54 protein-coding genes (1 of these 54 running past the window's edge) are annotated in these 57671 nt (G+C 44.8%); 44 read left to right on the plus strand and 10 right to left on the minus strand.

All coding sequences use genetic code 11. The annotated features are described in order from the left end of the window. From B9A91_RS23420 to B9A91_RS23430, 3 genes are all read left to right on the plus strand, one after another. Positions 1-4374, plus strand: a 4374-nt coding sequence (locus B9A91_RS23420; RefSeq protein ID WP_144009033.1) for a DUF7507 domain-containing protein, incomplete at its 5' end; no start/stop codon positions are given. A gap of 9 nt (positions 4375-4383) precedes the next feature. Next, positions 4384-5388: a PorP/SprF family type IX secretion system membrane protein gene (locus B9A91_RS23425; protein WP_084241502.1), complete on the plus strand. Its 1005-nt coding sequence runs from the start codon at positions 4384-4386 to the stop codon at positions 5386-5388. 11 nt (positions 5389-5399) lie between these two features. Then, positions 5400-7136 (plus strand): OmpA family protein, encoded by a 1737-nt coding sequence (locus tag B9A91_RS23430; RefSeq protein WP_084241503.1) that lies wholly within the window; start codon positions 5400-5402, stop codon positions 7134-7136. Between the two features lie 18 nt (positions 7137-7154). On the opposite strand, the gene B9A91_RS23435 is transcribed toward B9A91_RS23430, so the two are convergent. After that, positions 7155-8249, minus strand: coding sequence for a serine hydrolase domain-containing protein (locus B9A91_RS23435; RefSeq protein ID WP_144009034.1), 1095 nt, complete (start codon positions 8247-8249; stop codon positions 7155-7157). 156 nt (positions 8250-8405) lie between these two features. Between B9A91_RS23435 and B9A91_RS23440 the strand changes: the two genes are divergently transcribed. The 3 genes from B9A91_RS23440 (at position 8406) to B9A91_RS23450 (ending at position 11181) form a co-directional block, all read left to right on the plus strand. Then, positions 8406-9275, plus strand: coding sequence for an ROK family protein (locus tag B9A91_RS23440; RefSeq protein ID WP_084241504.1), 870 nt, complete (start codon positions 8406-8408; stop codon positions 9273-9275). A 12-nt stretch (positions 9276-9287) separates the two neighbouring features. Continuing rightward, positions 9288-10103, plus strand: coding sequence for an alpha/beta hydrolase (locus tag B9A91_RS23445; RefSeq protein WP_084241505.1), 816 nt, complete (start codon positions 9288-9290; stop codon positions 10101-10103). Between the two features lie 154 nt (positions 10104-10257). Continuing rightward, positions 10258-11181 (plus strand): TIM barrel protein, encoded by a 924-nt coding sequence (locus B9A91_RS23450; protein ID WP_084241506.1) that lies wholly within the window; start codon positions 10258-10260, stop codon positions 11179-11181. Positions 11182-11195: 14 nt separating this feature from the next. On the opposite strand, the gene B9A91_RS23455 is transcribed toward B9A91_RS23450, so the two are convergent. Further along, entirely contained in the window at positions 11196-11924 is a 729-nt protein-coding gene (locus tag B9A91_RS23455; protein ID WP_159451772.1) for a LytR/AlgR family response regulator transcription factor, read from the minus strand. A gap of 220 nt (positions 11925-12144) precedes the next feature. Here B9A91_RS23455 and B9A91_RS23460 point away from each other — a divergent pair, with 220 nt between their 5' ends. Then, positions 12145-12486, plus strand: coding sequence for a helix-turn-helix domain-containing protein (locus B9A91_RS23460; RefSeq protein WP_084241508.1), 342 nt, complete (start codon positions 12145-12147; stop codon positions 12484-12486). Between the two features lie 84 nt (positions 12487-12570). Here the strand turns inward: B9A91_RS23460 and B9A91_RS23465 are convergent, their stop codons facing one another. The 4 genes from B9A91_RS23465 to B9A91_RS23475 form a co-directional block, all read right to left on the minus strand. Then, the gene (locus B9A91_RS23465; protein WP_084241509.1) at positions 12571-12765 is read right to left on the minus strand and encodes a hypothetical protein; all 195 of its coding nucleotides are present in this window, start codon (positions 12763-12765) and stop codon (positions 12571-12573) included. Positions 12766-13277: 512 nt separating this feature from the next. Continuing rightward, the gene (locus B9A91_RS24185) at positions 13278-13415 is read right to left on the minus strand and encodes a hypothetical protein (protein ID WP_159451773.1); all 138 of its coding nucleotides are present in this window, start codon (positions 13413-13415) and stop codon (positions 13278-13280) included. A gap of 21 nt (positions 13416-13436) precedes the next feature. Continuing rightward, positions 13437-13799, minus strand: a complete 363-nt coding sequence (locus tag B9A91_RS24040; protein WP_144009035.1) for a hypothetical protein — start codon at positions 13797-13799, stop codon at positions 13437-13439. Positions 13800-14019: 220 nt separating this feature from the next. After that, positions 14020-14664, minus strand: a complete 645-nt coding sequence (locus tag B9A91_RS23475) for a DUF6266 family protein (RefSeq protein WP_084241510.1) — start codon at positions 14662-14664, stop codon at positions 14020-14022. Between the two features lie 235 nt (positions 14665-14899). Here B9A91_RS23475 and B9A91_RS23480 point away from each other — a divergent pair, with 235 nt between their 5' ends. Genes B9A91_RS23480 through B9A91_RS23490 form a run of 3 tightly spaced genes read left to right on the plus strand, consistent with a single transcriptional unit; the run spans position 14900 to position 18916 of the window. Beyond that, positions 14900-17338 (plus strand): TonB-dependent receptor, encoded by a 2439-nt coding sequence (locus tag B9A91_RS23480; RefSeq protein WP_084241511.1) that lies wholly within the window; start codon positions 14900-14902, stop codon positions 17336-17338. A gap of 10 nt (positions 17339-17348) precedes the next feature. Then, a complete protein-coding gene (locus B9A91_RS23485) occupies positions 17349-18686 on the plus strand; it encodes a PepSY-associated TM helix domain-containing protein (protein ID WP_084241512.1) in 1338 nt (445 codons plus the stop codon). Further along, positions 18683-18916 (plus strand): hypothetical protein, encoded by a 234-nt coding sequence (locus tag B9A91_RS23490; protein WP_084241513.1) that lies wholly within the window; start codon positions 18683-18685, stop codon positions 18914-18916. Before B9A91_RS23485 ends, B9A91_RS23490 begins: the two co-directional genes overlap by 4 nt. On the opposite strand, the gene B9A91_RS23495 is transcribed toward B9A91_RS23490, so the two are convergent. Beyond that, on the minus strand, positions 18896-19174 hold the full coding sequence (locus tag B9A91_RS23495) for a hypothetical protein (protein ID WP_084241514.1): 279 nt from the start codon (positions 19172-19174) through the stop codon (positions 18896-18898). The genes B9A91_RS23490 and B9A91_RS23495 overlap by 21 nt on opposite strands. Further along, positions 19167-19421 (minus strand): hypothetical protein, encoded by a 255-nt coding sequence (locus B9A91_RS23500; RefSeq protein WP_084241515.1) that lies wholly within the window; start codon positions 19419-19421, stop codon positions 19167-19169. Before B9A91_RS23500 ends, B9A91_RS23495 begins: the two co-directional genes overlap by 8 nt. On the opposite strand from B9A91_RS23500, the gene B9A91_RS24620 reads away from it, so the two are divergent. After that, on the plus strand, positions 19403-19594 hold the full coding sequence (locus B9A91_RS24620) for a DUF6266 family protein (RefSeq protein WP_084241516.1): 192 nt from the start codon (positions 19403-19405) through the stop codon (positions 19592-19594). The two genes, B9A91_RS23500 and B9A91_RS24620, sit on opposite strands and share 19 nt — an antisense overlap. A 53-nt stretch (positions 19595-19647) precedes the next feature. Here B9A91_RS24620 and B9A91_RS23510 read toward each other — a convergent pair whose 3' ends face one another. Further along, entirely contained in the window at positions 19648-20232 is a 585-nt protein-coding gene (locus tag B9A91_RS23510) for a DUF4136 domain-containing protein (protein WP_084241517.1), read from the minus strand. A gap of 208 nt (positions 20233-20440) precedes the next feature. Here B9A91_RS23510 and B9A91_RS23515 point away from each other — a divergent pair, with 208 nt between their 5' ends. The 29 genes from B9A91_RS23515 (at position 20441) to B9A91_RS23655 (ending at position 49592) form a co-directional block, all read left to right on the plus strand. Next, positions 20441-20872, plus strand: a complete 432-nt coding sequence (locus tag B9A91_RS23515) for a DUF1016 N-terminal domain-containing protein (RefSeq protein WP_262497632.1) — start codon at positions 20441-20443, stop codon at positions 20870-20872. Between the two features lie 246 nt (positions 20873-21118). After that, a complete protein-coding gene (locus B9A91_RS23520) occupies positions 21119-22330 on the plus strand; it encodes a hypothetical protein (RefSeq protein ID WP_144009036.1) in 1212 nt (403 codons plus the stop codon). Beyond that, positions 22327-23226 (plus strand): hypothetical protein, encoded by a 900-nt coding sequence (locus tag B9A91_RS23525; protein WP_144009037.1) that lies wholly within the window; start codon positions 22327-22329, stop codon positions 23224-23226. Before B9A91_RS23520 ends, B9A91_RS23525 begins: the two co-directional genes overlap by 4 nt. A 308-nt stretch (positions 23227-23534) precedes the next feature. Next, the gene (locus B9A91_RS23530) at positions 23535-23825 is read left to right on the plus strand and encodes a hypothetical protein (protein WP_144009038.1); all 291 of its coding nucleotides are present in this window, start codon (positions 23535-23537) and stop codon (positions 23823-23825) included. Between the two features lie 91 nt (positions 23826-23916). After that, the gene (locus B9A91_RS23535) at positions 23917-24831 is read left to right on the plus strand and encodes a hypothetical protein (RefSeq protein WP_084241522.1); all 915 of its coding nucleotides are present in this window, start codon (positions 23917-23919) and stop codon (positions 24829-24831) included. Positions 24832-24963: 132 nt separating this feature from the next. Continuing rightward, on the plus strand, positions 24964-25461 hold the full coding sequence (locus tag B9A91_RS23540) for a SixA phosphatase family protein (RefSeq protein ID WP_084241523.1): 498 nt from the start codon (positions 24964-24966) through the stop codon (positions 25459-25461). 342 nt (positions 25462-25803) lie between these two features. Then, complete coding sequence (locus B9A91_RS23545) at positions 25804-26082, plus strand: HTH domain-containing protein (RefSeq protein ID WP_084241524.1); 279 nt, start codon at positions 25804-25806, stop codon at positions 26080-26082. A gap of 24 nt (positions 26083-26106) precedes the next feature. Beyond that, positions 26107-26778, plus strand: a complete 672-nt coding sequence (locus B9A91_RS23550; RefSeq protein WP_144009039.1) for a hypothetical protein — start codon at positions 26107-26109, stop codon at positions 26776-26778. A gap of 12 nt (positions 26779-26790) precedes the next feature. Further along, entirely contained in the window at positions 26791-26979 is a 189-nt protein-coding gene (locus B9A91_RS23555; RefSeq protein WP_084241526.1) for a hypothetical protein, read from the plus strand. 60 nt (positions 26980-27039) lie between these two features. Beyond that, entirely contained in the window at positions 27040-27855 is an 816-nt protein-coding gene (locus B9A91_RS23560; RefSeq protein ID WP_235012670.1) for a Fic family protein, read from the plus strand. Positions 27856-28115: 260 nt separating this feature from the next. Beyond that, entirely contained in the window at positions 28116-29144 is a 1029-nt protein-coding gene (locus B9A91_RS23565; RefSeq protein ID WP_084241528.1) for a hypothetical protein, read from the plus strand. Positions 29145-29406: 262 nt separating this feature from the next. Then, positions 29407-29742 (plus strand): hypothetical protein, encoded by a 336-nt coding sequence (locus B9A91_RS23570; protein WP_084241529.1) that lies wholly within the window; start codon positions 29407-29409, stop codon positions 29740-29742. 131 nt (positions 29743-29873) lie between these two features. Next, the gene (locus B9A91_RS23575; RefSeq protein ID WP_084241530.1) at positions 29874-30308 is read left to right on the plus strand and encodes a hypothetical protein; all 435 of its coding nucleotides are present in this window, start codon (positions 29874-29876) and stop codon (positions 30306-30308) included. A gap of 7 nt (positions 30309-30315) precedes the next feature. Continuing rightward, positions 30316-34032 (plus strand): DUF5977 domain-containing protein, encoded by a 3717-nt coding sequence (locus B9A91_RS23580; RefSeq protein ID WP_144009040.1) that lies wholly within the window; start codon positions 30316-30318, stop codon positions 34030-34032. A gap of 33 nt (positions 34033-34065) precedes the next feature. After that, complete coding sequence (locus B9A91_RS23585) at positions 34066-37737, plus strand: RHS repeat domain-containing protein (protein ID WP_084241532.1); 3672 nt, start codon at positions 34066-34068, stop codon at positions 37735-37737. A 1-nt stretch (position 37738) separates the two neighbouring features. Continuing rightward, positions 37739-38149, plus strand: coding sequence for a hypothetical protein (locus tag B9A91_RS23590; protein ID WP_084241533.1), 411 nt, complete (start codon positions 37739-37741; stop codon positions 38147-38149). Between the two features lie 304 nt (positions 38150-38453). Then, positions 38454-38861 (plus strand): type IV pilin protein, encoded by a 408-nt coding sequence (locus B9A91_RS23595; protein WP_084241534.1) that lies wholly within the window; start codon positions 38454-38456, stop codon positions 38859-38861. A gap of 12 nt (positions 38862-38873) precedes the next feature. Then, a complete protein-coding gene (locus tag B9A91_RS23600) occupies positions 38874-39389 on the plus strand; it encodes a hypothetical protein (protein ID WP_144009041.1) in 516 nt (171 codons plus the stop codon). Beyond that, positions 39376-40806: a GspE/PulE family protein gene (locus B9A91_RS23605; RefSeq protein WP_084241536.1), complete on the plus strand. Its 1431-nt coding sequence runs from the start codon at positions 39376-39378 to the stop codon at positions 40804-40806. Before B9A91_RS23600 ends, B9A91_RS23605 begins: the two co-directional genes overlap by 14 nt. Position 40807: 1 nt before the next feature. Next, positions 40808-42760, plus strand: coding sequence for a secretin and TonB N-terminal domain-containing protein (locus B9A91_RS23610; RefSeq protein ID WP_084241537.1), 1953 nt, complete (start codon positions 40808-40810; stop codon positions 42758-42760). Between the two features lies 1 nt (position 42761). Then, positions 42762-43871, plus strand: coding sequence for a hypothetical protein (locus tag B9A91_RS23615; protein WP_084241538.1), 1110 nt, complete (start codon positions 42762-42764; stop codon positions 43869-43871). Beyond that, complete coding sequence (locus tag B9A91_RS23620) at positions 43861-44379, plus strand: hypothetical protein (RefSeq protein WP_084241539.1); 519 nt, start codon at positions 43861-43863, stop codon at positions 44377-44379. The genes B9A91_RS23615 and B9A91_RS23620 overlap by 11 nt, the downstream gene beginning before the upstream one ends. A gap of 15 nt (positions 44380-44394) precedes the next feature. After that, a complete protein-coding gene (locus B9A91_RS23625) occupies positions 44395-45348 on the plus strand; it encodes a fibronectin type III domain-containing protein (protein ID WP_084241540.1) in 954 nt (317 codons plus the stop codon). Between the two features lies 1 nt (position 45349). Continuing rightward, entirely contained in the window at positions 45350-45844 is a 495-nt protein-coding gene (locus B9A91_RS23630; RefSeq protein WP_084241541.1) for a hypothetical protein, read from the plus strand. After that, a complete protein-coding gene (locus B9A91_RS23635) occupies positions 45841-46374 on the plus strand; it encodes a toxin-antitoxin system YwqK family antitoxin (RefSeq protein WP_144009042.1) in 534 nt (177 codons plus the stop codon). The genes B9A91_RS23630 and B9A91_RS23635 overlap by 4 nt, the downstream gene beginning before the upstream one ends. Continuing rightward, positions 46371-47621 carry a hypothetical protein gene (locus B9A91_RS23640; RefSeq protein ID WP_084241543.1) on the plus strand — a complete coding sequence of 417 codons (1251 nt, stop codon included), beginning with the start codon at positions 46371-46373 and terminating at the stop codon, positions 47619-47621. Before B9A91_RS23635 ends, B9A91_RS23640 begins: the two co-directional genes overlap by 4 nt. Further along, on the plus strand, positions 47606-47974 hold the full coding sequence (locus tag B9A91_RS23645) for a hypothetical protein (RefSeq protein WP_084241544.1): 369 nt from the start codon (positions 47606-47608) through the stop codon (positions 47972-47974). Before B9A91_RS23640 ends, B9A91_RS23645 begins: the two co-directional genes overlap by 16 nt. Beyond that, positions 47961-48434, plus strand: a complete 474-nt coding sequence (locus B9A91_RS23650; RefSeq protein ID WP_084241545.1) for a prepilin-type N-terminal cleavage/methylation domain-containing protein — start codon at positions 47961-47963, stop codon at positions 48432-48434. The genes B9A91_RS23645 and B9A91_RS23650 overlap by 14 nt, the downstream gene beginning before the upstream one ends. 3 nt (positions 48435-48437) lie before the next feature. Continuing rightward, on the plus strand, positions 48438-49592 hold the full coding sequence (locus B9A91_RS23655) for a type II secretion system F family protein (protein ID WP_084241546.1): 1155 nt from the start codon (positions 48438-48440) through the stop codon (positions 49590-49592). A 303-nt stretch (positions 49593-49895) separates the two neighbouring features. Here the strand turns inward: B9A91_RS23655 and ettA are convergent, their stop codons facing one another. Next, positions 49896-51572, minus strand: coding sequence for an energy-dependent translational throttle protein EttA (gene ettA / locus B9A91_RS23665; protein ID WP_084241548.1), 1677 nt, complete (start codon positions 51570-51572; stop codon positions 49896-49898). 124 nt (positions 51573-51696) lie between these two features. Between ettA and B9A91_RS23670 the strand changes: the two genes are divergently transcribed. The 4 genes from B9A91_RS23670 to B9A91_RS23685 form a co-directional block, all read left to right on the plus strand. Next, positions 51697-52845 (plus strand): FecR family protein, encoded by a 1149-nt coding sequence (locus tag B9A91_RS23670; protein ID WP_084241549.1) that lies wholly within the window; start codon positions 51697-51699, stop codon positions 52843-52845. A 12-nt stretch (positions 52846-52857) separates the two neighbouring features. Then, on the plus strand, positions 52858-56268 hold the full coding sequence (locus B9A91_RS23675; RefSeq protein ID WP_084241550.1) for a SusC/RagA family TonB-linked outer membrane protein: 3411 nt from the start codon (positions 52858-52860) through the stop codon (positions 56266-56268). A gap of 85 nt (positions 56269-56353) precedes the next feature. Beyond that, entirely contained in the window at positions 56354-56938 is a 585-nt protein-coding gene (locus B9A91_RS23680) for an RNA polymerase sigma factor (protein WP_084241551.1), read from the plus strand. A 234-nt stretch (positions 56939-57172) separates the two neighbouring features. Continuing rightward, a protein-coding gene (locus B9A91_RS23685) for a hypothetical protein (RefSeq protein ID WP_084241552.1) crosses the window boundary here: on the plus strand, positions 57173-57671 show its 5' portion. It continues 545 nt past the right edge of the window; 499 of the gene's 1044 nt are visible here — the first part of the coding sequence; the start codon lies at positions 57173-57175; its stop codon lies beyond the right edge, outside the window.

The following is a 57671-nucleotide window of genomic DNA, read 5'->3' on the forward strand; positions in this document are numbered from 1 at the left end:
GCCACCACTCCTGGTGGTACAGGCCTTACACCGGTACTTTCAGATGATCCTGCCAAGCCAGGTACTGCAGATCCTACAGTAATTGCTATTGCTGCCAATGCAGGCCTAAGCCTGAGCAAGGTTGCCACCAATACAGGCAGCAAGGCAGGCGATGTGATCAATTACAGTATGGTGCTGAGCAATACGGGCAATGTAACTTTAAGCAATGTTACGGTAAGTGATGCGGGCGCAGATGCGGGCAGCATTAGCCCTGCGGCTATAGCCAGCCTTGCTCCGGGCGCTAGCGCCACGGTAACGGCCAGCCATACCTTAAGCCAGGCCGAGGTAAATGCAGGCAGCTACAGCAACCAGGCCAGCGTGCTGGGTAGCACTCCTGGCGGAACAACGCTTACACCTGTACTTTCGGATGATCCGAATACGACTGCTGTTCAGGATGCCACGCACATTACCATTTTGCCGAGGGGAAGTCTGAGCCTAAGCAAAGCCGCAGGCAATACCGGGAATAAGGCAGGCGATGTAATCAATTACACATTGGTGGTTAAAAATACCGGAAACGTAACCTTAACCGACATTCATGTTGATGATGCCGGTGCTGATGCCGGAAGTGTGAATCCGGCAACCATAGCCAGCCTGGCACCAAATGCAAGTGCTACGGTTACGGCCAGCTATACTTTAACCCAGGCCGATGTAGATGCCGGAAACTATGCTAACCAGGCAGGTGCAAAAGGTAAAATGCCAGACGGATCGGTATTGAATGCCGTGGTTTCTGATAACCCGGCCACACCTGCACCTGATGATGCTACAGTAATTTTAATTGCGCCTGCTGCACAACTTAATTTAACAAAGGTTGCCAGCAATACAGGCAGTAAGGCAGGCGATGTGATCAATTACAGTATGGTGGTTAGCAATACGGGCAATGTAACTTTAAGCAACGTTACGGTAAGTGATGCGGGCGCAGATGCAGGCAGCATCAGCCCTGCGGTTATAACCAGCCTGGCGCCTGGCGCCAGTGCCACGATAACGGCCAGCCATACCTTAAGCCAGGCCGAAATAAATGCGGGCAGCTACAGCAACCAGGCCAGCGTAGCGGCCACCACTCCTGGTGGAACAAGGCTTACACCTGTACTTTCAGATGATCCGGGCAAGCCGGGTACTGCAGACCCTACAGTAATTGCTATTGCGGCCAATGCAGGCCTAAGCCTGAGCAAGGTTGCTACCAATACAGGCAGCAAAGCAGGCGATGTGCTCAATTATAGTATGATGCTGAGCAATACGGGCAATGTAACTTTAAGCAATGTTACGGTGACAGATGCGGGCGCAGATGCGGGCAGCATTAGCCCTGCGGCTATAGCCAGCCTTGCTCCGGGTGCTATGGTTACTGTAACGGCCAGCCATACCTTAAGCCAGGCCGAGGTAAATGCAGGCAGCTACAGCAACCAGGCCCGCGTGCTGGGTAGCACTCCTGGCGGAACAACGCTTACACCGATACTTTCGGATAATCCAAATACCCCGGCCCCTAACGATGCGACCCTTAGCCTTATAGCTGCTGATGCCCGGATGGCTTTAACGAAGATAGCCGACAACACAGGCAGTAAGGCAGGCGATGTGATCAATTATACTTTGGTGGTGAGCAATACAGGCAATGTAACTTTAAGCAATGTTGCCTTGACTGATGCGGGCGCAGATGCAGGCAGCATCAGCCCTGCTTCAATTGCCAGTTTGGCCCCTGGTGCCAGCATTACAGTAAAGGCCAGGCATACTTTAAGCCAGGCCGAGGTAAATGCGGGCAGCTACAGCAACCAGGCCCGCGTAACTGCGCTTACTCCTGGTGGCATAACCATGCCTCCGGTAAGTTCAGATGACCCGGCTACTCCAGGCTCTGAAGATCCTACCGTAATCTCTATTGCCAGGAACGGCTCATTAACCCTAACCAAGGCGGCCAATAATACGGGCAGCCGGGCAGGAGATGTCATAAACTATACCCTTTTGGTTACCAATACAGGAAATGTAACCCTGGCTAATATTGTGGTAACAGATGCAGGGGCAGACGCGGGCAGTATTTTACCTGCCAGCATTGCAGCGCTGGCCCCTGGCGCTTCGGCAACCCTAACAGCAAGTCATACACTTAGCCAGGCCGAGGTAAATGCAGGCCGTTACAGTAACCAGGCCAGTGCAACCGCCACAACCTTTGGTGGTACTGCCCTGCCTCCGGTATCGTCAGACGACCCTGCCACCCCTGCCCCGGGAGATGCAACGGTAATTGGCATTGCAGCATCAGCATCGATGCGGTTCAGCAAAGTTGCAGACCACATAGGCACCAAGGCAGGAGAGGTAATCAGTTACAGGTTGCTGCTAACCAATACCGGCAATGTAACTTTGTCTGCTATTGCGGTAACAGATCCGGGAGCTGATGCGGGCAGCATTGCGCCTGGTACCATTGCCAGCCTGGCGCCAAAAGACAGTATAGCTGTTGCGGCCAGGCATACGCTAACGCAGCAAGATATAGACAACGGATTTTACAGCAACCAGGCCAGGGTAACCGCAAATACACCTGCAGGAACACCATTGGCGGCCTTATTTTCAGACGATCCGGCCAGCTCTGCTGCAAGCGACCCTACCGTAACTGCGCTCATACAAATCGGGTCGTTAAACTTTACCAAAGCTGCCATCAATACTGCAGGTAAATCGGGCGATGTGATCAATTACAGGATGGTGCTTACCAATACGGGCAACGCCACCTTGAATAACCTCAGGATAACAGATGCCGGAGCAGATGCAGGCAGCATTAACCCGGCTATTGTGAGTACACTGGCGCCGAATGCATCAGCTACCATAACTGCCAGACATACGCTGAGCCAGTCTGATGTAGATGCAGGGCTGTTCAAAAATCAGGCGAGCATAAGTGGTGCGCTACCAAATCGCACAGCCCTGCCCATCCTCCGGTCAGACGATCCGGCTACCACGCTTTCGGGTGATTCTACTACCAGCCTGATTGGCACAAAAGCGATGCTTACACTGGTCAAAACAGCGGTACTTACTGGCAACACCATCAGCTATACCTTTACCATTAAAAATACAGGTAATGTATCGTTGCATAATGTAACCTTAACCGACGCAAAACTAGGAATTAGCAACAGGCCGGTAAATGTGGGAACGGCGCTTGTACCGGGTGCTGCTGTTAATGTAACGGAGCTGTACAACGTTACTCCGGCCGATAATAATGCCGGAATAGTAACCAATACCGCTACAGTGAGGGCATTAACCTTGTCGGCCCAGGTGCTAACAGATATTTCCGGAACGGCCGAAGACAATGACCTGCCAACCAGTACCAATGTAAACAATGCAAGTTTAACCCTGCTCAAATCCGGCCCTTCAAATGCCGCTGCGGCCGAAAACATTGTATATACCCTTCAAATAGACAACAGGGGGGTAGCTGATGCAACAGGCGTTACCATAAGGGACCTGGTACCTGCAGAGCTGAAGTCTGTAAACTGGGGCAGTGTGGTAAATGGCGGGGCGGTCATCAGTTCGGGCGCAAGCGGAAATGTAAATGATGTTCAGCTCAGGGCCAATATTCCGGCAGGTGCTGGCATAACAGTAACCATAACCGGTAAAACAGATGCCTCTTTTAGCGGCAAACTGCTAAATGTAGCCACGCTTACAACAGCTGTACCGGGTAGCCCGGTAGTTACCACAGCCCCTGTAGAAACGCAGGTAAGCCGGAAACCTGTGCTGGCCATTACCAAAACAGGCCCGCAAACCGCTAAATCCGGTGACCTTGTCACATACCTTGTAGAAGTGAGCAACAATGGTATAGGCGATGCACTGGCCTTAGCTATAAATGACAGGCTGAGCAATGAGCTGGTTAATGCAAGCTGGACAAGCAATGCCACAGGTGAGGCCAAAGTACTGAGCGGGGCCAGCGGAAGCGGCAACAGTGTAAGCATACTGGCCGACCTGCCTGCCGGGCCTGGCAATAAGGTTACATTAACCATTACCGGTACGGTATTAAAATCCTTTACTGGTAAAATTGTGAACACCGCCAGTGCTGTACCTTCAGAGGGTTTACCGGAAGTATTGAGCAATACGGTTGAAACAGTGGTAGCTGTATCCGACTTTGTGATCCCTAACATCATTACGCCAAACAACGACGGCGACAACGATACCTTCAAAATCAAGGGACTGGAAAACTATCCGGGTACCCAGGTGCTGGTGTTTAACCGATGGGGCAATGAGGTATACAGAAGTAACAACTACACGAACGACTGGGACGGCAGCCAGCTTAACGAAGGCACCTATTACTACCTGGTTAACCGTAAAGAAAAATCGGGTACTGTTACGGTATTTAAAGGATGGCTGTTTATTAAAAGGTAAGGAGAAGATATGAAAGATTTAAAAAGACATAGTGTACTGTTTGTGCTCCTTTTAAGTATAAATGTATTTGGCACAACCGCTGTAATGGCGCAGCAAACCATACAGTTTAGCCAATATGTGTTTAACGGACTGGCCGTTAACCCGGCCTATGCAGGTTATAAGGAAGACCTTACCGTAAACCTGAGTTTCCGCTCGCAATGGGTGGGCATAGACGGGGCGCCGCGCACCGGTACGGCATCGGTAGACGGGCTTACCCGCAACCCCGACAAAAAAGTAGGGCTGGGGTTGATTGCAACAACCGACAGGCTGGGCCCGCAGAATACTTCATCGGTATATGCCAATTATGCCTACCGCCTGCGCATAGATGAAGACGACACCAAACGCCTGTGTTTTGGCCTTGCTTTTGGCGCCACGCAGTACAACCTGGACGGGTCTAAGTTCATTGCCACCGATCCGGGCGATGGCACTGTACCTGTGGGCAACCAGAGCAAGCTCTCGCCCGACCTGCGCTTTGGGATCTACTTCTATACGCCTAAGTTCTATATCGGGGCCTCGGCGGTAGACCTCCTCACCACCGGCCGTAATATGGTCACGACCGATAACTACAGCATCATTAAACAGGTACGGCACCTTTATTTAACCGGTGGGGTAATGCTGCCTTTGTCGGAGTCGTTTGACCTGAAACCAACCTTTATGATCAAGGAGGATTTTAAAGGCCCAACCAATCTGGACCTCAACGCTTACTTGCTCATCAATAAAATAGTATGGCTGGGGGCGTCTTACCGTACCGGGCTTAAGCTTTGGAACAAGACTAATCTGCAGAACGGGCTGGATCAGAACGATGCCATTTCGGGTATTGTAGAGGTCTTTATCAACCCCCGCTTCAGGGTAGGCTACTCTTACGATTATACCACCAGCAAGCTGTCTAACTACCAGCAAGGCTCGCACGAGATTTCGGTAAGCTTTAGCCTGCAGGGCAAAAAAGAAAGGGCATTGAGCCCACGTTATTTTTAAGCCGGAAAACCATGAAAAGAATCCTCATTCTCCATATCATCATCCTTATGCTGGGCAGCCTTGCCCAGGCACAGGAGCAGCTGAACAAAAGGCAGCAGGCCGATCTGCTCTTTAACCGTTACCAGTATTACAATGCGGCAAGGCTATATAGTAGTCTGGCCCTTAAAAAGAACCCTGACGTAAAGCTGCTGGAAAGGCTGGCCACCTGCTACCGCAAAATGAACAACTATGAAGCTGCCGAGAAGTGGTACGCCCTTGCTGTTGCAGACCCCAAAGCAGAGCTGCTTACGCACTATTATTATGCCGAAGCGTTACTGAGCAACCAGAAGTTTGAAGCAGCCAAAGCGGCCTATCAAACCTATGGGGCCAGGGGCGGTGCAGCTGCAGAAGTGGCCTTAAAAACAGCTTCCTGCGATAGCGCTGCAGTATGGCTAAACCAGCCCAGCCGGTATACCGTAAACAATGCAAAGGCGCTGAACAGCAAGTATGCCGATTGGGGCTTGGGCTATGGCCTGGCCCGCGCACTGGTTTTTACTTCCGAGCGGCCTGCAGACAGCCTGCTGAAATACAACGACATTTACCGCTGGAACGGCAACCCATGGCTCAAGCTCTTTTCTGCCAGTCCGGACGGTAAGGTGATCAACGAGCTGCCGGTACTCCGCAAAGCCTACTCTTCTTTTATTACCGACTACCATGTTGGGCCTATGGTGCTCAACTCCACCGAAGATACCGCCTACGTAACCATTGCCACGCGCGCCTATGCCAATACCCTGCCGGTAGATCAGCGGCTCCGCAAAAACGATGAACGCCTGTATACACGCAGGCTGGAGCTGATCATTGCCGTTAAAACAGATGGGCGCTGGGGCTACCTCAAAGACTTTCCTTACAACAATGTAAAGGCCTATTCGCTGGGCAATGCTGCCTTGGCCAAAAATGGTAATGTGTTGTATTTTACTTCCGATATGCCGGGCGGAATGGGCAAAACAGACATCTGGTTTACTGAAAAACAGCCCGATGGCAGCTGGGGCAAACCTTTAAACTGCGGTCCGGCCATCAATACCGCCGAAGAAGAATCTTTCCCTACCATAGGGGCGCAGGGCGAATTGTATTATTCATCAAAAGGAAAAACGGGCATGGGTGGCTATGATATCTATACCAGCACAGGAGAAAAAGCCAGCTGGTCGGTCCCGCTGAACCTGAAATATCCTGTAAATACCACCTACGATGACTTTTACTTCAGCACAGCCGATGGCCTTACCGGCTACCTTTCTTCCAACCGCAGGGGAGGGCTGGGAGATGATGACATTTACAGCTTTAGCTACAAAGCTCCCAAAGTGGTTAAGCCTGAGCCTCAAAAACCGGTAGATACCATAAAATATGAAGTAGGGAAGACCTATGTGCTGAAAGACATTTATTACGACTTTGACAAATCAAACATCAGGCTTGATGCCGCAAAAGAGCTGGATAAGCTGGTCACCATATTAAATGAACATCCGGCAATGCACATCGAACTCGGCTCGCATACCGACAGCAGGGGTAACGATGATTATAACCTCCGCCTGTCTCAGCGCAGGGCCGAATCGGCAGTGGCCTACCTCATCAGTAAAGGTATTGAACGCGGCAGGCTTAGTGCCAGGGGATATGGGGAAACGATGCTGGTGAACAGCTGTAGCAATGGGGTTAAATGCAGCGAAGCCGAACATCAGGCCAACAGGAGAACGGAGTTTAAGGTTACTAAAACAAAGTAAGGAGCGGCTTATTGCCCCTTACTTTTCTTTACCTAATGCTTTAAGGGCCAAAGCTGCAATGTCAGTGGTTAATTTCGTAGGCGAATTGCAATCGCAGTTACTCAGGCCTACAACATATATATCCTCCTCAGGGATATAGATGCCCATGGTTTTAAACCCAAAAATACTGCCTCCATGTTCGCGCGTTGCCCTGCCATTTAATGTTTTAAGGTGCCAGCCGTAACCATAGGTAAATTCCTCGCCGTTGTTTAATCTGTACCTGCTAAAAGCCTTCCTGGTTTCTTGTTCACTAAGCAGTAAATGCTTGTTTAATGCCTCCTGCCATTTAAGCAGATCCTCGGAGGTCGACATCAGTGCACCCGAAGCAAAAGGAACGCTAAAACTGATTGTCGTTTTATTTACATAACCTGTTGTTTTCTTGTGGTACCCGTAAGCCCTGTTAAGGATTACTTTCCTGTCGCTTGCATAGCAGGATTGTTTCATGCCTGCCTTCTCGAAAATCTGTTTGTTTATAAAATCTTCATACGTTCCCCCCGAAACCAGCTCAATGATATAGCCCAGTAATACATAACCGGAATTGTTGTACTCAAACTTCTCCCCGGGTAAAAAATCAACCTTCTCGTTTTTAAAGAAATCAACCATCATCCTGGGCGTCATGTCTTTCTGGGCAATCTCTGGCAAAGACTTCATCTTTGTGAAATCCCTGATGCCTGATGTATGTGTCAGTAAATGGTGCAGTGTTATTTTATCCCCCTGCGGATAATCAGGTACATACTTTGAAAGGGGATCGCTTACTGCCAATTTTCCCTGCTCCTCCAGCATCAGTATAGCTATGGCAGTAAACTGCTTGGTCATAGAACCCAGCTGGAACACATGCTCAGGTGCCATAGCCGCATTCAGCTCCAGGTTGGCCTTACCAAATGCTTTTTCATAAACAGGTTTGCCATGCTGCGCTACCATAAAAACGCCGCCGGGGCCGTCATTTCCAGCAAAATCCTTTCGTATCAGGCTGTCTATTTTAGCTTCAAGGCTTTGGGCAGAAGCGGTATACGAGATGCTAAAAATAAAAACTGATATTAATAGCAGGCTGCATAGGGTCTTATATCTGATCATATTTATGGGGATAGCTGTTGATTAGACCCAGCAGGGGAGCAGGATGTTACAATGGTGGAATAAAGCATTAATTAAAATTTTAAAAAATCTGGTAAAACATTTTAATAAAGCAGTTTAATTAGCTTTATTTGAAAAGAGAACCAGATTTAACTATTCATGGCTTTAAACAAACAGGTACCCTTTATCGGGGTAGACATTGGCGGTTCGCACATTACCGCTGCACAGGTAGATTGTACGGCTTTCAGCGTAATAACAGAGAGCTTGAAGCGCGAGCGTGTGGCATCTAAAGACAGTGCCCAGGTTATTTTTGATGCCTGGACAGCAGCCTTACTGCCTTTAATAAAAGGCTTTTCTGCCACAGAAATCAAAATAGGCATTGCTATGCCAGGCCCTTTTAATTATAAGGAGGGCATAGCCTTGTTTAAAAATGTAAAGAAATATGATTCCCTGTATGGTATCGATGTAGGTAAAGTGCTGTCAGAACGCCTGGACATTCCGCGCAACCACATCATTTTTATCAACGATGCCGAGGCTTTCCTGGGGGGCGAACTTGCAGCTGGTGCAGCGGCAGGTAAGCAAAAAGCAATCGGTATTACCTTAGGTACGGGCCTGGGCTCGGCCAGTAATTGCAAGGGCGATGTTGTAGATGTAAACCGGGCAGCACTGCCTTTTCTGGACCAACATGCCGAGGAATACCTTTCTACCAGGTGGTTTTTGGGCAGGTATCATGAGCTTACCGGGCATGAGCTTAAAAATGTGGAAGAACTTTTGGCTGCCGCTGAGCCGGGCTTAAAGGACCAGATATTTGACGAATTTGCAACCAACCTGGCTAGCTTTATCAATGATTTCATTGCCGATGAAGATCCTGAAGTGCTGATTATAGGGGGCAATATTGCCCGCACCTGGGACCATTTTATGCCGCGTTTGGAGCAGCTCATCGTCAATAAAAATGTAGTCATTAATCAAACCAAGATGTGGGAAAGTGCAGCCCTGGTAGGCGCTGCATGCATATGGTCAAATCAATAATCGTTTTAAAAAATGAGCAGATCTTTATTTGTATGTTGCCTTTTTTTGCTGTTTGGCACACAGCTAACTTTTGCTGCTAAGGTAGATACGGTGCAAACCTACAGTGCATCGATGAAGAAAAACATTAAGGCTGTAGTGGTTACACCCGACAAGTACAGCGAAGGTAAAAGCTATCCTGTAGTGTATATTTTGCACGGGGCAGGTGGCAATTATGCCAACTGGATTACCCGGGTGCCTGCACTTGCTGAATATGCAGATTTATACCAGACCATTCTGGTGTGTGCTGACGGTAATGTGTCCAGCTGGTATTTCGACAGCCCGGTAGACTCGGCCTGGAAGTACGAGACTTATGTGGCTACCGAGCTGGTAAACTGGATAGACAGCCGTTACAAAACCATAAAAGACCGCAAAGGAAGGGCCATTACGGGCCTGAGCATGGGTGGTCATGGCGCACTATACCTCTCTTTTAAGCATCAGGATGTATTTGGTGCTGCGGGCAGCATGAGCGGAGGGGTAGATTTTACGCCCTTTGCCTCGAACTGGAACATTGCCGAGCGCCTGGGCAGCTATAGCCAGTTTCCGCAACGCTGGAAAGAGAATACCATTGTTAACATGACCCATTTACTGGTACCCAAGCGTTTGGCACTCATTATTGATTGTGGTAAAGAGGATTTCTTTTACACTGTGAATATGAAACTTCATGAGGAATTGCAGTACAATAACATTCCGCATGACTTTATCATCAGGCCAGGTACGCACAACTGGGAATATTGGTCCAATGCCATAAAATACCAGCTGCTTTATTTTAGTGATTTTTTTAGGAAATAAACCGTTCTCTTCTGAGGCTGGAATAAATTTTTTCTTCCTTAGGGAAGAAAAAAATGAATCCTAGGCCTCGTCAAAGAAGGTATATTTTCTTCTGAATACCCCTTATAGTTTATTAAACGCAATCATTATTAACCGCAATCAAAAACAAACACTTATGAAAACAAAGAACCGCAGAGATTTTATTAAAGATTTAGGGATGTTAACGGCAGGTGCAGGTCTGGCTTCGTTATTGCCCCTGGAATCCTTCAGTATAGGTAAAAAAGAGACTTTCCAGATTTCCCTGGCCGAATGGTCGCTGCACAACACCCTGTTTGCCAAAAAGCTCAATAACCTTGAATTCCCCCTGAAGGCAAAAAAGGACTTTGGGATTGATATTGTAGAGTACGTAAGTGTGTTTTTTGACGGTAAGGAAAAAGACCCGGCTTACCTCAAAGAGTTAAAGAACCGTACAGATTCGGAAGGAATCCAAAACCACCTGATCATGGTAGACCGCGAGGGGAACCTGGGCGATCTGGACAGCAAGGCCAGGCTTACCGCGGTAGAGAACCACTACAAGTGGGTAGAGGCCGCCAAATACCTGGGCTGTAAAACCATACGTGTAAATGCTGCAGGCAAGGGCACTGCCGAAGAAGTTAAAGCCGCTGCCATTGATGGCCTGGGCCGCTTAACGGAATATGGAAAAAAGCACAAGATCAATGTCATTGTAGAAAACCATGGGGGTTATTCATCAGATGGTAAATGGCTAAGTGCGGTAATAAAAGAGGTAAACAGTCCGTTTTGTGGTACGCTGCCCGATTTCGGTAACTTTGGCCTTGGCAATGGCAAGGAGTACGATAAATACCTGGGCGTTCAGGAGATGATGCCTTTTGCCAAAGGGGTAAGTGCCAAAGCTATGAAATTCAATGCCGATGGCGAGGAAAGCGACATTGATTACAGCCGCATGTTCAGCATCATCAGGGCTGCAAAATGGAGCGGCATTGTTGGCATCGAGTATTCGGGGGGGTCTGTTGAATTGGAAGATGAGGGCATCAGGAAAACCAAGGCATTGCTGGAAAAAGTATTTAAACAGGGGAAATAAAATTCCCTGTTTTTTTAAAAGCGGTGGTTTTCCAGGTAGGCAAAAAAAGCTTCCCGGTATTGTTTGCCAATAACTACCTTTAGCCCATTTTTTTTCATAATCACCGTGTTGGTCTCTACCTGTTCTATGAATTCCTTGGAGATGATAAAAGACCTGTGTACACGTATAAAATCGTCTCTGCCGGCCAACTTGTTTTCTACATCATGCAGGCTCATGTAAATGCGGTGATATTCATTCGTGGCGTAAATTTTAATGTAGTTTTTGTCGCTTTCGAAGGCGATGATTTCATTGTATAGAAATTTTATATACCTGGATTGTGCGCCCGAAATTTTGATGTAGAAAAAAGTGCTGTTCTCTTTTTTGACATTGCTGGCTTGTAGTTGTGCTTTGCCAGCTATTTTTTTCAGGGTTTGCTGTAACCTTTCCAGCCGGAACGGTTTAAATAAAAAATCATCGGTATCGAGGTCAAAAGCTTTTACTGCGTATTGTGAATGCGAAGTGATGAATACAATGTGGCGGCAAATCTGTTTTAAATGTGGTGCAAGTTCAATTCCGGAAAGTCCGGGCATATTGATGTCCAGAAAAACAATGTCTATCTGGTCATTTTCAGAGGTTTCTGCTATGGCCCTTACCGGATCATGAAATATCCTGATCAGTTTTAACTGTGGTATTTCGGAGATGTACTCCTGCATTAAATCAGTAAAGTGAGCTTCGTCGTCAATTATAATACATCTGTAATTCATTATTTGGCAATAGATAGTAAGTCCCCCCCCGGAATTTAGCATTAAATATAAAGTAAACTACAATGGCTTAATTTTCTTTTCGTATCGGCAAGTCGGTCTTATGTCCCTGCAAGTCGGCCTTTCGTATAAGGCCTGCTCTTTATTCTAAAAACTTGCTTAACTACGTTATGTAATTGCTGGGGCAATTACATAATCATTTATAAACTAAATTAATTCTCTTATGAATTTAACACTCTTTCAAAGGCTCAACGAGTTGATTTGCCTTCAGAACACTGGTCCGGTTGATATGCTGGCCGAAAAATTGGGGATCTCTTCCAGGCAGGTAAAGTACATTATCAGGAAAATGCGACAGGATTGTGCGGCTCCAATATGGTTTGACCACCATAAGCAGAGCTACGTCTACACGCAGGATGGAGGTTGCGATTTTAAGTTTAGGCCGGCAAAGCGAGAGCTGATCGCAATGGCAGTAAAGGACGCCATTAACAAATGTTTGTTGTGGTGCAGCCTTGGGTCTTGCGCCTTGCTGCAGCTTGCCGGTCAGATGGATGCCTTACCAGTGTAAGAACCTGGCTGTTGGCCGGGATTAGGGGAAAACACAAGAGGGCCGGTTTAGCGGCCCTCTTGTGTTTTTTTCAAATTCAACTCTTCACGTACTTTTTTTAACAAAAGCTACAGACACATCGGCAACATCCGTAACCTGTTCATCAGACAATCCAAGTTTTACGATCAGGTTTTCAACGAAATCGTGGTTTTTTTTGAAGACTCCTTGTTTAACTCCTTGTTTAATCCCATCCTGATAAAACGGATCGTTTTCTACTTTAAATTTTGTAATTGTTCCCATAGCTGTACAAACGTAATAAGTTGATTTTATAATATAAATTTATTTTTAATTATAATGAAATTTTATGTTTTTAATAATGTAAATAAATATACTTTATGATTAATTATTTTGTATTCTTTATCAGAATTTTGTGAATTAAAACAATAATCTTTGTTTTCTCAGCTCTGTCCAGGTATTGGCTAGGCCTTTATAAACAAGGGCGCTCAATTGAGCACCCTGTCACTATTTTAGCCAATTAGCATAGCGATGAATGGTTCTTTTATGCCGGATTTTTCGCCACACCCCATCACCATTTCGGCTTCCGGCTACATTCGTGTTTGCTTCAATTCCCTGCAAAAAATCTCCCTGCAGATTTTCAATTAACCCACAATGCCCAATGCGGTCCAGGCTAGGGTAGTAGAGGCCATATACTATTCCGGGCTTTGGCTCCCTTGTTAAACGAGAGCTCTGAAACAGTGCCGGAGACCAGGCCGTTCTGGGCTGTGAGTAACCAGCTTGCCCGAAAACCCAACTCACAAACGCCGCGCAGTACGGCGCAGGCGTTCCAATATTACAGTAACGAAGATACTCAGCAATTCTCTGTCCATCGTTTTTGCCAGTTCGCTCAACCACCCCGATTTCTTTTCGGGCGATTCTAATAATGTTTTCATAAACTGATTCCTCCTTTTGTTTTACAATACCGCTACCAGTGCCCCAATTCCCGCCAATAACAGCAAGGCAAATGAAGCCAACCAAAAACTTAACTGTTGCCATAATTCCATTTGTTTGAAGTCCATAATCAATACGTTCAGTTCGGGCAAACCCATGTACAGCCAAAAACGCTGTAGCAGCCACCAGCATAAACCTGTCATTAACATAAAGCTAAGGGCGGCCAGCAATACCAGCAGCCATATGCTCTGATCTATCACACCTGTGGTCTCATCAGCAAATTGCATCAGCTTTGGTGCGGTAAACCATAACAACAGTCCAATAACCATTAACAAGTACTGCTCAATCCGGCTTTTTGCCGGCATTTTTAAACTCAATGTTCTCATAAAATCTTATTTTAAGTTTAAAAACAGGGGCTGCCGCCAAAACAGCCCCTATAACCCCCTTTACAGCTGGTTGCAAACAGCCAGTTTACAGGAGGAACGCAGTATTACTTTGTGTAGTAACCAGAAACTTTGCATTCTCTGACGCGACCTAGGAACTTTTGCCATTAAGCGTAGCGGGGCAAAAGATTCCAGTCGCAGAAGAGATATGCTTAATTTCCTATTACAACAAAGTAAACGGCCCTAAGTACTGGCTGTTACCAACCAGCTTGCCATCAGCACTTGTCATACTCATATAACAATGCACTTCATCGCCAGCCCAATCGGGTAGTACCGATAGGTTATACGCCAAAGCCGATCGCGCTATTACCCCGCTCAAGATCACAAACTTGTCTTTATCGGGGTTATAAACCACAAACGTAGCCTTATCTGTAGGTTCACCATTTTCGAACCCTACAGGTGCACTGGCCCAGCTGTACTTTACAGTTGCCGGGGTGTCAACTACTACGTTGGCGCCCAGTGCTTCGGGCAAAGTGCCATCACTAAACTTCAATTCGGCAAAATTGATGGTAAAGTTTGGCGATGTACCCGTAATGGCCTTTTCAATGTTGTACTTTACAGCTGCATTCATGCCCGATTGATTGCTTGCTGCGTTCTGGAAACCAACCTTTACAACCCTACCCAGCCTTTTTAAAAAGGAGGTCATCAGTGTAAACTTCAACTGTACGGGTAACTGCGCCGCAGTAGGGGGGCGCTTCACTTTGCGCGGCATGGCCTTAATTAAATCCATCTGGCGCCAAAAGCAGCCATAACCTGTGCCCATCTGCCCCTGGAATCCGCCAAGGAATCCTCTCGATAATTTTCCCATTTTTCATAGGTTTTAAAAATTAATAAATCTGTTAACTAGTCATCCTTGCAAGTAGACAAGGCAAACGTAAATACATCATTATTAAGCTTCTAGCTGGCAAAGCATTATGGCAGGGATTGGCAGAAAATTGGCAAGGTTTGGCAGTAATACCTCGCTTTTTTATTTCTGGTATTGCCAGTATCAAAACTCTTCCTATATTTGACCATTATTTTTAATCAATCTAAATAAATATTATATGAGAATATTCTACATTGCGCTCTCGCTGATAGTTTTTCTCCTGTCTTCCCCAACTGCCTTTGCGCAGCTTACCTTAAATGGTAAAATAACCGATAAAAACAACAAACCCATACCAGGAGCTACCATTAAACTGGTCGAAAAAAAACTGGTACAGTTTACCGATCAGGACGGCGCTTTTGAATTTACTGATCTGGCACCCGGAACCTATAATTTTACCAGTTCTTATATTGGCTACGAAACCCGCAATACCCGGTTTAACCTGCAGGCTGGTAAAACACAGTTTAATGTGATACTTCAAGACAAAGACAACAATTTGCAGGGGGTAGAAATTACCGGACGGAAGGAACAGGCCTACAAAAACACCAAATCTTTTTCCGGAACAAAAACAGAAACCGCGCTGCGGTACGTACCTCAGTCTATCAGCTATGTAACCAAAGAGGTTATAGACGATCAGCTTGCATTTAAGGCCAGCGATATCATCAAAAACATCAGCGGTGCAACCCATTTTTCTTATTATAACAACGACATTTCTTTACGCGGTTTCCGTTCGGGCAACGCACTGATTAACGGCCTGCGAACCCCTACCAGCAGCTGGAGCCAGCCATTACTCCCAAATGTTGAACGTATAGAAGTTATCAAAGGCCCGGCTTCGGCCCTTTTTGCCAATGCAGATCCCGGAGGTATAGTAAATACAGTAACCAAAAAGCCTTTAGACGAGGCCCGTAAATCCATCAATTTTGCAACCGGCAGCTGGAACACCAATCGGCTGATGGCCGATTTTACCGGGCCAATGAACGAATCAAAGACCCTGCTTTACCGTTTAAACCTGGCTTATCAGAATGCAGAATCCTTCCGCGTGTTGCAGGGCGGCGAAGACATTGTGATTGCGCCTTCCATTTCGTTTATCCCGGATGAAAAGACACAGGTAAACTTTGATTTTGTATACTCTAAAACCAAGAGCCGCCTGGATAGGGGGCAGCCCATATTTGGTGCAACGGCCGGAACCAACCTTAACTCTACGCCAATATCTTTTGCATTAGGAAAAAGGAATGATTTTGAAAATGAACTGAACCTATATGTAACCACCTCATTGCAAAGAAAGATCAGCAAAAACGTAACCTTCAACGCTTCCTACATGAAATTCCTGTACGATGAAGATCTGCTGGAGCACCGTACTTCTAACCGGTACGCAGTAGATGCGGCTGGTGTGGCCATTCCTACCAAAATGGAAATGCAGACCATTCGCCGGCAAGGAAAAAATTACAGCGACAACATTACTGCTTATTTCGTTACCGATCTGAAAACTGGTCCGCTAACCCATAAAGTTGTTACCGGATATGATTACATCCAGAACGAATCGCCGGTAGGCAATTCAAACTACAATGCAACAGGTTACCGTAAACTGGATGGCACGGTGGGCAACTACAACAAAAACACACCCAATCTTTTTGTAATGAAAGATGGGGCACCGGTTCCAAATGTGCCTCATTTTGATCTGGTAAACCCCGATTATTCCATTTCCGAAATCTCTGGTTATGTCAATGCTTCTTCACAAACAGATCCGGCAAAATACTACCAACATGGCATTTACATCCAAGACCAGATCAGCTTTGGCCAATTCCAGGCACTTATCGGTTTAAGGCAGGAATTTTATACCGATGTGCTGAACTATAAAAAAACTACGGAAAAGAAAATTGAGCAAAAAGCGCTCCTGCCAAGGTTTGGCCTGGTGTATAGCCCTTTTGATCAGGCAAGTTTTTATGGAACCTATACCGAGGGCTACCAGCCGCAAAGCGCCGCTCAGATCGGCGATCCGGCCAGGTTCGGCGGGCCGTTCGATCCGCTGATCAGCAATATGGTAGAGTTTGGCGCCAAAACCGAGTTTTTCGAAAAAAGGCTTTCTGCCAACATCTCATTTTACCGCATAGAACAAAACAACGTACTGGTAAACGCAGGGAACCCGGGGAATACCGAAGAACTTACCCAGATAGGCCAGCAGCGTTCCAAAGGGATTGAACTGGACATTAACGGCAGCATTTTGCCCAACTTTAGTCTTACTGCCAATTTTGCGGTAAGCAGAAACGAAACCACTAAAAGTGATAAACCAGAGCTAATTGGGGTACTTGCCGCCAACGCACCAAAAGCACAGGGCGGTTTATGGACAAAATACACTTTCCTTAATCCCGATTTAAAAGGGCTGGGCATAGCTGCCGGTGTAAATTATACCGGTAAAAGAAATACGCTGAACACTGCACTGGAACTTCCTGAATATACGCTGTTCAGCACGGCCTTGTATTACAGCATAGACAAGTTCAAGATCTCTGCAAACCTTAATAATGTGTTCAATAAAACCCATTGGGTAGGAGGCTACGATTTTAACCGCTTATACCCGGGCGCACCCCGCAATTTTATGATTGGAATAGGTTACACTTTCTAATTTGCAGAAAATGAAACCGAATAGTTCAGAAAAGAGGAACCAGAACCTGCTCTGGAAAATACACCACTGGGCCGGCCTGTATACCGGCATCATCATCGGTATATTGTGCTTTACCGGCGCTGTGGCTGTGTTTATACCAGAGATAGACCTGATGATCCAAAAACACTACTATTCGGTTTCATCCAGCCCATATACCATTCCTAAAATAGACAGGGCATTGGCCCAGGCCAAAAAAGATTACCCCAAAATGAGCGGTTTGATTATTGATATGCCCGATAAACCCGGGCAGGTAGCCACTTTTAGTTTTGCGGTAAAAGGTAAAGACAAGGCTTCCAGTAAATTTCATTTTCTGTTTGTAGATGCCGGTAAAGATGAAATTGTGGGCAGCCGCGACAGGCAAAACTCATTGGCCAATTACCTGCGGCAAATGCATGTGCGCCTTTACGAAGGCTTTTGGGGCAGGCAGCTGGTAGGTTTGGCCGGTATAGCCTTTATTGTATTAACCCTTACCGGGCTGCTCATTTACGGCGATTTCATGAAAAAGCAGCCTTATCCTAAAATCCGGAAAAAGAATACCAGGATTTTAATGGCAGACTGGCACAAAATATTGGGCATCAGTGCGCTGGCATTTAATTTTGTAATTGCCTGCACAGGTGCCTGGCTGGGGCTTTTGCCCAAGTTTATGAGCTGGTTTGGGGTAAAATCGCCCGATCATTTCCAGGCACCCATATTTATGGATAAAAAGGAAGATGCCGGCATGGTTGTACATTGGGACGAAGTGTTTAAGGCGGTAAAACAGCATTTTCCAGAATTGAAGCCTGGGTATATGCGGGCTTCAGAAGATGGCTCTGCTACCATAGAGGTGCATGGCAGTATTGAGGCGCAAATTTACGAAAGGAATATCAATGCCCTGGTGCTTTCCAAAAAATCCTATCAGCCCCTGCACAAGTTTGAGGTTGCCAAGGCGGCTTTTGCCGATAAATTATATGCGGTACAGGAAGCCCTGCACTTTGGTGACTTTGGCGGGCTGGGTTTAAAAATATTGTATGCAGTGCTGGGCCTAACCAGCGGGTTTTTATCGGTGAGCGGCTTTGTGGTGTACCTGTACCGTACAGATAAAAAGAAAAAAAGAACCATAAGCCCGCTAAAAACCACATTTATTTATACTGTGCTGATCTTACTGGTACTTATAGTTATTGCGCTGATCAGTATGTTTATCGGTTACCGGCATGCGGCCTTTGTTGCGGCAATCATTGTAGATGGTACACTGGCAGGCTTTATCATTTACGCCATTGTACGCGCCATTTTAAGAAAACTAAAAACCAGATCTGCAACCGCATCCCTATGAAAACATTTGCTTTAGTTCAACATAAATTAATCCCAACAGCGCTTATTGCAGTTAATATAGCCGTTGTACACCTTATTTTCCTGTTGGCAAAGGCCGATTATGGTTATGTGCTATGGGCAACGGCCTGTTGTACCCTGGCACTAGGCATAGGCATTGTACGCGCCAGCAAATACCTGCTCATTGCAGGCATAGCTGCATACTTGGCTATGCTAATTGTGCTCCTGCTGTAAAAGAGAGGCTTTTAAATAGTACCATATGCCTCCGCTTTTGCGTTTTTTCCAATTTGGGTTCAGTTTTCTTCTGTAAAACGATCTTTCAGAAATGCAGAGGTAATCCATTACTTTTTCTTTGGTAAGCCATACCTCTTCCTCGGCAGGCTGTAAATCAATTGGGGGCAATCTGGTGTGAATTGCCCTTGCTAACATCAATAATTCCTGCTGTTGTTCCAGCAGGGTATCTAAACGGATATGTATTTCTTCATCATTCACCTTTACGGGCAGACAATTTATAAGTAACCAGATACCTGTCAAAAAGGGCAATCAGCAAATTACCCCGAACGGCAAAGTCTGTCAACTGCATCTTCGGATGCCTGGGCACGTAAAGGCTATGGCTATACCCGCCAGTATCCAACCTGTACACATCAAATACTTCATGCCGGTTAAAATCTTCCTGGCTTTCATCCCTTACTAAACCATTACAATCGCCGCTCGCAGGTGATGCTATTGGTGTATGCACCTGCGCTTAACAAATCTTTTTATATACTAAGCGGTGCCCGCAGAACGGCAGGTACAGAGTTTTTGGAACTGCCCGATAAGTTTTTGCATCAGCAATTGCATTGTTATATTTCTTTTGTGGCCGATGACAGGAAAGCCATAAGTGACAGTGTGTATAAAGAACAATCTCATTAAAACCAAAAGCCCGGAAACCCGGGCTTTTGATAAAGATTAAAACTAATCCTCCCTTAACCAGGAAGCTTTTTAAAGATATTGCTCACCACTTTTGGCAATTCGGCAATAGCCTTTTCGGGGTTGCTGAGTTCGCCCTCAGCCCAGCCTCTCCAGATTACTTTTGAAGTTTTGCGGTCAATCAGGTCAATGATTACGCTGCCCTGCTTTACATTAACGGTACGGTACTCATTTCCTACATATACCGGAAAAGGGTCCCTGTAATTGTAGTAGTAAAATGCACGACCGCGGTGGTAACCTACACGCGGAACAAATCTTCCGGGAGGATCATAATATACCGGCTCATTATAAGACCTGGTTTCTTTGTTTACTACTGCGGTATACCTGATCAGCAGATCTGGCTTTTTGTTGTTCAGCCTAAAGCCACGGTTATTGAGCTCAGTACTTACCGCCTCCACAATCCGGTCTGTAGCTACATCGTTGTTGTAAATATTAGATGCTTTAGATTTACTTTCTGGCAGCCAGGCATAAGTGCGGTAGTTGCCATTGAGGTTTTTATTACTAACCGAATAATAGTTATAAGAGGAGCAGGACGACAGTACAATCATCAGCCCCGCAATCATTAAAATTTGTGTTTTCATTGTTTTCCCTATTTGTGTGAAGTAGAAAAATCTTCATGCCTTGCCTCCTTATCCTTTTACAATGATTTACAAATTGTTTATTTACCAGGTTTGACTGTAGAAAGGCGTAAAGGATTAAAAAGATAGGCTAAATTCAAAGAGATTGAATTCGAACAGTATTTTGTACTAAAAACCAGCTTTTTGCACTAAAAAACTTTGTTTTGGAATTATCCATTCAGCCCGCGACAAGGCCATTCGCGCTGTAGACACCGAACGTGTACTTATGTATTGGCATATTGGCCAGCGCATCTTCCTGGAAGAACAGGAAGGAAAAGACCGTGCTGATTATGGGAAATTTCTTATTAAAACACTATCTGAGCAGTTGCAACCAGAATATGGAAGTGGTTTTTCAATCCGGCAATTAGAGCGTTACAGGCAGTTTTATCGATTCTTTCCAATTGCGTCTACACTGTGGACGCAATTGAGCTGGAGCCATTACAAACACCTTTTAAGTATTGACAATCAGAATGGTAGAGACTTCTTTATCGCCGAAACAGTTAAAAACAATTGGTCTGTACGCCAACTGGAACGGCAAATCAACAGTAACAACTTAATACGGGGCCTGGGGAAACTCTGGCCTTTGTTTTTTGCCTCACTCTGACCTGCAGATTTGATGCACCAATGTTAAAATCATAGCCCGGTTATGAGCCATTTCGCGCGGCGCCTTGTCGCGAATATGCACGGAAAAAATTGAACTTTTTTCTGAAACGGTCTGTTTTCTAGGTTTGGCTTATCCCAGCCTTGTTTTTGAACCCGAAAAATATTTTCAACTTTTTTCTTCTGTGCATTCCGCTAGCACGGTGTTTTTGTAGCATTGGGGAGGATTTTGGTACAGAAAAACAGGGTTATGAAAGAATTATATATAATTTTGCTGGGGGCAGTAAGTTTTACAGTTACTGCCACGGGGCAAACTACAAATACATTTCCGACAACAGGGAATGTTGGGATTGGGACGACAAGTCCGTCCGAAAAGCTACAAGTCATTACCAACGAACAACAAGGTGCAGTAAGAATTGGAGGAGGAAATGGTTTAGGAGCGGGAAGGATATTTATCCAAGCAGACATGGTTAATAACATGAGTTATATCGATGCTTTCGGAGACAATGCTTACAAATATTTGAGAATTGATGCTTCTTCTCTGGCCCTTAATAGCACAAGTTTTGGAAATGTGGGAATTGGGACAAGTACACCAGCTTCAAGACTGCATGTAGGTCAGAGTAATTCGGAAATAAGGTTCGACTATGATGGTAGCAATAATCATTATGGTTCGTTAAGATGGGCTGGATTGCAACTGGGAAATAATGGTCAAAACAGATTAATCGCTGGTCGTTCAGCACCCGGTGGTTTATTCGACTTCTATGTGAATAACACTAATGATGGTGCCGACTACAATACCGGCCCGAATGGTACTTTAGCCATGCGTATAAACAGCAATGGCAATGTTGGAATTGCGACAACTACGCCAGCATCTGCATTAGATGTTGCAGGTTTAATTCAAATTTCAGGAATCAATGCCGTAAATCCACCAACTGGACTTTCTTATGGACTTTTTGGGTATGCAGGAGTCGGCCTCGGTATTTATTCGGGAGCGACTGGGCCAAATCAAGGCATTGGCTTTTGGACGAACCTAAATAATGTTCAAACGGAGTCAGTCAGGATAAGTAACAATGGTGATGTGGGGATAGGTACAACAAATCCCAAAGGTTACAAACTAGCGGTTAATGGAAACATCCGTGCCCACGAAATCAAAGTAGAAACTGCCAACTGGCCGGACTATGTTTTTGCGAAAGACTATCCGATACCAACCCTTCAGGAAACAGAAAAACACATTAAAGACAAAGGGCATTTGCTGGGGATTCCTTCTGCTGCAGAAGTAAAAGCCAATGGGATTGATTTAGGGGAAATGAACGCTAAGCTGCTGCAGAAGATAGAGGAACTGACGCTGCATTTGATTGAGCAAGGTAAAGCAAATGGTACACAGAATGCTTTGATCGCAGAACTTAAAGAGGCAATTGAGCAACAGAAGAAGGAAATAAATCAACTCAAATTAAAATTATGAAAGTCTTTCTAACAAACATCCTTATGTGCTGCGCATGTTTTACACTCTCCGCGCAAACAACAAACACATTTCCTTTAAATGGCAGTGTAGGCATTGGTACACTCAGTCCTGAAAATGGATGGAAGCTAGATGTAAATGGTCTAGGTGCTGTCGGAACCTATGGAACAGCGAGAATTTATTTAGGAAGTTTAGATTCTACTACCGCGATGATACAGTCAAGGAATCTAATAACTAATCAAAAGCTTACTTTTTTCGCGAGCTCCTACAATTTTGGGGTTGGAAATGTAGGCATTGGCGATGCTGATCCGGCAACTTTGCTTACATTAAGACGAATGATTCCCGAGGGTGATCAGATTTCCATTTACCGAGCCGACAGTACTCCAAATCTTGATGTTTATTCAATTTATAATGGTTCATCAGATCCTCAATCAGGAAGTTTTGCTTATGGTGTTCGGCCTTCCGACGATGCCTGGCAAATTTGGGAGAAAGGTGATAATGTGAACTGGGCAAATTTATTTACGGTGAAAAAAGATGGAAATGTTGGAATAGGCACCCTTACACCAAACACAAAACTGGCGGTAAATGGAAACATCCGCGCCCTTGAAATCAAAGTAGAAACCGCCAACTGGCCGGATTATGTTTTTGCAAAAGACTACAAGCTTCCAACTCTGCAGGAAACAGAAAAGCATATTAAAGACAAAGGGCATCTGCCGGGTATTCCATCGGCCGCAGAGGTGAAGGCGAATGGGGTTGACTTAGGGGAAATGAATGCCAGACTGTTGCAGAAGATCGAAGAACTGACACTGTATTTGATAAGATTGGAAAAAGAGAATGACAAACAAAAACAAAAAAACAGGAGCCTTGAAGAACGCCTGAATAAAATCGAGAATCAATAATATACGAGGCCAACCTTTTCATGCCAGTATCTGAGCAAACCAGCTACTGGCAAGCGATGAGGTTTAGAACAGTTTTATAGAAAATACGACGCGCCGGGGCTAAAAAATTGCCCCGCAAATTTTCGGGTTATCCACATTTGTTTTCAGGGATGTTAGCAAAAAGTCTGCTCAATAGGTAATCAGTCCACTTTTTGGGTCTCAAATCTCCTGTTGAAAAATATTTCCAAGAAAATAACAAAGGGCAAACTGATTGCCCTTACTCTTTTTAATATTGGCAGGTTACTCACTTATGGGTGGCCTACGGTATTATGAAAGTTGAATTAACGCTTTTAAGAAATGTTAGTGAAGCGGTACTAATGGGTGCTACCGGAAGTCCGGATCAGTTTGCGCAAAGGCTGGGCATATCCAGGCGTTTCCTGTATGTAGTACTCGGCTACCTTAAAACAGAGTTTGATGCACCCATTGCTTATTCCAGATCGCGGGAAACCTTTTACTATACCAAAGAGTGGGAGTTTTATATCGGTGATTTGACGCGCTTGCGAAAAGAGTTTATCAAGGGCGTATTAATGGGACTGGAGTTTTTAAAAATAGTTGAATGATGACCATTTTATGCATTGCCTTGTTGAGAGTATTTGGCTAGCACGGTGTTTTTGTAGTATTGGGAAGGTTTTTAATATAAATTATAGGATTATGAAAGGATTATATATGATTTTACTGGGGGCAGTAAGTTTTACTGCGATGGGGCAAACCAACAACAACTTTCCGGTTACGGGAAGTGCCACAATTTATGATTACTCGCCCATGCTCTTTTTAAAACGGAACACAAATGAGGGGGGCTTTGTGCAAGGTATCCAAACGCAGCTTTTGGATGGTACGAATAACTGGTTCTACGGCGCGGTTCATGAAGGCAAATGGACTGTAGGAAAAGGTGATTACCAAAATGAAAAGCTGACGGTTTTGAATAATGGTAATGTTGGAGTGGGAACAGATAACCCTTTGGCAAACTTACATGTAAATGGAATTATGAGATGGGGGGGACATAATGCTAACTATTTGTACAGCGGCCAGGATGGCATAGGGGCATATTTTGAACAGGTTGGTAACGATGCTGACAAAAGCAGTATCCGGTTTCAAACTTCAGTTTTGGGAACCGGACAAAATTACTCTGTTTTTTCTATAGACCCTGAGAAGGGTTTTAGCTTCTTCTCGTGGGGAAACGGTAATAGTGATGTAGGTATAGGAACATCCGACACAAAAGGTTACAAGCTTGCCGTGAATGGAAAAGTTCGCGCCCATGAAATTAAGGTAGAAACCGCTAACTGGCCAGACTACGTTTTTGCTAAAGACTACAAGCTTCCGACGCTCCAGGAAACAGAGAAACACATTAAAGATAAGGGGCATCTGCCAGGTATTCCTTCTGCTGGGGAAGTAAAAGCCAATGGAATTGATTTAGGGGAAATGAATGCGAAGCTGTTGAAGAAGATCGAGGAGTTGACTTTGTATTTGATAGAGAAGGATAAACAGAACCAGATGTTGAATAAGCGATTGCAAAAACTTGAGGGCGACAATGCCAGAATTTTAAAGCAATTAAAACATGAGAAGTAGATATTTTATATGGCTGATCTTTCTTTTTATTGCCGGGACGATTATTCGTTCCGGTTTTTTTGTGCATATTGGTTCCTATATCTATAACTACAAAATAACTGATCACGAGTTCTGTGGCTAAATCCTAATAAAATGAAAAAACTGGTAATACTTTTATCCCTCACATTTATATTCACACAACTGGCTGTGGCGCAAAAGACTGAAATCTGGATTGTTCGCCATGCCGAAAAGGACAATAGTGATCCCAAGAACACAAATCCAGACTTGTCTGCCGAAGGCCAGAAGAGGGCGCAAAAATTGCTGGATTATATGGCAGATATTAAATTGGACAAGGCCTTTAGTACACCCTATAAAAGAACCAGGCAAACTCTCACGCCTTTGGTAAAAGCAAAAGGAATTGAACTGGTAGATTATAACGATGTTGCACAGCTGGCCAAGCAGATCAGGAAAGATTATTCAGGGAAAAAAGTGATTATCGCCGGACACTCCAATACCATTCTGGAAATTGTAGAAGCTTTTGGCATTGCCCGCCCAGTTGCAGCCATAGCTGAAAAAGAGTTCAATAATATCTTTCACATCATCCTGGAAGCAGATCTTATGGGGCTGGATATGAATACCTACGGGGATTAATTTATACCATGCTTTGACTCTTAGGTTTTGCGATGTAGTTTAATGTTGTTTTTTTGATTTTGAACTACCAGACCACTTGATTGCATCCACCCTATCGGTGAAGGATTCTTAAAATAATATGAATGGGGGTAAAAATACGACGCGCCATGACAAAAAATTGCCCCGGAGTTTTTTTGTGTAACTGCTTTTTAGACTGCTTTCATCTTGTGTTTTCTCGGTTCTTTAGGTCTCTAGGCCAGTTTTTTCGACCTGAAAAATTATTTAAAAATATTTTCAGAAAAATAACAAAGGGCAAACTGATTGCCCTTACTCTTTTTAATATTGGGAGTTACTGGTTTATAAATGAAAATAGATTTAAAACTTATAAAAGAAATCCACAGTTTGATACTGACCGATGCTACAGGTAGCCCTGAGTTCCTGGCACAAAAGCTGGGCATATCCAGGCGGTCGCTGTACACGTACCTCAAATACATGAGGAGCGAATTGGAGGCCCCCATAATTTATTCGAGACCCAGGGAAACCTTCTACTACAAAGAAGAGTGGGAACTTTATATCGGTAGCCTTACAAAGGTGAAGGTAGAGTTGTTAAAGGAACTGATGGATACCATACAAAATTTTTAAGAATATTAAAACAAATTTAATCATATGAGAAATTTATTCTTTTTACCGCTTTTGCTATTGATTATGGTGAAAGCCAATGCGCAGCAAACGGTTCAGCAGGTACTGTCGCTCACCAGTAATGGTGTCAATTCTACGGAGATTTTGATGTACAAGCAGGATAATTCCAGCTATTATGACTTAGCGGCCAATAATGCCGGTTTTGGTATTGCCAATAGTACAACGAATGCTTACCCTTTTTACATTAATTATTTGGATAATATCGGTTTGGGAACTAACACCCCTGAGCAAAAATTGGATGTCCATGGTAATGCAATTATCAGGGGGAGTATTATAAGCTCAGTTGCTGATGCAAATATTGGAGGCCGCATTCTGTTAAATAACCCTGCCAAGACCGCAAGTGGAACCGCAAGTAGCTGGCAAATATTCAATATGTCTGGTGCATATGGAAACAGCCTGCAATTCTGGGCATACGATAATGTGGGTTGCACGAGTCCAAATGGTCTTTGTGATAATAAATTTACCATTATGGATAATGGTAATGTGGGGATTGGTACAACCATTCCAAATTCCAAATTGGCTGTTAATGGAAACATTCGTGCCCACGAAATCAAAGTAGAAACTGCCAACTGGCCTGATTATGTTTTTGCAAAAGACTACCAGCTTCCAACCCTTCAGGAAACGGAAAAGCATATTTAAGACAAAGGCCATTTGCCGGGGATTCCTTCTGCTGCGGAAGTAAAAGCCAATGGGATTGATGTAGGCGCAATGAATGCGAAACTGTTGCAAAAAATAGAAGAGCTGACTTTGCATTTGATTGAGCAGAATAAGAAAAATGGGGAACAGGAACAAAAGATTAAATTGCTTGAAGACCGCCTTAACAGGATTGATAGGCATTAAAGACTAGTGAAAAAATTGTTGGGAAAGCCCATCTGGACTTAAATGCTTAAACGGTTTTAATTGAATACATTTGTATATATGGATCTGATTGAGACAATAGAGAAATATAAACATTTGGGTATCGATGATGTTATAGATCATGAGAAATTTAACCTCATCTCTATTGTGTATCATTCAACCCGAATTGAAGGCTCTACATTAACAGAGGTTGAAACACAGGTATTATTAACCGAAGGACTTACACCAAAGGGGAAGCCTATTGAGCATAGTCTGATGGTTACCGATCATTATGCGGCTTTGCAATTTATATTAAAAGAGGCGAAAGCAAGGCGACCGGTTTCAACTGCATTTATTCAGGAAATAAATTCGCTTGTTGTGCGCAATACCGGCAGTTTTTATAATACAATATTTGGGACGGTCGATGCCCGTACAGGAGCTTTTAGAAAAGGAAATGTTACTGCCGGATCAACTTATTTTCCGAATTATGATAAGGTTGAAAGGTTAACTGATAGCATGACCGATAAGATTAATGAAAAGATGCAGTCTGATATATCTGTAGCTGATCAGATCAACCTTGCTTTTGATGCCCATTTTAACCTTGTCAGTATTCACCCTTTTTATGATGACAATGGCCGTACTTCCCGTTTGTTGATGAATTATATACAGGCCTGCTACCAACTTCCACTTGCTATTGTGCACAATGAATCAAAAGCCGATTATATTCAGGCATTGATAGATACCCGGGAAAAAGATGACATCAATATTTTTCGGCAGTTTATGAATGATGAGTATAAAAAATGTTTAGCAGATGAAATCAAGAAATTTGAAGATATTTCGAAACCTAAAAAAGGTTCGGGATTTCATTTGATGTTTTAGTTTATAATTGATAAGCCGAATTTCTAAAATACGACCTACCGGGGCAATTTTTTAGCCCCGGCTTTTTTTTGATTTTTCTCAAAATCTCTACAGCTTTTTCAAAAAAACATTTTCTATTGCTGTTTAAAGCCAGTTTTTCGACTCAAAAAATCTGTTGAAAAATATTTTTAACTAAATTTCAAAGGGCAAACTGGTTGCCCTTACTATTCTTAGTATTGCTTAGCTGATGTAGTTTATCGGCTTTAATAAATGAACGCAATATGAGAAAAATATTTTTTACAGGAATGCTGGCAGTAGGTACTGTAGCGGCATTTGGGCAGCCCAATACCTTGCCAAATAACGGGGATGTGGGAATCGGAACAACAACACCTAGTCAAAAACTTACAGTAATTGGGAAAATGAATATAGAAGATCCAACCTTGGGTAATTATTTAGGTTTTGGTATACCTAATATCAATGAGTACAATACAATTGGCAGTCTTTACTCTTCAGCGGTTTTAACGATTGGCCATGGTCTGAAACCTCATCCTTCGGAAGGTACCCTCACTTATAGTTTTCCCACTATGAGCAGAAGCGCAATTGAAGTTGGAGGCTTTGGTGCAAACGGGATTAGATTTTACACAAAAGGTGTTAGTACTGAAACAGTTGGAGCAGCGTTTACTGACCCTCCGCGAATGATGATCTCTAATAGTGGAAAGGTTGGTATAGGAACAAATAATCCGGAATCCCCGTTTTATTTGCAGGCAGATGCAAATACTTCCGGTGCGCCAGCAAATGCTCAGGTAATAATTGCAGGTGGAACGCATCCTGAAAAAAGGCTTTCAATTGCCTATAACACATCTTCTAATTATGCAGAGATGCAATCTCAGGTGTATGCGGGTGCTTTCACACCAATTGTGCTAAATCCTAATGGAGGGGATGTGACAATTGGAACACCCGATTCAAAAGGGTATAAGCTTGCTGTGAATGGTAAAGTCCGCGCTCATGAGATTAAGGTTGAAACCGCCAACTGGCCGGATTATGTATTTGAACAAGATTACCGGCTTCTAACTCTTCAGGAGATCGAAAAACATATTAAGGACAAAGGGCATTTGCCCGGTATTCCTTCTGCTGCAGAGGCAAAAACCAATGGGATTGATTTAGGTGAAATGAATGCGAAGCTATTGCAAAAAATAGAAGAGCTGACTTTGCATTTGATAGAAAAGGACAAAAAGCTAAATGAAGATCGCAAGATTATTCTGAACCAGGAGGAGAGATTGAGGAAACTGGAATGCAAAATAGGAAATTAGGGATGGAATCAACTTTTACGCGTCGACGTGTCGATTTTTTGCACGGAAGGTTTTTGGTTATTCCCCAAAATGGACTTAAATCTCTTTCAGAAAACCTCAATTAAATAACGTGAAGACAGATTTATACTGCTAAAACCAACACCAAAAAATATTTTCAAGAAAAATACAAAGGGCAAACTGGTTGCCCTTACTATCCTTAGTATTGTGGGGTTGGCAGGGTCGTTTAAACGTGTCAATAAAATAGTCCATAAAAATATGTCGTATGAAAAGACTACTTCTTCTTGTTTTCCTGACAACATACAATCTTGCTAAATCTCAAACACTCCAAAGTGTATATGACAATGGTCGGTTTATACAGACCGCCCCCAGTATGCCCGTTGTGATTAAGGCTGGAGCTGATGCTCATGGTCTCCAAATATGGGGAAGACCTGATGGATATGGGTATATAGAGTTTTTTAATGAATTAGGTGGAGGTCCACAGAGGGCAATATTTGGTTACGAATCGAGATTAAACTATGAAGCGCCTGCCCATAATTTTATCGGGAATATAGGTATTGGAATACTAATCCGACTGCAAAGATTAGCTTCAAAGATGTAAGCTATGACAATAGTGATGGAATCACCTGGTATAGTGGAGCTCCATTAAATTATGGCATTTACAGGACTCCAGGTGCCTGGGCAGCACCCAACTATCAGCAGCTAAATTTATCATTTGATACGGGGATTATTTTGAATCCTGGGATTAACTACGGTAAAAGCTATGTTGATATTCAAGGGAACGGATTGAGAGTAACCACAGGAGATATAGGCATTGGAACAACGGATACTAAGGGATACAAGCTTGCTGTAAATGGCAAAGTCCGCGCTCATGAAATTAAGGTTGAAACAGCTAACTGGCCGGATTATGTTTTTGCAAAGGATTACCGGCTTCCAACACTTCAGGAAACCGAAAAGCACATTAAAGAAAAAGGGCATTTACAGGGCATTCCATCAGCTGAGGAGGCAAAAACCAATGGGATTGATTTAGGTGAAATGAATGCGAAGCTATTGCAGAAAATAGAGGAGTTGACGCTGCATTTGATAGAAAAGGATAAAGAAATAGTAGTGGAGCGAAGCAGAGTCGATAGGCTAGAACAATTATTAAACAAACTATTCAATAAATAATAAGATCATGCACAAATTATTCGTAAACGCACTTGAACGCCTAAGGGAATCGCAATTTGATCATCTGCTACGGTTAACCATAGCAATGCTGTTTTTCGCGTGTCCCGTATTTGGTCAATTTGACTACAAAAATCAGGCTCATAGTCCGTCTCCAAATTCTGCTTCAATAGCAAAACTTGGATCTACGGACGTCAACTTATATACGGGTGTTCCTGCTATTGTCTCCGAGTTGCACAGCCTGGCGGGCAGAAATTATGCAATTCCAATCAATCTATTTTATAATGCTTCTGGTATTAAAGTGCAGGATGTAGCTAGTAACGTAGGTTTAGGTTGGAGTATTAGTACCAATTGCATTGTTACAAGGGTTGTAAACGGCTTACCAGACGAAGATCCGGCGGCAGGATATTTTGGGAGCGATATGGGGGAGAAAATCACTGGAGTTTTAACTGCAGCAGAGATGGAAGCTATTTCCAATAACGAAAAAGACTCTGAACCTGATGTTTTCTACTTCAACCTCAACGGAGAAACAGGAAAGTTTGTCTTTGATAAAAATAAGAACCCCTTAGTGCTGGGTAATGCTGGTGTGAGAATCCTGAACAGCCCATTCAAAAAAGAACTACAGGTTGACGGATGGATTATTATGAATGCATCAGGTACTAAGTTTTATTTGGGAAGTAGTAGTGCCACAATAGAATCGACATCTTCAACTTCGTATTTTCAGGATGCTAGTAAAACAATTACCTATGATTCCACCTGGTACCTCGAAAAAATAGAAACTCCAAACAATGTCGAGACGATAAACTTTACTTACACTTCAGGGGATCCCATTTCTGTTACCCATTACAGTAAAAAAATGAAGATGAGAAATAAGATAGTAAATACGTTTCGCAGAGAGGTCAAAATACTTTGGTTTATAAAGATACAAAGTGCCGGCTCTTCGCCAACGGAGATCTCTATTGTTGATCAAGAGTTTTGGGATTCTAATATTGTCCAGACAGTTGCCAGTCCGAAATATCTAACAGCGATCACAACATCAGATCAATCTGCTTATTTTTTTTATAAGCCAATCTCAAGGCCTGACTTAACTAATGGTAAGGTTATGGACAAGATTGAAATTAAGGATTATACTTCTCAACTGATGAAAACTTTCAGATTTCATATGAGCGACAAAATAGCGACTGAGACCGATCCTTCTGAAACAACCGCATCGCAGGATAAGCATCGTTTGATGCTTGATGGGGTAGATCTTGAAACCGTTGCAGGTAATACTAAACAGCTTTTTAGATATAAGTACAATTCGACCCCATTGCCTCAGAGGAACTCAAGTAAAACAGATGCCTGGGGATATTATAACAACAATCAATATGGATATTTTCCAGACGAGACTGTGGTAGATGAGGCAAAAAGTATGAGCGTCGATAAAATGATCGCTGGAATTTTGGAGGAGATCGTGTTTGCATCCGGAGGTTATAAGCGGTTTGCATATGAATGTAATTCATATTATGATGATTATACGGGAGCTCCAACACCTGGTGGTGGAATTCGGGTGAAGAGAATATTGGAGGTACCAGGATTAGGTGCTCCAAAACAATCTACATATACTTATTGGCCAGGCGAACGTCTAAGGGCGAATCCCGTTTACCAAACCATGATTGATCACAGGCAGTCAATGGTTAGTTACAAGTTCGGTGCGATTATTCCGCAGGGAACAGCAGGACAGGCAATTCCCTCTATTCCCCTTCCTCCACATAGTTTGCAAAATCGATCCGTCGGACCAATTGGAACACCACTTGTGCCATCCATGCCTTATGGGGGGATGGTAAATTCGGTGGCTCAGGCGTTGGGAAATATAATAAGTGATTTGCAGCCAATGACCCTAACCAGGTATTCTCCATTTGTTATCAACAGTTCTACGCCGTATAACAACCTTTCTGATTCGGAGGGCGCCTATGTAGGTTATGGTACAGTGGCTGTAGAAAACAGTGAGGGAAAAGCCGTTTATACATTTACCGATATGGAGCAATTTCCGGATGTGTCAAACCAAATCAGGGTAAATGCAAGTTTTCAGCCGACCGCAGTTTTATATTCTGATATCACTCCGTTTTCGCCCTTCACCTCTTATGCAGCCGCACGTGGCAGGGTTAAGAGCATCAACTATTATGATAGTAGCAATCAGCTTGTCAAAACTGTCAACAATAATTATACCTTTAGTGATATTACTAAAAGTGTGCCTGGGTTGAGATGTGCCTTAGGTATTGTCAGTATAGATGGTTATTATGCCTATGATAAATACTATAATTTAGGGCGATATGACCATATATCCTTTTCACTTTTGTCTCAGGAAACGACAGAAACGACTCATACCAGAGCTTCAGGAACCAATACGAGAGTCGAAAAGAAATCCATTTCAGACTATTATCCAACTTATCCGTTTTTGCTTGCTAACCAAAGTATGGAAAATAGTGATGGAAGTGTCATGTCCACACAGTATAAATACGTTGGTAATAAAGATCAAGTGTCATACCAACATCAATCGGAAACTGATGCCGCAGAACAATTGCACACAGATGGGCGATATACGGTGTTGTTAGAGCAAACTGCGAAACGGGATAATGTAGCAATCAATACACAAAAAACAGGTTACAAGAAATGGCAGGTCAATAACAAAACGTTAACATTACCAGAATTTACTTATCAGGGCAATGGAAGTACATCAAAAATTGTAGGTCAGAATTTTGGATATGACGAGTCTGGAAACTTGTTGCAAACGTCAAAAAACAATGGTGTAAAGACCACTGTCAAGTGGGGGAATAACCAGCTCTATCCTACTTTAGAGGCGGTTAATGCCAGCGCATCCGAGATCTATGAAGAGGACTTTGAAAATGCTTTGGGAACATTGGGTGAGGCTGAAAGCGGCGAGAAATTCCATGCCGGGGCATACGCAGTTAATTTCACTTTGCCCAATAGCCGAAAATATAAGATTACGTATTGGTACAGACAAGACAACAAATGGCTTTTCTCAGGTAACATTCCCTATACAGGTGCTACAACCCTTAATCAGGGAGATGCAATAGACAATGTATTGATTAGCCCTGTGGATGCAGTATGTTCTAAAAAAAGCTACCATCCGTCTTATGGTCTTACTTTTTCTGCCAGCGGCAATGCAGTTAATTATTTTACCTATGATGATTTGTTTAGGTTACGCTTAGTCAAGGATAAACATAAGGACATCATTAAACAGTATGTTTACAATGATGTAAGTACTTATGCCGGAGAGGTATTTTTCAATCAAAAGCACGTTCAGGAGTTCAGGAAGAGCGAATGTACAAATCCTAATTACGTAGGACTGGTCGGCACTTATACTGTTCCGGCAGGAAGGTATCATTCTTATATCAGTCAGGAAGATGCAGATGCAAAAGCCCAGGCAGAGGCTAACGCCAAGGGACAACGTTATGTTGACCTGGTTGGAGAATGCGGACCGCATGCCCCATTGATTACAAGTACAAGTGAAGGATCGACCTATTATTCGATAGCTAAGTCATTTGATGATAATAAGCGCATATTATGTAATATAAAGGCGGTTTGCAGAGATGTGGATGGAAATTTATATGATCATTTTTTTAGTGTTCAATTCGAACATTATGAAACGGAAAAGTCCGGGTATCTGAACCTGGATGATACCTCGGTAGAAGAACTTTATGTTATTAGTACCACTGTTAACTGACCGAATTGTTAAATAAAATTTATCGTAAAGTTTATGAGTCATTTAAAAATAAAATTGGTTGCTGTTGTTATTTTAGTGCTAACTCAGTTCAGGCTATATGCGCAACAACATGTGGTAAAAAGTAGCTATCATGGAGAAAGTGAGATCACAGCTTCTGGAAGCATCACATTTCTTCCTGGTTTTCATGTTGTCGGGAACACCGGTTTTAGAGCTTATATTAAAAGTACAGCAGCAAACTGTATTCCACTAGTATTAAATCCGAGTACCAACCTCAACTATATTACAACGCTAAATGCACGGGTACCCGGGATAAAAACTGCAGGTGAAATGTTAGGAAAGAACATTTGCGAAGTAAGTGCGAATGTAGCTTACATGGATGGATTTGGAAGGGAGATACAATCGGTTAACGTTCAGGGAAATTCAGAAGGTAAAGATGTTGTTCAGTTTCAGGAATTTAACGTTTTCGGAGAAACACCCAAGCAATATCTGCCTTTTGTGGCAGCAAACAATAATGGAGCATATATCCAGAATGTGGTGAATGCACAATTGGATTTTTATACCAATACTACAGGCATCACTGCATCTGGAAGGCCGTTTGCAGAAACCAAGACAGATAATTCTCCCTTAGGCAGGATAATTGAACAGGGGGCGGTTGGGGACGTCTGGCAACTTGAAAATGGACATACAAAAAAAATAGTATATCACGGGAACAATGAACACACTTTCTTTGATCCAAATACAAATGTTGGAAGCAGGCAGGTTGCGATGTACACCTGCACAGCCAATTCCACAATCCCACAGAGAATCAATGGGACTAAGATATATGCGAGAGGGGTTCTTACCCTTACTATTTATAAAGATGAGAACTGGGCAGAAGCAGATGGATGCTGGGGAACTGTAGAAGAATATACGGACAGGATAGGTAGATTGATCCTGAAACGAGCATACAATAAGCTAAGTACGGGCAAAACAGAAATGCTTTCCACTTATTATGTTTATGATGAGTTCAACAACTTAAAATTTGTTATACCGCCCAAAGCGGAACCTGATAATGAAAATGCATTAGATCAAAATGTGGTTGACAACTTATGCTTTCAATATAGATATGATGAGTTTAATAGGCTAGTGGAAAAGAAAACTCCTGGTAAGGGTTGGGAGTTTATGGTGTACAATACACTGAATCAAATGGTGTTTTCGCAGGATGCGCTGCAGAGGAATAAGAGCCCGCAAGAATGGTCTTTCTCCAAACATGATGTACTGGGACGGAATGTTATGACAGGTATCTATAAAGACCCAAACACTACTGCTGATAATTCATATAGCACTCCATCAAATGCCAACCGCTTATCCCTGCAGGTAGAAGTTAATTCACAAAGCACTTTATTTGAGGAAAGAAGCTCAGTATCGATAACTGGTTATACGAGTAATACATTGCCGGGGACTGTTGATATAGCCCATTATTTGAGTCAGAGCTATTATGATGATTATGATGTTCCTGGTTTGCCGGTGCAATTTGCTACAACGGCAAATAATTATTCGAAATCTATACAAGGATTGCCCACCGTAAGTAGAATAGCTGTGTTAAATAATCCAGAGCATATGCTTTGGAACATAAATTATTACGATGATGAGGCGAGAGTAGTAAAAAGTTTTGCTCAACATTATTTGGGAAGTGTACTAAATGACGGAAACTACGATGAGACCACCAACACTTACAATTTCGTAGGTGAAGTTTTGAACACGACCAGGAAACATTTCGTGAACGGTATTGAAAAATTAAATATCGTTGATTCGTATGATATCGATCATACAGGGAGTTTGTTAAGTGCAAGGCAAAAAATTAACGGTGGACCTGAGATCATTCTTGCCAAGAATGAATACAATACTTTGGGACAATTAAAAAATAAATATCTCCACTCTGAGGATAACGGGAGTACTTTTCTTCAAAATATCTCCTATGGTTATAATCAAAGAGGATGGTTAAATACCTCATCAAGCAGTCTGTTCAATATGGAGTTGATATATGATGACGACGGAACCTACGGAAATTACGGAGCATATAATGGAAATATCAGTTATATGAGGTGGGGAAGTAACTTGGAAAATATGTTTTCTTACGATTATGATAAGATTAATCGGCTCACTTTGGCAAGTTTTCCTGGAATGACTGAGGAGGTATCATATGATAAAGGTGGAAATATTTCCAAACTAATCAGAAACAATAACACAATCAATTATAGCTATACTAACGGAACTAATCAACTTCAATCTGTTTCGGGCAATGGATTAAATCAAATAAACTATGCTTATGATCTTAACGGGAATACTGTAATAGACGGATCTAAACAAAATATCAATGTTGCCTATAATTTATTAGACCTTCCAAAGACAGTGAGCGGTAGCCAGTCTTTAAGTTATCAATATGATGCGTCGGGTAAAATGCTTAGTAAACTAGGCGCTAGTGGGCTAAATGAATATATTCATGGGATTCAGTATGGTAATGTAAGTGGTAGCTACAATATTGATTTCGTTAAGACCGGAGTAGGAAGGGCCGTTCGGCAATCAGATAACACATACAGGTATCAATACGATTTAACAGATCAGCTAGGCAATGTCCGGGTTACTTTTGATAAAGATCCTAATACGGGTTTAGCGCGTCGGATTCAGGAAGATAATTATTATGCCTTTGGTAAACGTGCATCTGTTTCTCCAGTTTCATTGGAAAATAAATATCTTTACAACGGCAAGGATTTGCAAGAAGAACTTGGTGAGTATGATTATGGTGCACGGTTTTATAATCCGGAAATAGCGAGATGGAATGTAGTCGATCCATCAGCAGAGTTAACCTCATCGTTGAATCCTTACCATTATACCAACAACAATCCGGTAAATTATGTGGATCCAGACGGAAGATATGCTTCTCCAATAAGAGCTTTCTTTTCCTGGGTAGGACATGGCTTTCAAGGCGGTATTCATCGGGCGGCCGAAGGATCTTTTCAAGAGCTTGTCTACGGCAAATGGTATGTCTCTGGAAGTAACGGAGCGAAACGAATCAGGAATGGTGACGGAGAAAACACCCTGGATGAAGTTGAAAGGAGTCAGTGGATAGATCGTGGTACAATTTTACCTTCGAAAATACAATCTCAGATTGATCGTGCTTATAATCGACTTCTGGCAGGACAAGCAGATTGGAGGGTTGGTCATTATAATGAGTACACAAAGCAGGTTAACGGCTGGGGAGGAATAAAGCCAAATTATTTTTTTGAGGAGATGTTTATAGGTGGAGCGGTGGCTAAAGGTTTGGGAATAGCTTATAATAGCTCTAGGGCTTGGATGGGTGGCTCTACTGTATTTGGAGCGGATGCTGCAACTATGGTGAATGCATCGAGGATGGTTCCAGAAGAAGGTCTTCATCAGGTATTATTACATGGGACGGGTGATGGATTTATTATAGATGGCGTATTTAATACTCCAAAACAGTTGGCGAGAAAAATGCTTGAAGAAGGTTTTGAACGGGGTACATCAGTTAGGTTAATATCTTGTAACACAGGTGTTTATGGTGATGGTGCCGCTTATCAGCTTTCGAGATATTTAAAGTCACCAGTTATTGCCCCTACAAATAAGATAAGAATATTGAAAGGAGGTGAGTATGAAATTTATGATAACGGTACTTTTAGAACATTTTATAATACAACTATAAAATAATATGAAATATGTAGGATTTATTAAAGAAAATACAAATATAAAAGAAGCAATTTCTTTCGAGGACATGATTAAATCAAAAGCGGATTATGATCATGAGACATTAAAGAAGATTAAGAGTTATCTCAGTAATGGTTTACTCGTATTTAGTTGGATGGGGTATACCCAAGATCCTATAAAAAAGGTTTTCATTGCACCAGATGGATATTCAACTGATGGTGAATGGATATGGCCAGATTATTACTATTATTATATAGATAACTATTCTATTGAAGTAGACAGAGAATTTTTTATGCATATGTCAAAAGTTGGGTTTGACCTTAAAATAAGTGATAAGCTTTTAGAATCGCAGGGAACAATAGAAGACGAAATGCAAAAGAAATTTAATAAGGATCAAAATACCAAAGGTGAGTAAATGAATTAGAAGCTATGATGATATAGCATTACGATTTTCCAAGCAAGGCCAACACCATGCAACTCAAAAATACGACGGGCCGGGGCAATTTTTTAGCCCCGGCTTTTTTTTGATTTTCCCCAAGATCTCTACGATTTTTTCAAAAAATCATCCTTTATTCCTATTTAAAACCTGTTTTTTCACTCCAAAAAACTGTTGAAAAATATTTTTAACAAAATAACAAAGGGCAAACTGGTTGCCCTTACTAATTCTATATTGGTCGCAGTCAGGATGCATAAAGCACCTGTTAATGATCATATAGAAAATGAAAAGTACCAAATTAAAAGCCTACACCCTCACCGAAATCCTGGTGGTGCTGGTGATCATCGGAATCCTTATCCTGCTGGTTTTGCCCAACCTGATGCCTTTAATCACCAAGGCAAAAAACACGGAAGCCAAGATGCAGCTGCAGCATGCCCACCAGCTCGAGAAGACCTTCTTTTACGAAAAGTCTAAATACTCAACAGACCTGGCCGAGATCGGCTATGTACAGGAAAAGCTGAGCACCGATGGCAAAGACGGAAAAGCCAATTACCGCCTGGAAGTGGTATCGGCGACACCCAACTCCTTCGTAATCCGTGCAACAGCAGTGGTCGATTTTGATGGCGATGGCACCTTTAACGTATGGGAGATAGACCAGGACAAAAACCTGAAAGAAACGGTACAGGACTAAACCATGACCAGCATGTTTTTGATAAAGGCTGTAGTGATACTTATCCTGGTAGCTATGGGCCTGCAGGACTTTAAGTTCAGGGCCATCTCCTGGTACCTGTTCCCGGCGCTGGCCCTGGGCTTGCTGTTGCTCAACCCTGCGTTCAGCCTGTACAGCTGCTTTGTAAACTTCGGCTTTGTGGCCCTGGTATTTGTACTGCTTACCGGGTGGTTTTCTTTAAAGAGCGGCAGCCTGGTTAACCTAACCCAAAGGCACCTGGGCGTCGGCGATGTCCTGTTCCTGCTTTGCCTGGCCTTCTTCTTTTCGCCCCTAAACTTCTTCCTGTTCTATTTACTGAGCCTGCTCAGCATAAGCATAGGCACCGGTTTATACCTGCTGGCCTTTAAGCCAAAGGATTTTACCATCCCCCTGGCGGGTTTGCAGGGGCTTGCCCTGCTGGCGGTGTTGCTGATCAGCTGGTTGCTTAACCTAGACCTGAACGATAACACGCTTTTACCCGATTTAATAATGAGCTATGAACGAAGCTAAAGAACTGACCATAAATGCGGCCCTGATCCATGAAATTACCATGGATCAGGCCTGGTATTACCGCATCTTCCCCAGTGAACTGGTAAAGGATACCATTTACCTGTATTGTGAAGAGGGAACGGACACAAATGCACTAACGGATGAACTGGAGATTTTGCTCGGAAAAAACGTAAGCCTGCAGGGCCTTGAACCGGCAACCATGGCCCGGCTGCTGAATCAGTACTACATTAGGGAAGAGCAGCAGGCCGAAACCAGCAGCCTTAAGCACGATCACTCTTCAGACGATTTCCTGGAGAACCTGATCTCGGAAGCCAAGCGCCTGAAGAGCAGTGATATCCATATAGAAACCTATGAGGAGAAATGCCGCGTAAGGATAAGGATAGATGGCATGCTGGTAGAACGCTACATCCTGAGCCGCCTGGAATACCCGGCCATCATCAACCGCATCAAGATATTGGCCAACCTGGACATTGCCGAAAAGCGCCTGCCGCAGGATGGCCGGATCAATTTTAAGACCAGCCAGCACCAGTTCGACATCCGGGTGTCGGTACTGCCCACCCTGTACGGCGAAAAGGTAGTGCTGCGTTTGCTAAACAACGATGCCACCAATATAGACCTGTTTACCCTGGGCTTTGCCGAGCAGGACCTGAACAACTACCTGGAAGGGGTGAAACGGCCCAATGGCATTGTACTGATTAGCGGGCCTACGGGTTCTGGTAAAACCACCACGCTCTACGCCACCTTAAAGCTGCTGAACAAAAACACGCGTAACATCCTGACCATTGAGGATCCTATTGAGTATACCCTGGATGGCATTAACCAGGTACAGCTCAAGGAAAACATCGGCTTAACCTTTGCTGCGGCACTCCGCACCTTTTTGCGGCAGGATCCGGATGTGATCATGGTAGGGGAGATCCGCGACCCCGAAACCGCCAATATGGCGATACGGGCTGCGCTTACCGGTCACCTTGTGCTGTCTACCATCCACACCAACTCGGCCTGGGGAACCATATCCCGGTTAATGGACATGGGCATTCCACCTTTCCTGGTGGCCAATACGCTGAACACCTCGGTAGCCCAAAGGCTGGTGCGTTTGCTTTGTCCGCATTGCCGCGCGCAAACGGCAATGGACCATAAGCTGTACCCTAAAAGTTTTAGCCCGCCTTTTGAGGTAAACCAGCACTGGGTGGCCAAAGGCTGCGACCAATGTTATTTTACCGGGTATAAAGGCCGTAAGGCTGTATATGAAGTGATCCCCCTGGATCAGGAACTGGCCCATCAGATTAAGGCTGGCAACCAGCAGCCCGAGGAACTGCTGAAAGAACGCGGCATTGATACCATTGCCGCCAACGCCTTCGCCCTGTTTGCCGGGGGCCATACCTCACTGGAAGAAGTTTACCCTTTATTACTGAATTGATATGAAACGAATATTATTGATCATTTTCTTTTGCCTGCCCTTGTTGCTTGCTGCACAGCAAAACCAGCAGGAACGTATTGATGCATTGGAAAAGAAACTGGTGGGCCTCTCGGCATTTGTGCCGGGGCTAAAGCAAAAGGTCCAGCTGGGCCTTTCTGGAGCCTCCATACAGGAGTTCCTGAGGGCCGTGGCACAGGCCAACCAGCTCAACATCAACGTAGACCCGATGCTGAACATCAAGGTGTCTAACAATTTTACCAATGAGAACGCCTTGAATGTAATCCTGTTCCTGGCCAAAAACTACAACCTGGAAGTGAATGTGATCGGCTCCATCATTACCGTATCGCCCTATAATCCGCCTGTAATTAAAGCGCCCTATGTGCCTAAGGTAATTGCCATGAAATACAATGCAGTGGCAAACACTTTGTCTATGGAGCTCAATAACGATAGCCTGGCAATGGTAGCCCGTAAGGTAAGCCAGCTTTCGGGCAAGAACGTAGTGGTGCCGGTAGCGTTGAACGCTAAGGTAGTGAGCGGGTTTTTTAACGAAGCCCCGCTGGAAACCGCTTTAGAGAAACTGGCCTTTGCCAATGAGCTGAAGCTAACCAAAACAAGCGACAATGTTTACGTTTTCCAGGGTTTGCAGGAAGGTGAGGAAGTGTTTATCAATGCCGATAAAAATACAGATGTACGCAAAAACCTGAAACCATCAGCTGCGGGAGCTGGGGGAGGGAAAGGTACTTTTAACCTCTCCGGCAAGAGCGTTACCAACGATAAGGGTGCTGGCAGTGCCAAACTCCTGAGCATCGATGCGGTAAACACACCCATTATAGACCTGGTGAAATCGGCCGCTGCCGAAACTAATGTCAACTTTTTCCTGTATTCCGACCTGAAAGGCAGCATCAGCACCAAAGTGAACAACATCACTTTTGATAACTTCCTGACGGCCATGTTTAACGGTACCGATTATACCTATAAGGTAGACAACGGCGTGTACCTTATTGGCGACAGGAAACTGGAAGGCCTGCGCAAAAACAAAGTGCTGCAGCTGCAGTACCGTGCGGTAGATACCATCATGAACATGATCCCTTCGGAATGGAAAAAGGGGGTAGACATTAAAGAATTTAAAGAACAGAATACCCTGCTGCTTTCGGGTTCCGGGCCCCAGCTTGCAGAGATTGAAAGTTATGTAAGGGAACTGGATAAGCTGGTGCCCATGGTACTGATAGAGGTAACCATGCTCGACATCCGCAAAGGCCATACCACCAAAACCGGTATTGAAGCCGGATTGGCAGACTCTGTAGTCAAAACCAGGGGTACGGTGCTTTCCGGTGTAGACATGACCCTGGGGGCCGGATCCATCAACAACCTGCTTGGAAAAATAGGCACGGGCAGCGTGTTCAACATTGGCAAGGTAACGCCCAATTTTTATGTGAAACTGAATGCCCTGGAAGCCAATAATAACATAGAGATCAGGCAGGTGCCTAAACTGGCCACACTGAACGGGCATACCGCTAACCTGAGTATAGGTACAACCCGTTACTACGTTACCAAAACGCAAAACGTGTTCTCATCGGTAAACACACAGACGGTTTTTACCGAGCAGTTTAACAAGGTTGATGCAAACCTAGCCATCGGTATTAGTCCGGTAGTTTCAGGCGACGACCAGGTTACGTTGAAAATAAAGGTAGAGATATCGGATTTCATAGGTACCCCACCGGCCAATGCACCACCGCCAACATCAACCAGCAAGTTTGAATCGATTATCAGGGCGCACAACGAAGACATGATTGTGCTTGGCGGGATGGAGCGTTCCGAGAAATCGGACAGCGGAAGCGGTGTACCCTTGTTGTCGCGCATTCCTATCCTGAAATGGCTTTTCAGCAGCAGGGAGCAAACCAAATCCAAAGTAGTAACCCTGGTTTTTATCAAACCAACCATAATTTATCAATAATATGCTGAAGGAAAAACTGCAGGCATTGATGAAGCTGAACACCATTACGGGGGTGGAGTTACATATGGCAAAGGAGGGGCAGCGGCTGCTGCATGCCTGTACCATCGGCATTGCCAAACAGCAGCTCAGTTTTGGGGCTAAAGAAAAGGGAATGAAGAGCGTCTTGCATTTCGCCAAAAACTTTAAGCCAGGTAATATTGCCCTTTGCCTTACCGGGAAAGGGGTGATCACCAAAAAGATAGCGCAGGTGCAAAGCGTAGACCAGCAGGTGGTGAACCAGGTTTTGCCCAATGCCAACCCGGAGCACTTTTATTTTCAGCACTACCACAGCGGGGAGTATTCTTTTATTTCGGCCATCAGGCGCTCAGATGTAGATGAAGTGCTGGCACAGTTCAGTGAAAATGGCTTCAGGGTATTGTCGCTTAGTCTGGATGCTTTTGTACTGGACGGGGCAATGGAACTCAAAGAAGGGCTGCTCGAACCTGAATTGCATTTGGCCTATGCGGCAGCTTTTCAGTTGCTACTGGCAGATAGCCCTGTAGAAATTGAGCACCAGCCGCTGGTATTTGGCAGGCAACAGGCCCTGGCCAAAGCAAAGCTGAAGGGGATTGCAATGGTTTCCGGACTGGTATTACTGGTGTTGCTGCTCTTGAATTTTGTGCTGTTCAGCTATTACAGCGGCCAAGTTAAAAGCCTTTCGGCAGCCAGCAACATCACTTCAGCAGAAATAGGAAAGCTGAGGGGCCAGGAAAAAGACATCAGTAAAAAAACAACGCTGATTAAAGCCGCAGGCTGGACAGGTGGCTTAAACTATGCCTACATCACCGATCAGCTCCTGGCCTGCATGCCTGCAAAAATGAGCCTGCAGGAGTTCAGCATCAATCCGCCCGATGAGCAGCAGAGCCGCAGCAGGCATGAAAGTGTATACCTCTGTAAAGCACTGAAAATAGCGGGTTCCTGTACCGACGCCAGTATGCTGAACAACTGGATTTTTGCGATAAAGGCCAAAGACTGGGTAGAGGGCTGTAAAATAATGAATTACGAAATAAACCAGGATGATGGGAACGGCCAGTTTACCATCGCTGTTCAACTGAAAGACCATGAAGAATAAAACGCTGGATTATACGCTGGTGCTGAAAATGATTGTGCCCATACTGCTATTGCTGCTGCTGGGCGTATACCAGCTTGCCTTTAAAAGGACCTGGGAAAGCTACCGGGATTATGCGTTGCTGAAAGCGCAAGGCGCAAACATGGAAAACCTGAGTGTTAGCCCCCTTTATACCATGGCCCGCATTAAAAAAGTAAACGAACTGTACGGTCGCTTTAATGTAGACACGCTGGGCTGGAAAAATGTACTCTGGAACCACAGTGCGGGCCTGTCGCAAAAATACAGCTGCAGCATCAACGCCTACCCACCTGTAAAACCTGTGAACTTTAATGAACAGCAGTTCTATAAGCAATCTGTAGGTTTTAGCGGTGAATTTGGAAACCTGCTCAAACTGCTGCACGAACTGAGTTATCTGAAAAATATTGGTGCCCTGAGCGACATCAGCTATATAAAAAAGCCAAGGGAAGAGCAGGTGATCCTGAATATAGACCTGCTGGCCATGCCCAAATAACAATTGAAATATGCTATGGAAAGAAAAAGAATATTGACTGCCCTTGCTGCAGTGCTGGTAACCACATTGGTTATTTCATGTAAAGATTTTATTGAGCCTTCGCTGGAAAAACGCAAGGTTGTATTGCTGGCCCCGGCCAACCAGTCGGAATCCGGTAAATACCAGGTCGGTTTTTGGTGGGAACCTGTTGAAGATGCCTTGTATTACCGCTTCCAGGTGGTAAGTCCGGATTTTGCTGCTGCCAGCACCTTGATTGCCGATACCTTGCTCAACGGACTGAACAAACTTAATTTAACGCTCGATCCGGGAAAGTACGAGTGGCGGGTAAGGGCCGAAAATGGCAGCAGCTACACGGCCTATAGCAGTGCGGCCTTTACCATTCACGAGTCTTCTATTGAAGAACAGAAGGTGATCCTCAGCTCGCCCGGCAGCAATTACCTGTCTAACCAGGAGGCGGTTCAGCTAAAATGGAATGTCCTGTTTGGTGCAGAGCTGTACCGTTTGCAGATTGATGCCGATAACTTCGGAGATGAAGCGAAGATGATTTACAATGGTACTTTGACCGGGCTGTCTTACGGTTTTACTTTCCCTAAAGAAGGAGCTTTCAAATGGCGGGTAAGGGCCGAAAATGCTACCATTCAATCTAAATGGTCAGACGTTTTTAACCTCAGCTACGACATTACGCCGCCTGCCAAAGTAAGCATTGTGGCACCCGGTAATGGGGTTTCTGTAAGCAAGCCTGTGAGTTTGCAATGGACGGCCGTTGCAACAGCTAAAAAATATAAGCTGTATGTGTTTAAGAACGACAAGACCGTGTACAGCACTGCATTCCCGGCACTGGTTAACGGTACCAGTTATTCCTTTAACCTGGGAGAGCCGGGCGAGAAAGTATACTGGCGCGTTTCGGCACTTGATGAAGCCGGTAACGAAGGCCCGCTGAGTGAGGAGATGAACTTTACCCTGCAGTAACATGAAGAATAAAAAAGCCTTGTTATATGTATTGGGTTTCCTGGTGGTGTGCATCTGGGGCATCATCATTATGCGCGTATATGCCGCAGTTGGGGATGAAGCAGGGGGCGCTGTAGTGATGACAAAGCAGGGCGATACGGTAAAAACCCATATCCCGGTGCTGCAGCCGGATACCTTTCAGCTGCTGCTGAACTATGGCGATCCATTTGATGCTGTAGCAGTTAAGGAAGCCCCGGTTGTTGCTGCTGCCGGTAATTTGCCTGTAGTAAAACCTATGGCAAGCCCGCAGGTGGTACAGCCCGTTACTGCAAAATACCTGGGCTTCATCTGGAACGCAGAGAACAAAAAGAAGATTGCCATTATGAACCAGGATGGTAAGGAAGTGATGGTGCAGGAGGGGGAAACGATAGGCCAGCTGCAATTGCTGGGCATTGCCAGCGATTCTGTTAAAGTTAAATATAAAGGTAAAACGAGTTTTATAAGGATAAACAAATGAGGAAGCTACATAGAATTTTGACTATTGGGATGTTGATGTTTTCGGCCTGTAAGCCGCAGGAACTAAACCTGCTTGCCAACCTGGGACGCAAGGTGAGGGTAAGCAATGCCGACGGTTTTGCCTATGCCAGTCTGGACAGGACAGGCGACCAGATCTTTAAATCGGATAAAAAGCAGTATGCCTGGTATGGCAAAGGGCAGATCAGCTATACCCAGGGCGATTATTCGGGGCGGCTGCTGCATGGGCCATACGAAAGTTTTTATGCTACAAATAAGCAATTGAAAGAAAAAGGCCGCTATGAATTTGGTTTAAAAGACGGGAAGTGGATGCTATGGGCAGCAGATGGGCAATTGCTGGAAACCCAGCAATGGTACCGTGGATTAAAAAACGGAAAAACGGTACTGTATGACAATTTGGGCTATGCAAAACAAAAGTTAAAATACAGGAACGGTGTGGTGGTAGAAAAGAAGAAACACGAGAAAAGCCTGATTGCCCGTATTAAACAATTCTTTAAAAAGAAGAAAAAATGATAAAAGCCTCTGCTTTATACATTTCATTGATCATTTCGATGTTGATTGTGCTGATCTGCGGATCGGTATTGTCTGTAGGCTATATCTATCGTATGGAGAATAAAAAGCAGGAACGCAGGGACAGGCTGGAAGCCAACCTGGCATCGGGTATGGCCATAGTGCTGGAGGAAAGTTTTAAACCAGACACTTTGCTGCAAACAAGCCTGTATGGGGCAGAGGCAGACTCGGTATTGCTGGACAAACGGGCCTGGGGCGTTTTTGAGCTGGGCCTTGTAAAGGCCTGGGAAGTAACGGATACCCTGCAAAAGGCATTCCTGATTGGCGCGGTAATGAAGGATACGCTAAAAGTGCTGGAGCTGTCAGACGAGGACCGGCCTTTGTCTATCAGCGGTAAATCGCTGATTAAAGGTACGGCATTTTTGCCCAAGTCTGGCATTAAGGCCGCCTATGTAGAGAACGCCACTTATACCGATAAAACCCTGGTTTATGGTAGCATAAAAGACAGCGGCAGGGAACTGCCCGAACCGGATGCAGCAATTTTGAAGCAGGCCAGAAGTTTGATTGAAGAAATGACGGGCGACGATAAGGTCACCGGGTCGTTAGATAAAGACAGTACGCAGCATTCCTTTTTTAAGCCGGTAAGGAAGATCCATTTGGGGGTGGAAAATGCAGACCTTTCGGGCTTTACTGTTAAGGGGAACGTCATGATTTCCTGCGATACCACGCTGATACTGGATGCTGCATCCAAGCTGGACAAAGTGATCCTGATTGCTCCGCATGTACGCATAGCTGAAGGCTTTAAGGGGAATATCCAGGTGATTGCTACTGATTCCATTACCATAGGCAACAAGGTGCAGCTGGACTATCCCTCGGCTTTGCTGGTATTGAAAAACGATACGGCCAAATTCCAGGTCAGGATAGACATTGGCAAAGATTGCAGCATTGCAGGGCAGGTGCTGGCCTATGAGAAAACACGGAGCCTGCTCATGCCCATGGTAGTGATTGGTGAGGGTACCCAGATAAAAGGTGAGGTGTATGTAAAGGGCTACCTGAACCTGGGAAAGAAATCGGGCGTACAGGGCTCGGTTTCGTTAATCCGCTTTATGGCCAGAACGGCTTCTTCCTTGTATGAAAACTACCTGATTGATGTGCAATTGAACAGGCCCGCACTTTCTAGGTATTACCTGAGTTCGAAATTATTGAATAAAGAAACGCTTCAAAATAAAGTATTATGCTGGCTTTGGTAGTTCAAAAAAAGGTAAAGGCTTCTTCTATCATAGAAACCATTGTGGCGGTGCTGATCCTGCTGCTGAGTTTTGCAGCTGGAATTGCAATGTACAACCAGGTGGTGCTGAGCACGTATTCGGGTTTAAAGTTACGGGCAAAGCTGGAGCAGGGATTTGTGGCCGACAGCCTGGTTTGCAGCGGCAAATTTGAAGATGGTGCTGTAGACAGGCAGGATCTGCGTTTTGAGGTTTCGTATAAAGCACATGACAGCTATCCGGCTTTGCTGGTGATGCATGTGGAGGGCTACGACTTGGCGGGCAACAAACTATCGGACCTGTTGAAAATGGTAAGGAGGCCGGATGAAAAGGATTAAGGCCTTTACGCTTTTTGAGCTGGTGCTGGGTATGCTGCTGGCGGCCATAGTGATTGGTATGGCTTATTATGCCAGCAGTATTTTTATGCGGATTTACGACAGCTACAGTAAGGGCAGCTACGCGCAATCGGAACTGGTGCTGTTTAAAAAAGTGGTATCGAAAGATGTGGAACGGGCCGCCAGGCTGGATGTTAGGAATGATGAGCTATTGCTGAAAGACCCGCAAGGCGAAACGGTATTGAGTTATACTTTCGCATCGGAATATGCACTGCGCAGAGGTGCAGCAGTAGATACTTTTAAGCTAGACAACTTACAGGTAAGGTCAAGTTTTGAAGGAAATGTGCAGGAATCCGGCCTAACGGATTTGCTGGTTTTCAGTTTTCGCTATGCGGGTGAACCTGCGGTGTTTACAGTCCGCAAACAGTATTCGGCAAAGGATTTATTTGAGTTAAAAAGATAAGCAATGGCAACGGTAGACATTTCGGGATATCAGCAAAAAAAAGTTAAAAAAGAGACGAAGCAGCAGGCGGTTAAAGGTTCCTTCTCCTGGACTGAACTGCTGTCTAAAGACATCAGTTTTGGTTCAGGCAAACTTTCTGACAAGAAAAAGGACAGCTTCTTTTTTGAGCTGAGCACCTTGCTGCAGTCGGGTATAGATTTGAAGAACAGCCTGGACCTGATGACCCTGGAGAGCGTGAAGGAAAAACACGTAGGGATCATTAAAGAGATAAAAGATAAAGTAATTGCAGGCCAGTCGATGGCGCTGGCAGTGCAGAGTTCGGGTAAGTTTTCCGACTACGATTTCTTCAGCATCCAGATTGGGGAAGAGACCGGCAACCTGGCCGAGGTAATGAAAGACCTTGCCGTGTTTTACCGCCGGAAGATTGCGCAGCAGCGCAAGATTGTTGGTGCCTTGACTTATCCGCTCATCGTACTGAGCACTTCGGCCGGGGCGGTGTTTTTTATGCTGCGCTTTGTTGTGCCCATGTTTAGCGATGTATTTAAGCGTTTTGGCGGCAAACTGCCCTGGATTACCCAGGTGGTGATCTCTTTTTCGCATTTTGTGGAGCAGTTTTTTATTCCCGGCTTTTTGCTGCTGGCGGGGCTGGTATACCTGATATACCGGAACAGGAACCGTACTGCTTTCAGAAAATTTACTTCCGAACTGATACTGAAGATCCCGGTGCTGGGCGAGCTGGTAAAGAAGATTTACCTGGCCAGGTTTTGTAATACCATGCGCCTGCTGGTGAGTACCAGGATCCCCCTGCTGCGGGCCATTGCCATGTCGGGCCAGACGATAGTTTTTTACCCTTTGGAAGTTTCGTTAAAAAAGGTGGAGCAGGGAATTATGGAAGGCCGCGCCCTTCATGAGTGCCTGCGCGATTTTAGTATTTATCCGCCAAAGCTGGTGCAGCTCATTAAGGTTGGTGAAGAGATCAATAAGTTGGATTACTTTTTTGAAAGCATTGCAGGGCAGTATGTAGATGAGATCGAGCACCAGACCAACACGCTGAGCAAACTGATAGAACCGCTGATCATCATCTTTTTAGGATTGGTTGTAGGCTTTATCCTGGTGGCGATGTACCTGCCAATGTTTGAAATGAGTAATAGTTTTTAGGGAAGGAATTGCTCTTTTTATTGCTTCGTCATACCTTTCTTATGTTTCTGCCCTGCTCTTCCGGTGCCCAGCCTGTGCCCGGCCTGTTGGGCCGTACTTTCTCTATAGTTGGGTCGTATTTACTTTATGGTTGCTTCGGTTGGAGGTGTACCAACACTGTAGTTGATCTGAAGATGATATGTAGCAACAGGCCTGGCATAGGCTTTGCACAGGCCAGGCATAGCTTTGCCACTAAAAGAGATAAGGGTGCCTGGTAATTCCAAGCACCCTTATCTGTCAGTTCCGACTTTAACAAACCGTCGATTAAGCCAGTTTCTTATATTTAATCCGGTGCGGTGTTACATCACCCAGCCTTTTCTTGCGGTTTTCTTCGTAATCGCTGTAGTTTCCTTCAAAGAAGTAAACCTGCGATTCGCCTTCAAAGGCAAGGATATGCGTACAGATGCGGTCAAGGAACCAGCGGTCGTGACTGATCACTACGGCGCAGCCGCCAAAGTTCTCCAATGCCTCTTCCAATGCACGCAAAGTGTTTACGTCGATATCGTTGGTAGGCTCATCCAGCAGCAGCACGTTGGCACCCTTTTTCAAGGTGATAGCCAGGTGTACCCGGTTGCGCTCCCCACCAGAAAGGATACCTACTTTTTTCTGCTGATCGCCTCCGTTAAAATTGAATTTGGATACATAAGCTCTTCCGTTTACAGCCTTATTGCCCAGTTGGATGTTGTCCAAGCCGTCGGTAATGTTCTCGTAAACAGTTTTGTCGGGGTTCAGGTCGTTGTGCATCTGGTCTACATAACCCAGCGCAACGGTCTCACCAACGCGGAAAGTACCCGTATCAGCAGTTTCCTGGCCGGTAATTAAGCGGAACAGGGTGGTTTTACCTGCACCATTTGGCCCGATAATACCTACTATACCTGCAGGAGGTAAAGAGAAACTCAGGTTTTCGAACAACAGTTTATCGCCATAGGCTTTGGTTACATTATTGGCTTCAATTACCACATTACCCAGGCGTGGGCCTGCAGGAATAAACAGCTCTAGTTTATCTTCCCTTTCCTTAGTATCCTCGGAAGCAAGTTTATCGTAATTAGACAAGCGGGCTTTAGACTTGGCATGACGGGCTTTAGGGGCCATACGCACCCACTCCAGCTCGCGCTCCAGCGTTTTCTGACGTTTGCTCTCTGTCTTTTCTTCCTGTGCCAGGCGCTTGGCCTTCTGGTCTAACCATGAAGAATAATTGCCTTTCCATGGAATACCTTCGCCACGGTCGAGCTCCAGGATCCATCCGGCTACGTTATCCAGGAAGTACCTGTCGTGCGTAACGGCAATAACAGTTCCTTTATAGTTCTGTAAAAATTGCTCCAGCCAGTCGATGCTCTCTGCATCAAGGTGGTTGGTAGGCTCATCCAGCAGCAATACATCTGGTTCCTGCAACAGCAAGCGGCACATGGCCACACGGCGGCGCTCACCTCCGGATAGTACCGATATTTTGGTTTCCGGATCAGGACAGCGCAGGGCATCCATGGCACGTTCCAGTTTGCTGTCCAGCTCCCAGGCATTAACTGCATCGATCTTATCCTGCAGCTCACCCTGGCGGGCCATTAATTTATCCATTTTATCCGGATCGGAGTAATTTTCCTCCAGTCCGAACGCTTCATTCACTGCTTCGTATTCTTTAAGGATAGCGGTAATTTCGGCTACGCCTTCTTCTACCACCTCTTTTACGGTTTTATTTTCATCAAGCTCCGGTTCCTGGGCCAGGTAGCCTACACTGTAGCCCGGTGAGAAAACTACTTCTCCCTGGAAGGATTTGTCAAGACCGGCTATAATTTTTAAAAGAGAGGATTTACCCGATCCGTTTAAACCGATAACGCCAATTTTGGCGCCATAGAAAAAGGACAGGTAAATGTTTTTTAAAACTTGTTTTTGAGGTGGGTAAATCTTATTTACCCCAGCCATTGAGAATATGATCTTTTCGTCCATGAGGGCAAAGATAAGAAAGCTAATCTGAATACAATTTGTATCTTGGGCTTAAGTTTTTTTTAAAATCATCTACTACCAGGGGCATACCTAGCTGTTATTAACTATTACATTACGTAAACAATTAATGAATAAGAAAGAAGCGCAGGAGTTGTTAGATAAATATGCTGCAAATTTATGTACACCCGAAGAAAAAGCCATAGTAGAGCGTTGGTATGCAAAAGAATCGGCAGCACAGCCTGAGCCTATTGTAAATGATCTGGACCAGACCAAAGCAGAGATTTGGACAGGGCTGCAGGAGCCCGGACTTGCTGCCGAAGAAAGAAAACCCCGGTTTAAATTGTGGATTGCTGCTGCTTCACTGCTGTTTATGCTGATGGGTGCCGGGTTTTATTTTTATACGCTGCGTCCTGAACCCTCATTTATTGCTGCAGGGCAAACAGGGGCAGATCAGCTGCCGGGGAGGAATGAGGCCATATTGGTTCTGGCCGATGGCTCCAGAATTATTTTAGGCCAGGCGGCCAAAGGTACACTGGCTACAGAGGGCAATACCCTGATCAGCAAGGTAGATGAAGGGCAGCTGAACTACAAAGCTTCGGTAAAGGATAGTAAAACCAGCAATGCCATTCCGAAATACAATACCATCAGCACGCCAAAAGGCGGACAGTACCGGGTGGTGCTTCCAGACGGGACGATAGTTTGGCTGAATGCGGCCTCATCCATACGGTTTCCCACAAGTTTCGATGCTGCTCAAAGAAATGTGGAGTTGACCGGGGAAGCATATTTTGAGGTTGCGGTAAACAGGGCCAAACCCTTTAACGTAGCCGCCGGAAAGACAAATGTCCGTGTATTGGGTACGCATTTTAATGTGATGGCTTACCCCGATGAGGCCAGCGTAAATACCACGTTGCTGGAAGGGAGTGTAAAGGTTTCAACCGATAAGACCGAAGGTATTTTGAGACCCGGGGAACAGGCCCAGGCGCTTAACGGCAAAATAGCAATAAAGATGGTGGACCCGGAAGAGGCCGTAGCCTGGAAAAAAGGCTATTTCTATTTTAAAGATGCAGACATCAGGACAGTGATGCGACAGGTTTCGAGGTGGTACGATGTGGAGGTGGAATATCAGGGAAATGTTCAGAAAATGGCCTTCTCTGGCAAAATGTACCGGAATGTTGACATATTGAAAATGCTGGAGGCATTGAGTTATTTCAATGTGGATTACAAACTTGTGGATACCAGGAAAGAAAAAGGCAAAAATACCATTGTGATCAAATAAATAACCGGGGCTATGAAACTAATCGTTTTGCTGATAACCATAGCTCTTGTTCAGATAGGCATTGAGGCCCATGCCCAGGTTACGCTGGATAAAAAGGACATCAGGCTGGCCCAGGTTTTTCAGGTGATAGAAAAGCAGACCGGCTACGTGTTCCTGTATACAGATCAGGAGCTTCCGGAAATCAGGATTGATATAAAGGTTAAAGACCTGAGTATTGCCGAGGCGCTACAGCTTTGTTTTAAAGATCTGCCCTATACCTTTAAAATTGTGGAACACAATATTCTGGTAAGGAAAGAAAAACAGGCTGCGGGGCTTGCTGCCGCAAAACAGCAGAATTTGTCATTAAGGGTGGAAGGGACGGTAAGCGATAACAAAGGACTGGCCCTGTCGGGAGCTACCATCCGTATTGAAAATACCAATATAGGGACCATTGCCGGCCCTGCCGGTGAGTATAGCCTGAGGGTTCCAGACGCAAAGGCTGTGCTGGTGTTTTCTTTTGTGGGCTTTACCGCCAGAAAACTGAGCATAAACGGACGCACACAGCTAAATGTAACGTTGGCAGAGGATGCAGCGGCTATAGACGAGCTCCAGGTAGTGGGCTACGGAATTCAGAAAAAGGCAAGTGTGGTGGGCGCCATTTCCAATATCAACCTGCGCGAGCTGAGAAGGGCAGCGCCCTCTAATCTGAGCAATGCGCTTGGGGGAAGTATGCCCGGATTGATTACCCGGATGGGTGATGGGGCTATAGGCGGAGTGCAAAACCGCTATTCAAACGGGAGTCTGGATGATGCGCAGATCTATATCCGTGGTAAATCTACCCTGAATGCCCAGGCTGCGCTAGTGTTGATTGACGGGGTGGAGGGATCGCTTTCGCGGATGAACCCGGAAGACATTGAGCAGTTTACCGTTTTGAAAGATGCCTCTGCTACAGCGATATACGGTGTGAGAGGAGGTAATGGGGTAATTCTGATTACCACCAGGAGGGGTGAGCCGGGCAAACCTAAGTTGAGTGCGAGCAGTCAGTTCAGGCGGATGCAGCCATTGGATTTCCCGAAGTTTCTGGGCGCATATGATTATGCAAGCTTGTACAACGAGGCGCTGAGGAATGCTGATTTGCCTGAACTGTATACGGCTGAAGATCTGGAACTGTACCGTAACGGTAAAGACCCTTTAGGGCATTCAGATATCAACTGGGCCGATGTGTTGATGAAAGACCATTTTATGGAACAGCAGCATGTGGCCAGCATATCGGGGGGTACGGCAAGGGTAAGGTATTACATCAGCGGAGAATACAACCAATCGGGTGGCATTTTTGTGGGCAGCAAAACAAACAATACAGACTACAATTACCGGCGTTATAACCTGCGTTCGAACCTGGATTTTACAATTACCAAAAGTACGGAACTAGGTGTCAAATTAAATGGGCGGCTGAACGATCTGAATACACCCATTAAGGCCGAAAGCAGCGGACAGCGGATAAACGGGGTAGCCTGGGGCGATATTGTAGCCAGAAAGCCCATTGAAGGGCAGCTTTACAATCCCGATGGGTCTTACAGCGCCGGACTCGGGGCCATCCCCACCTGGAACACACTGGCAGATTTGTATGACGGGGGCTTCATCAGGCGGCTTTCCAACTCCATAGAATCGAATTTTACCTTAAACCAGAAACTTGATTTTCTTACCCCTGGGTTGTGGTTCAGGGCTTTATATGGCTTAAGTTACAGTAATGGCTCCACCAAGCAGCTGAACCGGAGCCCGGGCATTTTTAGCTACAATCCCCTTAATGGGGTTTATACCCTGGAAAAGCCGGCAATATTGCCCTGGTACAGCATTGTAAGTGGCCAATTTCAGGATTTTGGCCGTACCCAGCAGATTGAAATGGCCCTGAATTACGATAAGGTCATTGCAGCCAACCACCACCTTAGTGCCATGGGTGTTTTTACACAATCGACCAATGAGCTGCAGGCCGCATTGCCCCGTTATTTCCAGGGAATAGCGGGGCGTGTTACTTACGCCTATAAAAATAAATACCTGGCCGAAGGGAACCTGGGCTACAATGGCTCAGATGCGTTTAATAAAGCCCGACGTTACGCCCTGTTCCCGGCGGGAGCATTGGGATGGGTGCTTTCGGAAGAGCATTTCCTGAAAAGAAACCTTAAATTCATCAGTTTTATGAAGTTGAGGGCTTCCTATGGAGAGGTTGGCAACGACCGGCTGAATGGCGGTCTGCAGTACTTTTACCAATATAATTTTACGGCCCCTTTGCCAATTCCCGGCTCAGACAATACGGTGAATGGATACTATAACCTGGGAATGGGTGCGGGCTCGCAACAGATTGGTTTGGTGGAAGGCACGTTGGGAAACGACCAGGTAACCTGGGAAACGGCGCGGAAAACCAATCTGGGGCTGGATCTGAAATTATTTAACAGCCGTTTGAGTTTTACGGGCGATGTATTTTATGAAAAGCGGAACGATATCCTTACCCAGCGGGCGGATTTTCCAATGTATACCGGGCTGACTACTTCCCGGCTCCCTGCGCTGAATATTGGCAAGGTAGACAATAAAGGGATAGAGTTTTCATTAGGCTACGCTGACCAGGTAGGGGGGCTTGTCTACAACATCGGGGGAAATTATACTTTTGTGCGCAATAAGATTGTTTACCGGGGTGAGGCAAGCCAGAAATATGCATGGCAGTATGCTACCGGCCACCCGATTGGTACGGAAAGTTTGTACACCTGGACGGGCAGGTTTTACAGTGAAGAAGATCTGCTGAACCCCGATGTGCCCAAACCGGTAGGGGTAACCAGGGCGGGGGAGCTGATGTTTGCCGACCTGAACGGAGATAAGCTGATCAATAGCGACGACATGGCATACCAGGGTTATACCGAGACACCCGAAATAACTTATGGAATGAATATGGGGCTGGACTATAAGGGCCTGTACCTGTCTGCCAGCTGGTATGGCGCATCGAATGTAGCCTACAGGCCTTCGGGAGCCATACGGTACGAATTTGCAAACAATGTACAGCCTTACCAGATGGCCGAACGCTGGGTTTACGATCCGGAGCGCGGCCTGGATACGCGGGCGAGTGCAAAATACCCCTTGCTGATGGTGGGTGCTGCACCTCAAACGCGCCAGGCTTCTACTTTTCATAAGCTGAACGCAGCTTACCTGAGGTTAAGGGCAATAGAGCTGGGCTATAATTTTCCGAAGCCCCTGCTACAAAAGCTCAGGGTAACGGCATTGCGTGTATTTTTAAGCGGCTCCAACCTGCTTACTTTTTCGGGCATGAAAAAATACCACATAGATCCGGAGTATATCGGTTCCAATAATCCGGATGCGCCGGGTACCAATGGGGCATTAACAGGGGTATACTCTCCGCAAAATAAATTCTATGCGCTGGGGCTGAATATTGTCTTCTGATCTTTTATAGATTTATAGCTTCGGTGACGTAAACAATTGTTGTATATTAAATATTTCTGTAGTATATTCGTAACAACAGAACCTCATGCTGGCCTACAAATCATATACTGATCGGGAACTGCTGGATTGCTTAAAATCAGGAGACCGTGCCGCTTTCGCTGAAATCTACGAACGGTATTGGAAGACTATGTATTTTCATGCATTAAAAATGCTGGGGGATGAGGACGATGCCAAAGACCTGGTGCAGGAACTTTTTGCTTCGGTATGGGCCAGGGCAGCCAGTATTCCTTTTAACAACAACCTTTCCGGTTACCTGTACATCACCGCCAGGAACAAGATCATTAACCTGATACAGCAAAGGAAAGTGCGCCGGGATTATTTAAGCGGATTAGCCGCCTTTGCCGAGGAGGCCAGTAACGGCACCATAGAGCGGATAGATGAAAAAGAGCTGCTGCTGATCGTTGAAAAAGAAATTCAGGCCCTTCCCTATAAAATGCGCCAGGTGTTTGAACTGAGCCGCAAACAATACCTTTCCCATAAGGAAATTGCAGACGAACTGGATATTTCCGATAAAACGGTAAAGAAGCAGATTGGTTATGCCATAAGGATGATCAAGCTGAAACTGGATGTGCTGACCAGGGTTGTGCTCCTCTTTATTTTCTTTCAATAATAAAATTCTGAAGTGCCGGTCTACTACCAGGCGCAAGGCTAACTGTTTTATTATTAATAAGTCAGTAAAACCTGCGGGTTAGCGCTGATCTGGATTTTGGTTTGCCGGACAGCATGCGGTGTGGCTAAAATTCAGGTACAATGCGGCCGCAGGTCTTACTGCCAAACAAACTAAACAGAAATAACCACCACGATGAAAAAGCAAAACCTAACCCCCTGTACTTTGATGTACACAATGATTTTTTTAGTTTTTTCGCTCTTATCTCTATCCTGTACAAAAAGTAAGGCGCCTGTTGCCGATGATCCTGAAAGTGTGCAGCGGAAGCAAAGCAGTACCGAAGCCTTAGTGGCTGCAGCCCAGGACCTGCCCGGTGGTAAAGCCCGTTTTTCAGCGGTAGTGGGCAATATGGACCTTTCCGGAGAAACCGTTGTGAGAATTTGCAACTGGACATTTAATCCTGGTGCCGGAACTGTGGCTGCCACTTATTGGGATTGGAATACGGCAGATGAAAAGGGCAAAACATTGTTTAATGCACATACCTGCACTTTTGAGGGCATCAGCAAGACCGCCAATCCCTATACGCCTGCAGGCTGGATGCTACCCGCGGGCCAGTATTTTGGCCGGACAGGTGTATATACTTACAATGCCACTACAGGTATACTTTCCATTGCCTGGGATGCACCCTGGGCAGGGGTAACCGAAAGCTGGAATGTAAGCAATCCTGATGCCTTTA

This window comes from Pedobacter africanus, assembly GCF_900176535.1.
GTDB lineage: Bacteria > Bacteroidota > Bacteroidia > Sphingobacteriales > Sphingobacteriaceae > Pedobacter > Pedobacter africanus.

Bases quoted from the DNA above. Each gene is read 5' to 3' on its own strand.
- B9A91_RS23425 (WP_084241502.1), top strand. From the start codon at position 4,384: ATGAAAGATTTAAAAAGACATAGTGTACTGTTTGTGCTCCTTTTAAGT.
- B9A91_RS23430 (WP_084241503.1), top strand. From the start codon at position 5,400: ATGAAAAGAATCCTCATTCTCCATATCATCATCCTTATGCTGGGCAGC.
- B9A91_RS23435 (WP_144009034.1), bottom strand. From the start codon at position 8,249: ATGATCAGATATAAGACCCTATGCAGCCTGCTATTAATATCAGTTTTT.
- B9A91_RS23440 (WP_084241504.1), top strand. From the start codon at position 8,406: ATGGCTTTAAACAAACAGGTACCCTTTATCGGGGTAGACATTGGCGGT.
- B9A91_RS23445 (WP_084241505.1), top strand. From the start codon at position 9,288: ATGAGCAGATCTTTATTTGTATGTTGCCTTTTTTTGCTGTTTGGCACA.
- B9A91_RS23450 (WP_084241506.1), top strand. From the start codon at position 10,258: ATGAAAACAAAGAACCGCAGAGATTTTATTAAAGATTTAGGGATGTTA.
- B9A91_RS23455 (WP_159451772.1), bottom strand. From the start codon at position 11,924: ATGAATTACAGATGTATTATAATTGACGACGAAGCTCACTTTACTGAT.
- B9A91_RS23460 (WP_084241508.1), top strand. From the start codon at position 12,145: ATGAATTTAACACTCTTTCAAAGGCTCAACGAGTTGATTTGCCTTCAG.
- B9A91_RS23465 (WP_084241509.1), bottom strand. From the start codon at position 12,765: ATGGGAACAATTACAAAATTTAAAGTAGAAAACGATCCGTTTTATCAG.
- B9A91_RS24185 (WP_159451773.1), bottom strand. From the start codon at position 13,415: ATGAAAACATTATTAGAATCGCCCGAAAAGAAATCGGGGTGGTTGAGC.
- B9A91_RS24040 (WP_144009035.1), bottom strand. From the start codon at position 13,799: ATGAGAACATTGAGTTTAAAAATGCCGGCAAAAAGCCGGATTGAGCAG.
- B9A91_RS23475 (WP_084241510.1), bottom strand. From the start codon at position 14,664: ATGGGAAAATTATCGAGAGGATTCCTTGGCGGATTCCAGGGGCAGATG.
- B9A91_RS23480 (WP_084241511.1), top strand. From the start codon at position 14,900: ATGAGAATATTCTACATTGCGCTCTCGCTGATAGTTTTTCTCCTGTCT.
- B9A91_RS23485 (WP_084241512.1), top strand. From the start codon at position 17,349: ATGAAACCGAATAGTTCAGAAAAGAGGAACCAGAACCTGCTCTGGAAA.
- B9A91_RS23490 (WP_084241513.1), top strand. From the start codon at position 18,683: ATGAAAACATTTGCTTTAGTTCAACATAAATTAATCCCAACAGCGCTT.
- B9A91_RS24620 (WP_084241516.1), top strand. From the start codon at position 19,403: ATGCTATTGGTGTATGCACCTGCGCTTAACAAATCTTTTTATATACTA.
- B9A91_RS23510 (WP_084241517.1), bottom strand. From the start codon at position 20,232: ATGAAAACACAAATTTTAATGATTGCGGGGCTGATGATTGTACTGTCG.
- B9A91_RS23520 (WP_144009036.1), top strand. From the start codon at position 21,119: ATGAAAGAATTATATATAATTTTGCTGGGGGCAGTAAGTTTTACAGTT.
- B9A91_RS23525 (WP_144009037.1), top strand. From the start codon at position 22,327: ATGAAAGTCTTTCTAACAAACATCCTTATGTGCTGCGCATGTTTTACA.
- B9A91_RS23530 (WP_144009038.1), top strand. From the start codon at position 23,535: ATGAAAGTTGAATTAACGCTTTTAAGAAATGTTAGTGAAGCGGTACTA.
- B9A91_RS23535 (WP_084241522.1), top strand. From the start codon at position 23,917: ATGAAAGGATTATATATGATTTTACTGGGGGCAGTAAGTTTTACTGCG.
- B9A91_RS23540 (WP_084241523.1), top strand. From the start codon at position 24,964: ATGAAAAAACTGGTAATACTTTTATCCCTCACATTTATATTCACACAA.
- B9A91_RS23545 (WP_084241524.1), top strand. From the start codon at position 25,804: ATGAAAATAGATTTAAAACTTATAAAAGAAATCCACAGTTTGATACTG.
- B9A91_RS23550 (WP_144009039.1), top strand. From the start codon at position 26,107: ATGAGAAATTTATTCTTTTTACCGCTTTTGCTATTGATTATGGTGAAA.
- B9A91_RS23565 (WP_084241528.1), top strand. From the start codon at position 28,116: ATGAGAAAAATATTTTTTACAGGAATGCTGGCAGTAGGTACTGTAGCG.
- B9A91_RS23570 (WP_084241529.1), top strand. From the start codon at position 29,407: ATGAAAAGACTACTTCTTCTTGTTTTCCTGACAACATACAATCTTGCT.
- B9A91_RS23580 (WP_144009040.1), top strand. From the start codon at position 30,316: ATGCACAAATTATTCGTAAACGCACTTGAACGCCTAAGGGAATCGCAA.
- B9A91_RS23585 (WP_084241532.1), top strand. From the start codon at position 34,066: ATGAGTCATTTAAAAATAAAATTGGTTGCTGTTGTTATTTTAGTGCTA.
- B9A91_RS23590 (WP_084241533.1), top strand. From the start codon at position 37,739: ATGAAATATGTAGGATTTATTAAAGAAAATACAAATATAAAAGAAGCA.
- B9A91_RS23595 (WP_084241534.1), top strand. From the start codon at position 38,454: ATGAAAAGTACCAAATTAAAAGCCTACACCCTCACCGAAATCCTGGTG.
- B9A91_RS23600 (WP_144009041.1), top strand. From the start codon at position 38,874: ATGTTTTTGATAAAGGCTGTAGTGATACTTATCCTGGTAGCTATGGGC.
- B9A91_RS23605 (WP_084241536.1), top strand. From the start codon at position 39,376: ATGAACGAAGCTAAAGAACTGACCATAAATGCGGCCCTGATCCATGAA.
- B9A91_RS23610 (WP_084241537.1), top strand. From the start codon at position 40,808: ATGAAACGAATATTATTGATCATTTTCTTTTGCCTGCCCTTGTTGCTT.
- B9A91_RS23615 (WP_084241538.1), top strand. From the start codon at position 42,762: ATGCTGAAGGAAAAACTGCAGGCATTGATGAAGCTGAACACCATTACG.
- B9A91_RS23620 (WP_084241539.1), top strand. From the start codon at position 43,861: ATGAAGAATAAAACGCTGGATTATACGCTGGTGCTGAAAATGATTGTG.
- B9A91_RS23625 (WP_084241540.1), top strand. From the start codon at position 44,395: ATGGAAAGAAAAAGAATATTGACTGCCCTTGCTGCAGTGCTGGTAACC.
- B9A91_RS23630 (WP_084241541.1), top strand. From the start codon at position 45,350: ATGAAGAATAAAAAAGCCTTGTTATATGTATTGGGTTTCCTGGTGGTG.
- B9A91_RS23635 (WP_144009042.1), top strand. From the start codon at position 45,841: ATGAGGAAGCTACATAGAATTTTGACTATTGGGATGTTGATGTTTTCG.
- B9A91_RS23640 (WP_084241543.1), top strand. From the start codon at position 46,371: ATGATAAAAGCCTCTGCTTTATACATTTCATTGATCATTTCGATGTTG.
- B9A91_RS23645 (WP_084241544.1), top strand. From the start codon at position 47,606: ATGCTGGCTTTGGTAGTTCAAAAAAAGGTAAAGGCTTCTTCTATCATA.
- B9A91_RS23650 (WP_084241545.1), top strand. From the start codon at position 47,961: ATGAAAAGGATTAAGGCCTTTACGCTTTTTGAGCTGGTGCTGGGTATG.
- B9A91_RS23655 (WP_084241546.1), top strand. From the start codon at position 48,438: ATGGCAACGGTAGACATTTCGGGATATCAGCAAAAAAAAGTTAAAAAA.
- ettA (WP_084241548.1), bottom strand. From the start codon at position 51,572: ATGGACGAAAAGATCATATTCTCAATGGCTGGGGTAAATAAGATTTAC.
- B9A91_RS23670 (WP_084241549.1), top strand. From the start codon at position 51,697: ATGAATAAGAAAGAAGCGCAGGAGTTGTTAGATAAATATGCTGCAAAT.
- B9A91_RS23675 (WP_084241550.1), top strand. From the start codon at position 52,858: ATGAAACTAATCGTTTTGCTGATAACCATAGCTCTTGTTCAGATAGGC.
- B9A91_RS23680 (WP_084241551.1), top strand. From the start codon at position 56,354: ATGCTGGCCTACAAATCATATACTGATCGGGAACTGCTGGATTGCTTA.